The sequence below is a fragment of the Streptomyces bugieae genome, from assembly GCF_036352915.1.
Lineage (GTDB): Bacteria > Actinomycetota > Actinomycetes > Streptomycetales > Streptomycetaceae > Streptomyces > Streptomyces endophytica.
This window is the reverse complement of the sequence record NZ_JAZBJP010000039.1, coordinates 1-57,671: the sequence shown is the minus strand read 5'-3', so window position 1 is coordinate 57,671 and position 57,671 is coordinate 1. Positions and strand designations below refer to the sequence as shown.

The window sequence follows — 57,671 nt, the reverse complement described above, 5'->3', positions numbered from 1 at the left end:
CGATGGCGATGTTGCCCTCGTCGATGGAGGCCTGGATACGGCCCGGGGTGACATCGATGATCCGCGCCTTGTTGTGCACGGAATCGGTGATGACACCGGCCTGGCTACCGGTGAAGGACTGCGCCTCGTGACCGAGGTTTTTGATCGCCATCGCCAGCAGGGCCATGGAGATCCGCTCTCCGGCGGTCAGCAGCATGTCGAACTCGCGCCCCGACGGAATCGGGGACACTTCCTGCGCGAGATCGATCAGCTCGTCCGTCGTGTCGCCCATCGCCGAAACCACCACGACAACCTGGTTGCCGTTCTTCTTGGCCTCGACGATTCGCTTGGCAACGCGCTTGATGCCCTCGGCATCCGCAACGGATGAGCCGCCGTACTTCTGCACGACAAGGCCCACGTGCGCTCCTCGCAACTGTCTCTTCGGGAGTTTCCTCCCGGACCCCCGGACATGGGGGTACTGCGGTCGGCTCAGTCTAACGAGCAAGCGGAGTCCGCCCTGCCGTTATCACATGGTGAGACGCATCCTGAGACGGACCGTACCTGCCGTACGTCGGGAGACGCCCGGCCCACCGCGTGATCTCCCGCCGGTCGGTTCCGCGTGGCGCACCGTCGCGCCCGCTCGGCGAGCACATGCCCGCTACGGGCCGGTACACACGGAAAGGTAACCCAGGTCACAGCCGCCGGCCCGGCGGCCCGGCTCCCGCGGGCTCAGGTGCCCCGCAGCTCCCGCAGCCCCAGCGGCCCGGCGATCTCCGCCGCCATGACCTTCCCGGCCTCCTCCGCGAGCCGCTCCTCGTCACCGTCGCCGTTGATGCCGCTGTCGGTGTCCAGCCCGTCCAGCTCGTCCAGCGGCTGGTCCAGGCGTACGTGGGCGACCAGCGACTGCAGCGCCCGCAGGGCGGCCGAGGCGGTCGGGCCCCAGTTGGTCAGGTAGGAGAACTGCCACCACCACAGCGCCTCGACGATCCGCCCGGCGCGGTAGTGCGCCAGCCCGTGCCGCAGGTCGGTGATGACGTCCGCCAGATCGTCCGAGATCCGGCAGGCCACCGGCTCGCTGCGCGGCACGTACGGGTCGAAGACCTCGGAGTACACGTCCACCGGGTCGAGCAGGGCCGCGAAACGCTCCCGCAGCTCGTCCACATCGGGCTCCGGCCCGGTGTCCGGCTCGTAGCGCTCCTCGGGGACGATGTCCTCGTGCGCGCCCAGCCGGCCCCCGGTGAGCAGCAGCTGGGAGATCTCCAGGAGGAGGAAGGGCACCGCGCTGTCCGGCTCGTCCCCCTTGGCGACCTCCGTGACCGCGACGATGAAGCTCTCGATCGAGTCGGAGATCGAAACGGCGAAGTCGTCCGGGTTCTGTCGCGCGTTGTGCAGCGTGGCATCAGACATCGAGAAGTCTCCTCCCTTCGAAGGCCCGCCCGAGCGTGACCTCGTCGGCATACTCCAGATCGCCTCCGACCGGCAGACCGCTCGCCAGTCGCGTCACCCTCAAACCCATGGGTTTGATCATGCGGGCAAGATACGTGGCCGTGGCCTCGCCCTCCAGATTCGGGTCGGTGGCCAGGATCAGCTCGGTGACGGTGCCGTCCGCGAGCCTGGCCAGCAGTTCCCGTATCCGCAGGTCATCGGGGCCGACGCCCTCGATGGGGCTGATCGCGCCACCGAGGACGTGGTAGCGGCCACGGAACTCGCGGGTCCGCTCGATCGCCACGACGTCCTTGGGCTCCTCCACGACACAGATGACCGCCGGGTCACGCCGCGGGTCCAGGCAGACCCGGCACTGCTCCTCCTGCGCCACGTTGCCGCAGACGCTGCAGAACCGGACCTTCGCCTTGACCTCCATCAGCGCGTTCGCGAGCCGGCGGACATCGGTCGGCTCGGCCTGAAGGATGTGGAAGGCGATCCGCTGCGCGCTCTTGGGACCGACGCCGGGCAGCCTGCCCAACTCGTCGATCAGGTCCTGGACCACGCCTTCATACACGGAACGTCTTCTCTCTCTTCTGCCGTGCTGCGTACGCTAGTTGGCTACTCCTCAGAAAGGGAGACCGGGGATTCCTCAGAAAGTGAGGCCGGGAATGCCGCCGCCACCCAGACCCTGGGCGAGCGGACCGAGCTTCTGCTGCTGGAGCTGCTGGGCCTTGGCGTTGGCGTCGCGGACCGCCGCCAGCACGAGGTCGGCGATCGTCTCGGCCGTCTCCTCCGCGGAGTCGGTGTCGACCGCCTTGGGGTCGATGACCAGGCCCTTGAGCTCACCGGAGCCGGTCACCGTCGCCTTGACCAGGCCGCCGCCCGAGGAACCCTCCACGGGCGTCTCCGCCAGCTCCTGCTGGGCGGCCGCAAGATCCTGCTGCATCTTCTGGGCCTGCTGGAGCAGCTGCTGCATATTGGGCTGACCACCGGGGATCACGACGTGACTCCTGCCATACGACAACGATTGTGCGGTAGCCCGAGCCTACGTGTTTCGACGCCCCGGCGCCCTACGCCGCAGGAAGGAACACAGGTGTACGTCCGGTGTACGCCCGCCGGTCCGGCCACGCACCGTCACCGCCCCCTACGCACCGCTCTTCCTGCGGTGCCTCCTGCCGTTTCCCCCGCCGTCCTCCGGCCCTTCTCCGGCCCACGCGTCGCCGGCCCCCTCGTGATGGAACTGCTCGTCGGTGAACCAGTCGTGGGTCGTCGGTGACCTACTCGTTGGTGAACTCCTCGATCACCGTCGCACCCAGCTCGCGGACGATGAGGTCGTGCCCGCTCAGCGCGGAGTCGACGAGGTCGGGGTCGTCCTCGGCCGGCATGTCGTACTCGATCGACATCGGCGGGGGCTCGGGGGTGTACGAGGGCTCCACGGCGGGTGCGCCCGAGGCGCCGCCCGCGGACGCGGACGGGGCCACCGCCTCCCGCGCCATCCGGGCGCCCTGACCGCCGCCGCCGGCGCTCCCACCGGCACCGCCGGCCGTGCCGCCGCTCTGGCCGTACGTCCCGCCGGACGACGCCGGCGCCGCCGGGCCGCCCTGCGAGGACGGTGCCTGGGGTGCGGACGGCTGCGCCGGCGCCCCGCCGAAGCCGCCGCCCCCGCTACGGGGCGCGCCGCCGGACGGCGGATTGGCGCCGCCGGACGGGTCGACGATCGCCTCGACCCGCCACTGCACCTGGAACCGCTCGGCCAGGACGTCCTTCAGCACGTCCTCACTGCCGCCGTTGGCGAAGCTGTCGCGGGCGCCGGCGTTGGGGAAGCCGATCTGCAGGGTCGTGCCGTCGAAGCCGGAGACCTGGGCGTTCTGGCTCAGCAGGATCCAGGTGAAGCGCCGGCGGTCCTTCACCGCCTCCAGGATGTCCGGCCACATCTGGCGCACCTGGGCGGCACCCTGCGCCGCTCCCGGAGCCGGTCCCCCGGCCTGCGGTCCGGGCCCGGACGCCCCACCGGGCGCGCCACCGGCCGGGCCGCTCGCGGCCGGCGGCCCCGCGGGCGTCCTGCCGCCCTGCGGCGCCGGCACCTGGCCGCCGCCCTGTCCCGGCGCCACGGCCGTCGGCCAGCCCCCGGGCTGCCGCGCCGCACCACCGGTGCCACTGCCACCGGCTGCTCCGCTGCCGTTGCCCGCGCCACTGCCGCCCGCCGCGCCGCCGGGCGCCTCGCCAGCGGAGGCGGCACCACCGGGACCGGCGCCGGCAGCCGTGCCCGCACCGCCCCGGCCCGTCCCGCCGGGCCACGCCCCGGGTCGCGCCGGACCGCCCTCACGGCCACCGGCCGGCCCACCGGCCGGCGGGGCCACGCCCTCGCCGCCCTGCACGCCACCCGCAGCCGGGGCGACCGGCGCCGGGGGCGCGGCAGCAGGAGCCGAGGGAGCGGCGGGCGCCCCCGTGCCCCGTACCGCGGCACGCGCGGCAGCCGGCCCCGACGGGCCGCCGGGCGCCGGCATCGGCGGATGCGCCTCCGGACCCGGTACGTACCCGGCCGCGGGCCCGCCACCGGACGCCACGACGGGCGCCGGCTCACCCCCGGGGCCCGCACCGGGGCCACCGGGCACGCCACCGGGGCCGCCCGCGCCCGCTCCGCCCAGCAGCGCCGCGCCCGCGCCCCGCTCCAGACGGTCCAGACGCGCCTGCACCGACCGCTCGTCGTCGTACGCCGCGGGCAGCAGCACCCGCGCACAGATCAGCTCCAGCTGGAGCCGCGGCGAGGTCGCGCCCCGCATCTCCGTCAGCCCCGTGTTGACCAGGTCGGCGGCGCGGCTCAGCTCCGCCGCCCCGAACACCGAGGCCTGCGCCGTCATCCGCTCCACGACGTCCGCGGGGGCGTCGATCAGCCCCTTCTCCCCCGCGTCCGGCACCGCCGCGAGGATCACCAGGTCCCGCAGCCGCTCCAGCAGATCGGCCACGAACCGCCGGGGGTCGTTCCCGCCCTCGATGACCCGGTCCACGACCTCGAACGCCGCCGCCCCGTCCCCGGCGGCGAACGCCTCCACGATGGAATCCAGCAGCGAGCCGTCGGTGTACCCGAGCAGGGCCGTGGCCATGGCATAGGTCACACCGTCGGCGCCCGCCCCGGCGAGCAGCTGGTCCATCACCGACATCGAGTCGCGCACGGACCCGGCACCGGCCCGTACGACCAGCGGCAGCACGCCGTCCTCGACCGGGATGTCCTCCTGCCCGCAGACCTGTCCCAGGTACTCGCGCAGCGTGCCCGGCGGCACCAGCCGGAACGGATAGTGATGGGTCCGCGACCGGATCGTCCCGATGACCTTCTCGGGCTCGGTCGTGGCGAAGATGAACTTCAGGTGCTCCGGCGGCTCCTCGACCACCTTGAGCAGCGCGTTGAAGCCCGCCGACGTGACCATGTGGGCCTCGTCGATGATGTAGATCTTGTACCGGCTGCTGGCCGGCCCGAAGAACGCCTTCTCCCGCAGCTCACGCGCGTCGTCGACACCACCATGGGACGCCGCGTCGATCTCGATCACATCGATCGAGCCCCGCCCGTTCCTGGCCAGGTCCACGCACGACTGGCACGTCCCGCAGGGCGTCGGAGTGGGACCTTCCTCACAGTTGAGGCACCGGGCCAGGATCCGCGCGCTGGTCGTCTTGCCGCAGCCGCGCGGACCGCTGAACAGATACGCGTGGTTGACGCGGTTGTTCCGCAGCGCCTGCTGCAGCGGATCGGTCACGTGCTCTTGCCCGATGACCTCGGCGAAGGTCTCGGGGCGGTAGCGGCGGTACAGCGCAAGGGACGACACGCTTACGACGATATCGGGCCCCACCGACAATCGACCGGCCCCGATCGCCCTCCCCCGACCGACCTGCCCCGCAAGCGCAGGCGCCCCCGAACGCAAGCGCCCCTCACGCACCCGCCAGAGCCGACCTACCCTTGCTGCCTTCCGGCCCTGGGGGAGTTCAGTCAGATAGCGCCACGTGAGGGGCTGCGACCCACCCTAGCGGATCCCACCCCCAACCCACGAACCCGTCCCCCACCCCGACCCTCATCCACCCCCCTCCCGGACCTCGCCCCCGGATCATGTTCGCGAGCACTCCCCAACGTCTTGTATTGTTTGCGGCGGAGGATTCGCCTAGTGGCCTAGGGCGCACGCTTGGAAAGCGTGTTGGGGGCAACCCCTCACGAGTTCGAATCTCGTATCCTCCGCACTCGCCCATCAGGGCAGATGAGGGCCCCGACCGGTTCGCCGGTCGGGGCCTTCGTCGTTCTCCGTCCCAGTCTTCGTCTCGGTTTTCGTCCCGGTCGGTCCCGGGAGACGCCCCGGCAGCCTCAGGAGACGCCCGGGTCGGGCTCCCGGAGTCCTGCTTCTTCGTGTGGGGGTCGACGGCGTACGGGAGGGGAGCCGGTCGAGCGGTGGGTACCGGCCGTAGGCCAGTGGGTCGGTTCAGTCGCCGGAGTAGCCCCAGAAGTAGATCTCCTGCGGTTCGCCCTCATCGTCGTGGAGCACGGCGCACCGGCCGTACCAACGCCAGTAGTCGAATTCCTCGAAGCGCGGCACGTGGGCCCGCGTGAGCCTCCGCGTGCCCAGGACGCGCAGCGCCTCCTCCTCGGTCACCTGCTTCAGGGTGCCGTAGTCGGGCTCCTCATCCGGCCCGATGATCCGGAAGATGTCGAGGATCGAGTGCGTCCCGTCGTGCTGGACGAGTTCGTGCTCCCACAGCTCGTCCATGGTCTTCGGCCACGGCAGCCGCTCCTCCTCCGGCCACCAGTCGGCACCGGGACCCCAGTAGTACTCCCGCTTCTCGAAGACCGTCCGCCGCAGCCCCTCGAATGCCCCGACGAGATCCTCCTGATACGGCACGGAATAGTTCCACTCCGACGCGCCCATGCGGTCCCTCTCCATCCAGCCCTTCAGAACGGCCGGACGCTCACAGCGGCCACTGACACCCGGGCGTGAACGCGGGCACCAGGTGGAGACGGTCCGGCCCGGTGCCAGGCCGTCTCGGTTTCCGTCTCGGTTTCCGTCTCGGTTTCCGTCTCGGTTTCCGTCTCGGTTTCCGTCTCGGTTTCCGTCTCGGTTTCCGTCTCGTTCGGCTGCGTTCACCGCCGTAGAGGCGGGGCCATCGGCCCTCGGCCGCCCGTGAATGCAGGTGAACGGCCGTGGGCGCACCCCTCACCCCGGCAGACGCGCACGGTCACCGGCACTTGTGGTGGCGGCACTTGGGGCTCGTTGTCGGTGCGTACGGCGTGGGGGTGGGAGCGGTGGTCGCTCGCTTGCCGTGCTTGCCGGTTCTGTCGGGCGTACCGGTCTTTCCGCCCTTCTTGGCGGGGGTGGTGGTCGGGGAGGGCGTGGGGACGCCCGGCTCGTCGGTGCCGTGGCCGAGGGGGGCGGGGGTGGGGAAGGGGGTGTCGGGGAGGCCGGCGAGGGCGTCGCTCATGTACCGGGTCCAGATCTCGGTGGGGATGTCGCCGCCGAACACCTTTTGCAGGCCGCCGACGCCCACCAGGGACTGGAGCTGGGGATGGGCCGCGTCCTCGCGGAAGAGGACCACGGAGGTGGCCAGTTGGCGGGTGTAGCCGACGAACCAGGCCGAGTGGTAGTCGTCGGTGGTACCGGTCTTGCCCGCGGCCGTCCTGCCCAGGGCCCTGGCCTTGGTGCCGGTGCCCCGGGCTATGACGCCCCGGAGGACGTCGGTCACGTTGTCGGCGACGGCCGGCGGCAGCGCCCGTACGGGGGCGGGTGCGGTGAAGCCGGGGAGTGCGGAGCCGTTGTGGGTCACCTTGGTCACCGAGTAGGGGGTGGCCCGCATACCGGAGGCGGCGAAGGTCGAGTAGGCGCCCGCCATGCGGATGGTGCTCGGTGTAGAGGTACCGATGTAGAAGCCGGCGCTGGGGGCGGCGAGGCTGCCGCGGCGCAGGCCGAGGGCTTGCGCCGTGCCCGCCACGTTCCGGTAGCCGACGTCCTCCCCCAGTTGCACGTACGGCGTGTTGACCGACTGCTCCATCGCCTTGCGCAGGGAGATGTAGCCCCAGCGCCGGGGGGTGTCGTTGTGCTGGTGGAGGAGGCCGGTGGGGTCCTTGTCGTCGGTGACGTAGTCGCCCTGCCGGTCCTTGATCTTGATGCCGTCGTCACCGTTGAACTTGCTGGCCGGGGTGATCGGTGCCGGGGGCTTGCCGGGTTGCAGTACCGCCCGGTGCTGGAGCGCGGCGGCGAGGACGACGGGTTTGAACGTCGAGCCCACCGGGACGCCGGAGGTGTCGGCATTGTCCGAGTAGTGGGCGTGGGCGTAGCCGGGGCCGCCGTAGACGGCGAGGATCCTGCCGGTCCTGGGGTCGACCGAGGCGGCGCCGACCTGGACGTCCCGGTCGACCGACCGGTGGGCGGGGTCGAGGCGTTGCGCGCGGACCTTGGCGACGGCCCTGGCCAGCTCCGCGGTCCGTTTCCTGTCGAAGGTGGTGTGTATCTGGTAACCGCCCCTGCTCAGGCTGCTGTCGGTGATCGTCGGGTCGTGTGCCTGGGCGTACGACCGGGCGAGCTGGACCAGGTAGCCGGTCTGGCCCGGGAGACCCGACCCGAGGGTCCACTTCCTGGGTGCCGGGAATCCCGCGGCCGCGTAGCGTGCCCGCTGCCCCGGCGTCAGCTTGCCGATCTTCACCATCCGGTCGAGCACCCAGGACCAGCGTGCCCGCGCCTTCGCCCGGGCCGTGGGGTCGGAATCCGCGTGCTGGAAGAGGCTCGGCTCGTTGACCGCCGCGGCGAGGAAGGCGCCCTGGCTCACGTTGAGCTTCTGCACCGGAAGGCCGTAGTACATGCGGGCCGCGGCCTGGATGCCGTTGGCCTGCCGGCCGAAGAAGCAGGTGTTCAGATACCCCTGGAGGATCTGCTGCTTGCTCATGGCGGCGCCGATCTTGGTGGAGATCAGCAGTTCCTTGATCTTCCGCGAGACCGTCTGCGACTGGTCCAGGTAGGTGTTCTTGACGAACTGCTGGGTGATCGTCGACCCGGACTGCACGGAGCCGCCCTCGGCCATGTGGACGACGGCGCGGAGGACGCCTTGCGGGTCGATGCCCGGGTCGGTGTAGAAGGAGGCGTTCTCCGCGGCGATGAAGTCCCACCGCACGCCGGCGGGGACCTGGGAGAGCGGGACGTTCTGCCGGTTGACGCTGCCGTCGGTCGCCAGGACCCTGCCGTCCGACCAGTAGTAGACGTTGTTCTGCAGCAGGGTCGAGGGGTTGGGGTCGGGGATGGTGACCGTGGCGTAGGCATAGCCGACGGCCGCCGCCGTGCCGCCGAAGAAGAACAGGAAGAGCGCCAGCAGTTGCCGCATCGACGGCAGCCAGCGGCGCGGGCCCGTCCTGCCCCGGTGCGGGTAGTCGATCCACCGCCTCTTCTCCGGCCCCTTCTCCGGCGCCGTTCTCCGGGCACGGCGTGACGTGCCCGGTCCGTGGGGCCGGTGCCGCGAGGGGCGGTGGCCCGTGGTGCGGACGCCCTCGGCAGGCGTGCCGCCACGGGATTGCTGCGACGGTCGGCGCCGGTGTCCGCTCATGGGCTCGGATCACGGTCCTCTCGGTAGAACTCGGTAGAGCTCGGTAGAACTCGGTGCGACTCGGTGCGAGTGCGCTGTGGCGTGTGGTGCGGGCTGCCGGAAATCGATGGGGGTGGGGGTTACCGGTAGCCGTTGTGAGGTGGGGGCTGCGGCGGGGCGTCGTGGGGTTCCGCCCGGTGGAGGCGGTCGTACGGTGCCGGCCGGTGGAAGTCGGCGTACAGCTCCGGCTGGTGGAAGGGGTCGTACGGTGCCGGCTGCGGCACGGCCTCGTACGGTGCCGGCTGCGGCAGGGCGTCGTACGGTGCCGACCGCGCGGAGGCGGGATCCTGGCCGGGCAGGCCGTGGCCGGGCGGCTCGGCGCCCGCCGGGGCCCGGAGGCTGCCGTACCGCTCCATCCGCTGCCATCTCAGGCGGGAGCCCGAAACGGCGGTGAAGACGGACTGGATCACCACCAGGTACATCAGCTGCCGGTAGACGAACTGCTGCAACGGCAGGCTCCACAGCGGACCGGGCCGTTCCCCGTCCAGGTGGAACGCGTAGCGGCCCATCAGGAGTTGCAGCAGCAGGAAGGCCAGCCAGAGCCCGATGATCCGGACCGGGTCGAGGAAGAGCAGCCCGTACAGGGCGAAGATGTCCACGACGGGGGCGAGCAGGGGCAGCAGGACCTGGAAGAGGAGGAGGTAGCCCAGGCCGCGGCGGCCGAGTTTCCCGGCAGCGCCGCGCTGCACCAAGGCGCCACGGTGCTTCCACATCGCCTGCAGGGTTCCGTAGCACCAGCGGTACCGCTGCCGCCACAGGGCGTTCAGTGACGCGGGCGCCTCCGTCCAGGCCACCGCGCCCTCCTCGTACACCACACGCCAGCCGGCGCGGCACAGCGCCATGGTGAGGTCGGTGTCCTCGGCGAGGGTGACGTCGCTGACGCCGCCGAGGGCGAGCAGCGCCCGGCGGCGGAACGCGCCGACCGCCCCCGGGACGGTCGGCATGCATTCGGCGAGGTCGAACAGGCGGCGGTCGAGGTTGAAGCCGACCACGTACTCGATGTGCTGCCAACGGCCGAGCAGGCCACCGCGGTTGACGACCTTGGCGTTGCCCGAGACGGCGCCCACCCGGGGATCGGCGAAGGGCTGCACGATCGTGCGGACGGTGTCGGATGCGAAGACCGTGTCGCCGTCGACCATGACCACCAGCTCGCACGAGGCGGCGGCGAGCCCCGTGTTGAGCGCGGCGGGCTTGCCCGCGTTCTGCTGCCGGATCACCCGCACCCCCGGCAGGTGGAGCGACTCCACCAGGTCGGCGGTGCCGTCGGTGGAACCGTCGTCCACCACGATGATCTCCACCGGATGGTCCGAGGCGAGCAGTGAGCGCACGGCCGCCTCGATCCCGGCGCTCTCGTTGTACGCGGGGACGATGACGCTGACCGGTTCGGTCACCGGCGGCCCCCAGGGCCGGCCGCGGGGGCCCGTCCGCAGTCGCCGGTGCCGGCGGGCCGCGATCAGCACGACCGCCGCGCGCAGCACGCTGATCGCTCCGGCCGCGTACATCAGCACGCCGAGCATCCACACGGTCCAGTCGCCCCCCTGCAGCAGCCCGATGAGGGCCATGCCTTGCAGATGGTCGCCGGGCCCGGCGGGCCGGACCGGCGCGGCCATGCCGACCGAGGCGCCGACCGTGGCGAACCGGAAGCCCTGCGCCTTGAGCCGCGGGATCAGGGCGCCCAGCGCGGCGACGGTCTGTGAGCGGTCACCGCCGCCGTCGTGCATCAACACGATCTGCCCGGCGTGGCCGTGGGGTGTCGCACGGGCGAGGACGCGGTGCACACCGGGGCGCTGCCAGTCCTCGGCGTCCCGGGTGGAGAGCACCGTGACATAGCCCGCCGCGTCCGCCTGCCGGAGGACGGACCAGTCGGCGTCGTCCAGCGCATCGTTCTCCGAGGAGTACGGCGGCCTGAGCAGAGCGGTGGTGACCCCCGCGGCGCCGGCCACCGCCAGCTGCGTCTCCCGCAGTTCCAGGGAACGCTGCCAGGGGGCGAGGCGGGCCAGGTCGGCATGGGTGAAGGTGTGGATGCCGATCTGGTGGCCCTCGGCGACGATCCGGCGGACCAGCTCCGGGTGGGCCACGACCTGGGTTCCGACGACGAAGAACGTCGCGTGGACGTGGTTGCGGCGCAGTACGTCCAGGATGCGCGGCGTCCAGACGGGGTCGGGGCCGTCGTCGAAGGTGAGGGCGAGGGTGCGGTCCTTGACCCGGGCGGTGTGCGCGGAGGTGGCGGCGTCCGCGATCACGGGGCCGCCGTGGGTCACCCGACCGGGCACCTCCTCGTGCCGTCCCCGGGCACCGGTCACGGCGTCCGAGGTGATCTTGAACGTGTGGTGGGTGTAGCCCTGGAGCAGGAGGGCCGTCGACAGGGTCACCACGAGCACGCTCAGCAGGAGCCAGTGGGCGCGGGGGGTGATCCGGCGGGTGCGGCCGTGGCGGCGGGCAGGAGCGTTGCGGTGTCGGCGGTCGGTCACGTCGGGGCCTTGGATCACTTCACGGGCTTGTGGGACGAGCCGAGGGCACGCCCCCTGGGGGCGGGGGCGGCGGCCCTGGTGGGGGCGGCGGTCGTGGTCGGCGCAGCCGTGGGCCGGGACGGGGCCACCGGGCCGGCGGAGGCTGTCGGCCGGCCGGTGGGGCCGGGGGTCTTCCGCGCCGCGGTGCCGGAGTTCGTCGCGGTGGGGCTCGCGCTCCGCGCCGGGTGCCCGGTGCCGGGCGAGGGGTCGGGGGCGGTCGCCGTGGGCCTGGCCGGGTGCGCGGAGTCCGCGTGCGGGACGAACGGAGAGCTGATGCTGGGGCCGCCCAGCATCGTGCTGATCAGCACGGCGACATAGCCGCCGGCAGGGATCACCAGCAGCCGGGCGGCGCGGAGCACGCGGCGCTGGCGTCGCCCCGAGGAATCGACGAAGACGGGCCGCGCCGTCTCGCTCTGGGGCGCGTCGGGTGCCGGCACGGGGTGATCGGGTGCGTCGAACACCGGGAGCTGCGCCGTGTCGGCCACCGGGAGCTGGTCCGTGCCGAACACCGGGAGCTCCGCCGTGAGGACGTCACCGTGCGGGGAGTCGTCCCATGCCGTCGTGGCCTGCGCCGTCCGGTGCGTCCACGGCGCGGGCGATGCCTCGTTCCAGGCCGGCGGGGCGGTGCCGGTGGTGACGCCCGTGGCGCCCGTGACGCCCCCTCCGTACGCGTCCCCGTAGGCGGACTCGTGACCGTGGGCGGGCTCGTGGCCATAGGCGGACTCGTGGCCGTAGGCGGGCTCATGGCCATGGGCGGGCTCGTGGCCATAGGCGGACTCGTGGCCGTAGGCGGGCTCATGGCCATGGGCGGGCTCGTGGCCATAGGCATAGCTGTAGCCGGCGCCGCCGTACGGATCCTCGCCGTACACCGCTCCGCTTCCGTCCGTCCACCGCACGAGTCGTGTCCCCTGTCCTGGCCGACCGACGCGGTCGCCCGCATGAAGAGAGCGAACTCGGCCGGAAGTGTTACACCCGCGCCCCACGCTGCAGCGACGTGAAGGACCCCTGGACGTCGTGACACTTTTGTGAGGGCGGACGCTGTTCACCATGGGAACCGCCGTTGCGACCGGAGCACGGCGGCCGACACGGACCCGCTATGAACCCGGTGCGAACGAGGACGGTCTTGGGCCAGGCAGGGCAACCCCGGCGCGCGAAGACGTACGACGGGGAATTGGGCACAGCGGTCGCGCAGGCCCAGAACGGCGACGAGGCCGCCTTCGCGGTGGCCTACCGGCTCGTGCAACCGGGCCTGCTCGGCTATCTGCACGGGCTGGTCGGTGAGGACGCGGAGGACGTGGCCTCCGACGCCTGGCTGGAGATAGCCCGCGACCTCGGACGTTTCAAGGGGGACGGGGCCGGGTTCCGCGGCTGGACCGCGGCCATCGCCCGGCACCGGGCACTGGACCACCTGCGCCGCCAGCGCGTGCGGCCCCGCGCCGGCGGGACCGAACAGGACGTGCTGAACCTGCCCGGACCGCACGACACCCATGACCAGGCGCTGGAATCCCTCTCCACCGAGCAGGCCCTGGAGCTGGTCCGCGGGCTGCCGCGGGACCAGGCCGAGGCGGTGCTCCTGCGGGTCGTCGTGGGTCTGGACGGTCCTGCCGCGGCACGCATCCTCGGCAAGCGCCCGGGAGCGGTGCGCACGGCCGCCCACCGGGGCCTGAAGCGTCTCGCCCGCCAGCTGGGTGTCGGCGGCGAGGCGGACGAGGGTGTGACGGATGGGGCTTCCCGAACGCTGGGGAAGTCGGAATGAACGACGAGGGCGACAGTGGACGGCCGGAAGGCGTCGAGCCCGGCACCTCGACGGATCGACACGGTCGGACGAGAACGGAAGCGGACATGGGTGAACGGCTGAGCGGCGACGGAGCACCGGCCCGTCACCGGCATGGGCACCCTGACGGCAGCGTGTCCGGCCCGCCGGACGTGCATGACCCCGCGACGCTGGAAACGGTGCTGGGCGCCGCCATGCGTACGCACCGCCCCGATCCCGAGGCCGAGCAGCGGGCCCTGGCCGCCTTCCGGGCGGCCGCCCACGGCACGGACGGGCGCCGGGCACGGACCCGGCGCCGGGACGACTGGCGGCCGCGCGAGGAGCGGCGGGTCCGGCGTCCGGCACGGTTGACGTTCGGCGTGGTGTTCGCCGGCCTCACGCTGGGCGGTGTCGCGGTCGCGGCCGTCGGTTCGGCCGGCTCGTCCACCGACGGTGCCGGTAGCGGTCGGGGGACCACGCACCCCTCTGCGGTCGCCCCGAGCCGGCCGGGCGGTACGGCCTCGCCGTCGCCCTCCGGCCGCCCCGGCCCCACGGACCGCCTCTCCCACGCCCGGGACACCGAGGCCCACTGCCGCGCCTACAAGCAGGTCGAAGGGCGCGGCAAAGCCCTCGATGCGACGGCCTGGCAGCGGCTCGTCGCGGCCGCCGGTGGAAAGGACAAGGTCGCCGCGTACTGCTCCGAGCAGCTGACGCGGGCGACAGGCGCGCCGAGCGGGCCGGCCGGCACGGGCAAACCCGGCAAGGGCGCCGCGAACCCCGGCAACGGCGCGGCGAGGAACGCCGGCGGCAACGGCACGCCCGACGCCAACCCCGGCAGCACACACAGCGCGACCGGGAACGGCCAGCCGAGCGAGGGGAACGGCGGCGGGAAGCACCCGTAGCCCCTGCGCCGTGCCCGATGGCCCCGCGCCGTGCCCGATCCGCGCCATGCTTCGCAACGGCACGCCGCTCTGGGGCACGACTCCGGCGCTCCGGCCCACGGCGCACCGGGACGCCGGGGTCTCCTGCGGCGGAGCTCGGTCACGAGAAGTGCAGTGCCCCCCACAGCGCCACGACCGCGAGGGTGAGTGCCGCGGGCACCGTGAGGAGGCCGAGGCGGGTGAACTCCCGTAGGTCCACCTCGTGTTCGTGCTGGTGGAGGATGCGGCGCCACAGCAGGGTGGCCAGGGAGCCGGCGTAGGTGAGGTTGGAGCCGATGTTGACGCCGATCAGGACGGCGAGGACGGCGCCGGGGCCGGTCGGGGCGGTCAGGGGGAGCAGAACCAGTACGGCCGGCAGGTTGTTGATCACGTTGGCGAGGAACGGGAGCGAGGCGGCCCTGAGCAGGCCGAGGGCGGTGGTGCGCCGCCGTATCAGGGCGCGTACGGCGAGCAGCAGGGCGCCGGCGGTCGCCGCCCAGGCCGGGTCCACGCCCACGGCCGAGGCGAGGAGGAAGTCCGCCAGCGTGCCGGCCACGGTGAGCAGCGGGAACAGCGGCAGTGGGGGCTCCACGGCGGTTGGCGCGTCCGGGGCGGTGGCCGCCGCGTCGAGGTCGACGGCCGCCGCGTCCGGGTCGGTGACCCTCGCGTCCAGGTCCGTGGCGAAGAAGCGGCGGAAGACCGCGTACTCGACGGCGATGGCCGCGAGCCAGGGCAGGGCCATCAGCGCCGCGAAGCGGGTGAAGCTCAGGCCGCTGGCGGCGAAGGCGAGCAGGTTGGTGAGGTTGGAGACGGGCAGCAGGAGCGACGCGGTGTTCGAGAGGTGGGTGCAGGCGTAGACGTGCGGCTTGGCGCGGGCGCCCATGCGCGCGGCGGTGGCGAGGACCACCGGGGTGAGCAGCACGATCGTCGCGTCCAGGCTGAGCACCGCGGTGATGGCGGACGCCAGGCCGAAGACCGCGGCGAGCAGCCGCCGGGGCCGCCCGGCCGCCGCCCTCGCGGTCCAGGCCCCGCACGCGCGGAACAGCCCTTCGTCGTCGCAGAGCCGCGCGAGCACCACTACGGCCGCGAGGAACCAGATCACCGAGCCGAGACGCCCGGCCTCCCCTTGCCCCTGCCGCCGGCACCGACCGCGCCCTTGCCCGTCCCCCGCGCGCCCTTATTGCACATGATTCGCAAATGCGGTCCATCGGCAACTACTCTGGGCGGCGCCGAGGGGCTCGTCGTGTCCCGGGAGGAGGAACCGTATGCGTGCGGCACCCGTGGTGCTGGGGATCGAGTCGTCCTGCGACGAGACGGGCGCGGGCCTGGTGCGCGACGGCCGGCTGCTCGGGCACGCCGTGGCGTCGAGCATGGACGAGCACGCGCGGTTCGGCGGGGTGGTGCCGGAGATCGCGGCCCGCGCCCACGTCCACGCCCTCCGGCCGGTCGTCCGGCGCGCGCTGGGCGAGGCGGGCCTGCGGATGGCGGACATCGGGGCGGTCGCGGTGACGACGGGGCCGGGGCTGTCGGGGGCGCTCCAGGTCGGGCTGGCCGGCGCCAAGGGGCTGGCCTACGCGCTCGGTGTGCCGCTGTACGGCGTGCACCACCTGGCCGGCCATGTCGCCGCCGACACCCTCGCGCACGGGCCGCTGCCGAACCCCTGCGTCGTACTGATCGTCTCCGGCGGCCACACCTCCCTCCTCCTCGTCCGCGATCTGGCCCGCGACCGCATCGTGCACCTCGGCGACACCCTGGACGACGCCGCCGGGGAGTGCTTCGACAAGGTCGCCCGGGTCTTCGGGCTGCCGTATCCCGGCGGTCCGGCCATCGACCGGGCAGCGCGCGTGGGGGATCCGCGCGCTGTCCCCTTCCCCCGTCCGCTCACCGGACCGCGTGACGATCCGTACGGCTTCTCCTTCTCGGGGCTGAAGACCGCTGCCGCACGGTGGGCCGAGCGGCACCACGGGCGGGCGCTGCCGGTGGCGGACGGTGCCGCCGCGCTCCAGGAGGCGGTCGCCGACGTGCTGACCCGTAAGGCGGTGGCGGCCTGCACCGCCCACGGTGTCGGCACGCTCGTCGTGGTCGGCGGGGTGGCCGCCAACTCCCGGGTCCGGGCACTGGCGGAGGAGCGGTGCGCGGCGGCCGGGATCGCCCTGCGGGTGCCGCCGCTGAAGCTGTGCACGGACAACGGCGCGATGATCGCCGCCATCGGGGACCTGCTCGTCCGGGCGGGCGCGGAGCCCGCGCCGCTGGATGTCTCGATCGATCCGTCGGCTCCCCTGGAGTACGCCGCACTGCATCCGGTGGCCCGCGCCGCCGCGGCGGCCGGCGCTCCCTGACGCCGTCGAAATCCCCGAACCTCTCCCTGCCGCAACTTCCTTCGGGTGAGCGGGACCGTTCCCTCGCCGGACACATGTCAAGGCTGGCGGTCCGACCTCTCGTGGAAGTAGTTCTCCGCTGATACCGGGCTCTGTCAGGGCGAGCCGCGGCACCCCGGCGATGAGTGGGACGCGTTGTCTCCACGAGCCCGGCGTCCAGGCCTGACCACTTGAGGCCACGGTCAACGGGCCGGGTGCCGGCCTCGCGAGCGCCGTCGGCCGGCCGCGAACCGGGCGGACAGACCAGGGACCGAGCGAATGTGGTGATCACGGCTGGTGGACGAGCCCGGAGGGCGAGGCCTGCGCGTCGTACCCGCATCACCCATCGACTTCTCAGAGCCCTACCGATACGGCCTTTCGATCCGGGCCGGCACCCGTGGCGCGCCTCCCTCGGGCCCGGAGCGGTGCCTCGGCCTGGAACTTGGTGAACAGCTCTGTCAGAACATCGATCGACTTCGTGGGAACCGTGCCGTCCGGCGGTCCGTCAGGAAGGCGATCCCAGGGAGCGGGAGATGCCCACTCCGCCTCGCGGATCCACCCGTGGAGCGCAACGGCATCCGGCAGCTCGTCCGGGGCCAGCACCTCGTACATCAAGGTGCTGCCCGCAGAATTGACCGCTGAGCACAACGCGTTCATCCGGTCGCCGAGCCGGGTGAGGCCCTCGGATTCCAGGGATTCGAGGACCCTCACGATGGCGAGTGCAGTCGGCCGATGATCCACAGCATCCAGGCGGAGTGCAGTGTTCAGCATGTCCTGGTTTCCGCATGCGATCTCCGCCGGCCGATAATCCTCCCCGTCACGGAACAGTTCCGCCGCCCACCACAACCGCGCAACGGCCTGACTGTCCGAGCGGCCCACGAATCGAACGGCCTGAACGGGGGCGGGTGTCTCAGGTGTTCCGCTCACGGCCCGACCCCATCGCCAAACGACGTAGTCCGGCACCACGAGGAGTGCGAGGAAGTTCCACAACGCCGGGTCGGCGGCTTCGGCACGCGTCATGCGCAGCGTGGCGTGCAGTCTCGGCGCCAGCCAGGAATCCGCTTGTGTCTGTCTGCCCGCGAAGCGGTTCATCGCTTCCTCGAAAAGTTCACGGACCGGTGCACCGTTCCAACGCGCCAAGTCCTCCGGAATCGATTCGCTCGCCCGGAGAAGAGCCACCACCGGCGGCTCGCTCCGACCCGAGAGAACGGAGCGCGTGAGATGCCGTCTCGCAACTGCCGTGGGCAACAGGCCCAGGCGGTCGGGTACTTCGATGCCGATGTCGCTCATCGCGGTGTGCCTTCCTGGGAACGGTCGACCGTTCGGATGGCCATGGTGAGCCGCCTCGGCACCTGAGCCCGGCGAGACGCCGCGTAGTGGATGTTCGACTGCAGCTCTGCCCACCCGGGCCCTTCCGTCTGCCGACTGTGGACCTCGTGCAGTGCCTCACTCAGGGACATGCTCGGCAACACGTCGGGCAGCATCGTTCTCAGGACCGATCCCCGCCAGCCCTCGGGCAGCCGTGGCGTTCCGTCCTCGTCCAGGTCCAAACCGCTGACTGCAGCGTGGAACATGGATGTCCAGACGTCGCTCGCGAGCTGGGCAGAGATCAAGGAACCGGTGGCCTTCTCCAGGGGGCCACCTGAACCGTTCAACAGCTGGGCGACGCCCTCGAAGGCCGTGTTGAGGTGGACCATCGGCGTATCGCCGGAGACGTCCACCAACCAGGGAGAATCCTTGAACGGTCGGAGCCACTCATGCGGTCCGTCACGGAAATCGCTCTCCGTGACGACGGGTTCACGTTCACGCGCCGGCTCTTCGGCCTTGAGATCCACTACCCAGCTCCGTGGAGTGGAGCCGATGACCCGGCCCGAGACACCGTCCACCGTGGCGACAACGCTCGCCCCGAGGATGACGCGATCCCGATGCTGCGGCTTCAAGAGTGTCACCGCTCCGGACCACGAGCCGGGTCCGTCCGGCCGCAAACGCTGGACGCAACGCACGTTGGTGGCACGTTCGGTGGAAACGGCGACGCATGCGACGTCCGACCAGGGACCGTCCGACAGCTCCCGTTGAGGAGCCAGGACCCGGACGGACAATTCGACCTCCTCCCAGTCCTTCCGCTCCACCTGATGCAGGGCCACGGCCTGCTGCGGCTTGGAGATCATGGTGTATGGCAGCGCCGCACCGTCAACAGCCACATCCGTGATCTCGAGCGCCGGTTCACCGAGGAGCGTGGGATAGGGAAACAGCCTTGTCATGCCGATCCCCCTCGCGAGTTCACCAGATCCACCACAACGGCCGCCATGGATGCAGCGACCGGATGGCTGCTCGGCTCGGTCACGCCGGTGAAGGAGGCCGAGCGGACACCGGCATCGATCCGCAGTCGTCCCCCCTCGACCCGGCAGTTCTCCACGGCCGTGAGCTGTGCCCACGCCAGGGTCGGTCGCCCCCCGGACCGAACCTCGAATTTGGCCACCGGGTTCAGCAACCAGGAATCGTCGCGCCGCGGAACCCGCAGGACCGCGGTGACGGTCCACGCCCCGCCCTCGTCCACCGTGCCCCGGAGAGAACGGATCGTGGGGTGCCCGTCGGAGCTGCGGGCGGCCGCGGCAACCGGTTGATCCAGTCGGATCAGCTCGCGCAGGACCTCGGGTCCCCCGTTGCGAGGCTCGGACCGGCGCCCCACAAGGCTCCTCAGGGCGATGTCCGTGGCGGCACGGAAGTCGGCGAGCCGACGCAACGAACCACGTTTGTAGGCAGTGGTCAGTTCCTCCGTCTTGCCCCAGGCATCGTGTTCGGGCGGCTCCGAGGCGCGCAGAAAGGCCTCCGCGGCCTCGGCCTCGGCCGAATCCTCACCCGTCGCGCACCCGGCGAGGAGCACCGCCTGGAAAGGATCCACTCCCGTGCCGAGCTCACGAGGACGTCGGGTCATGACCGTCATCCGACTGCCGCGCATGCACACCACGCGGCTGTGCTGCCGATCGGCGTCGTGCGCAGGGGTGACGAGAAGCACCGCTCGATGCTCGACTTCCTTGGCCCACCCTCCGGACGCGTTGCGCTTGGGGGGAACGGACAAGGGCACATCGATGCTGGCCACTTGGTCGGCAGCCGTCAACTCGTCGACCGTTTCGCTGTTCACATGAGCCCTCAGAGCCCGTACCAGAGCTGGATGACGTTCGCACGGATCCACGCGCTGCTCCGGGATCAGGACGGCGCCGTCCCTCATGGTGGCGACAGAGGCCTCCAGCAGGGCGCCGGTGTTCCGGCCACCGACCATGGCAGCCCAGAAATTGTCCGAGAGCGCGGAGATGATCTTCTCGTGCATGTCGTTCAGCGTCACGGCGTCCCCGGCGCCGTCGTGGACACCCACGATGAGAAAGGACGTGCCGGGATCCGCACCCGAGCGCTCGAGCCCGAGGGCGGACACCGTCCTTTCGTCGGCCCACCAGGACCGTGACACCCCTTCGAATCCGCTCTGCGTGTCGGGTACGCCCAGCCAAGCGGGCCCCGCGAAGGCCTTCTCACCCACCGAGTGCCACGGCAGGTCCAACCGGCCCACCAGGCGACGTTCGGTGCGCCCCTCGTGCGGCTCGGAGAGAGTGCTGTTGATCAGGACGAGGCCGAGCCGACTCGCGGCCCAGAGCGTTGCCTTGCCCAGCCCGTACGAGCCGCCGGCCCGACCGCTGCTCTTCAAGCTGTCGAGCTGCCGTCGCACGACAGCGGCGAAGCGACCGTCCCCGTATTCGGGCCCGGTGAGGCCGTGGGCGTTGTAGTCGTCGACGCACAGCAGCCGAAGCGTTCGCGTGGCGGTCATTTCCTGGAGACCCTCGGCGAGAACCCGTCCGACCTTGTGATCGGACGAGGTGGCGGCGGCATAGTGCTCGGCCAGCTCCTCCCAGTGCAGCTCGGCGAGAAACGTCTCCAGGTGCTCGCCGGTGAGCTCGTGCAGCGTGAACCGGACCCGCACCGGACGAGCGGGATCCAGGCGCTCATCGAGACTGTTCTGGACCGCTTCACGGGCGAGCACCGCCAGATCGGCATCGAATGCGAACGCCGCAGGATTTCCGTACTCCCGACCGCCGTCAGCGTGGGCAGGTCGGTGGTACCAATGGGCCGGAAACGACGTCCCCGCCGCGCCGGAAGCGCCGGCGGCGGCCGGGGCCTGCCGATCTTCGGAATCGTCGAAGGTCTGCTCGACGAATCCGCCCGCCGGACTCCCCCCGACCACCGCAGCATCCGCGTCTCCCACGGGTGTCTCCCCGGTTCCCCGGGCACGGCCGACCACGACGGCATCCCCCCACATCGTTCCCGTTGACTCGTCCTGCGCACGGTACCCCGAGCCCATATTCGAGCTGTGGGCCAGTTCGATCAATCGCTCTTCGCCTGCCACACAGTCCTCCCTCTGCGCTCGCCCTTCACACGGGGAACCGGGCACAGCGGAAGCAACTTCAGGCTCGGAAGATCGAGGATCCGAGGCGTGAGTCGCAGCCATTCCTGCAGCTCCTGCGCCCCTTTTCCGCGCATTCGTCACCCGAAGGCGAGAGCCGGCAGGTTTCTTCTCGCCGTCCCCCGCTTCCAGCCCCAACTGCTCACGTATGAAGGTCAAGGCCTTGCCCTCGAGCTGTCGAATACGCTCCCGTGACAGCCCGTACGCCTGCCCGATCACATCGAGTGTCCACGGCTCGCCGTCCACGAATCCCGAACGGAACAACAGGACCTCCCGCTGACGCGACGGGAGTTCGGCAAGCAGTTCCTTCAGCCACATACGCTCGACGATGCGCTCCATGTCCTCCTGCGACCCGGGGCCAAGGGTGCAGGGCACGTCCAACAGGTCGGCGAGAGTCGTGTTCCCGTTGATCTGCCGGTCGAGGTGATCGATCGAGCGGCGCCCGAGCTGCCGGCACTTCCGCACCTCCGCAAGCTTGAGTCCGCACGCCACCGCCAGATCCATGTCCTCCGCCGGAAGTCCGGCTGCCAGGCGGCTACGCTCGGCTCGTGCGACCCGCGCGATCTTTTCCGTCATGTGCACAGGGATGCGAATGAGGGACCCCTCGTCCGCAACGGCGCGGGTGAGTGCCTGCCTGATCCACCATGTGGCATAGGTGGAAAACTTGTACCCGAGAGTGAGGTTGAACTTCTCCACCGCGCGTATCAGCCCCAACTGGCCGTGCTGTTCCAGATCCTCGCGGTCGAGCCCGTGCCCGGTGTACTTCTGTGCCGCCCCGTGGACCAGGCCCTGGTTGTGCCGCACCATTGCTTCGAACGCCAGATACGGTTCGTCGCTCCGGTCAAGAGTGGCGGCGTACTTGGGATCGAGGGCGGTATCGGCCGGCAGCCCCTCACGTATGAGCAAGCTGAGGCCCACCTCCTCCAGCGCGGTGAGTACGCGCTTGCCTGCGGCAGCTCGCCGTCGGTCGAGATCCAGGACACGCCTGGCTGCCGCGACGGCACCCGCCCTGTCGCCGACCAGCTCGCCGTCCGGTTCGACGTCGGGCACCGGTTCGACACCGATTTCCTCGGACGAGTCCTCCGGCTCCGCTTCCGGATCTGCGGGGCGTCCGCCGGAGGCTCGCCGCTCGGCAGGCGGACCACCGCGCCTCGGACCGCAACCGTTCCTTGCGCCTGCCGCACCGAGAAATCTTCGACGTAATTCACTCTCGAACTCGGAATCGAATTGGGCCGCCTTGGCCGTTTCCGACAGGGCGCGAGAGACATCCACCCCGGCATCGACGAAGCGTCGGGCCACCTCTACCGCGCGCTTCCAGCCCTCGCTGCGCACACCCGGTCGCGGCAGCTCACCCGACACGACGTCCCCCCGCCAGGTACACATCGACAAAACCCATTCGAGCCTATCCCCGTCAGAAACCTGCCTCATCAGTCGGTTTGTCGATCTCGGACAATTACACAGTCGCGAGTCGTATGATCGGCACCGTATCGGCTGCGGCGTGTGTCTGCTCGGTTCGCGGCGAACTATCGAGCCGAATCGGGGAGTGTATGAGAATCATCCCGAGCGAGATCTCGGACAAGACCATGAGCCGCGGCGAGCGACTCGTCTTCGCCGCGCTCAAGGCACTACCCGACTCCACGGGGGTCGCCCTGCACTCCCTGCACCTGCCGATGCACGACTACAAGCGGGTCGGGGAAGTCGACTTCGTGTTGATCACCCCGAGCCTCCTCCTGTTCATCGAGGTGAAGGGCGGTCGCATCGCCCGTACCGATGCGGGATGGGAGTACCAACCCCGCAACCGTCGGCCACACTTCAGCAAGGAGGGGCCCTTCGGGCAGGTCAGCTCAGGGATGCACGCCCTGGAACGGCAGCTCGGGCAGAAGCTGGGCAATCTGCGTGACCACGGTGTGGCGGGCGGATACCTGGTGATCACCCCGGACGTGGATCTGCCGGAGTCGACCGAGTACGCACCCGAGACCTATCTCGGCGCCCGCGCGTTCGACGGCGGCAAGGGGCTCGCCGCGGCCCTGCATCGTGCGACCGACTTCTGGCTGAGTGCCAACCGCTGGGCCGCGACGCCCATGCCCAAGGAGCTGCGCAACCGGTTACTCGCCGAAATCCGGCCGCAGTTCGACAAGGTCCCGGGCTTGAAGGTGCGCATGTCGGCCCTGGAGGAGACCTTCGAGAAGCTGACGAACGAGCAGCTCGAGAAGCTCGATGAGCTGCAGGACAACCCGCGGCTGCTCTGGCACGGAGGAGCCGGCTCCGGCAAGACGTTCCTTGCCGCGGAAGCAGCCCGCCGTTGGGCGGTTCACCACAGGGTTCTCGTCACCTGCGCCAGTCCCACGCTCGCAACGTACCTCGCACAACGACTGGCCCCGGAGGAGAACATCACCGTTCTTCCCTACGGTGCCCTCGCGGAGGTCGCGCCCGGCCTCTTCGACCGCCTCATCGTCGACGAGGCGCAGGACCTCATGACGGCGGAAAGTCTGGACCGACTCGGCGGCATCCTGAAGGGCAATCTCGACGGCGGGCGCTGGATCTTCATGCTCGACCGCAACAACCAGATTTTGTCGCCCGAGCGGTTCGACACCGATGCGTACGAGTACCTGCAGTCCCTCGGCAGCACCTCGGTCAACCTGAGCCGGAACTGCCGTAACACCGAGAGCATCGTCAATCAGGTCCAGATCTACACAGGTGCCGACCTGGGTGTGGCCATTGCGGGTAAGGGCGAGCCGGTCCGGTACGAAGAGGTCCGTACCGCCGATGACGAAGCCGCTGCTCTGGACCGGCATCTCGACAGCCTCACCGCGGAGCAGGTGGGCTCCGGGCTCATCACGCTCGTTTCGCTGTCCGGCGATTGGGAGACCTCTTCCGCACGGCGTTCGCGCAGGGCCTCCAAGATTCGTCGACTCGCCGATACGCAGGGCCGAACTGAGCTCAACAACCGGATCACCTGGGCATCGGTGCAGGACATCAAGGGTCTGGAAAACCGAGTGATCTGCCTGATCGACCTCGAACCGGAGCTGCTCGACGGCCGGTTGGATGCGGTCTACGTGGCATTCACACGCGCTCGGGCCCACCTCTGGGTGGCCTGTCGCCCCGGAGTGCAGAAGGCCTTGCTCCGTCTGGGAGCGATGCAGCTCAAGGCCGGAGCCGCGCGATGAGCGGGAGCCACGGCGCCTACGCGAGGCACCGCGAGGATTTCGTCAAGTATCTCCGGCGGCAGCTCGTCGGTCCGGAAGCCGGTGAAACGGAGACGCTGGTCGACCCTCCGGACAGGCGATACCTGATGGGCACCCTCTACCCACGAGGTTCCGACCTGCACGGCCGTGCTCTGGAATCAGGAGAGGAGGAAGCAGCGGAGACCGCTGCAGGCTCGGGGGAAGAGGACTCTTTCGCGGACGACCCCGTAGCCGAGGCCAACGCCTGGCTGCCCTCCTCGATCGGCTTCTCCTTCTTCACCACCGCATCCGAGATCGCGGTGACGTGTGCGGCCAGTCGCTACGAGACCGTGCGCGAGCACGGCAAACGCTCCTGGAACCGTCTCCCACGGCTCAGTCAGCAGGTTGTGCTCAGTGCGGAGCGGCCGTCCGAAAACGTCCTCGCAGATCACGCCCGTCTCCATACACGTTGGCGCCGCACCGACAAGGGCACATTGGTGACGTGCGTCCTCACGAACGTTCATCACGAGGAAGACGCGGACACCACCTGGGACCTGATGCTGTTTCAGGTGGGGCTCGAGGTGAAGACCCTGGGCGGCTTCGTCATGGAGTATCCGAGCATTCGGCTCAACAGCGGTGATCCGGAGGAGGAAGAGCTCCGCGTGCAGTACCGGCACGTCGTCACGCGCGCCGTGGGTCACGGATGTGCCGTTCACTGGGAGGACGAAGGCGATCGGACCACGTCGATACGGGCCGAAATCATGCCTCACGCTGTGGTGCCGAACATCCGCCCCGACGGTCCACGTGATCTGCCGGTTCTGAGGTTGTCCCACCTGGCGGATCCGAGTCTCGACCCGAACGAGCTCGCCAAGGAGCTGGCCGGCTTCGTCGCCGGTTACCGCGCGTGGGCCGACGAACGTGAGGCCGATACCAAGAAGTTGCCGTTCTGGGCTCATGCGCCGGCCGGCCGCATAATCGAGCGGATCAAGGGCGCGGCCGACCGGATGGAAGCCGGGGTCGCGGTGCTCGCGGAGGACAGCACCACCGGGCGTCAGGCCCGGCAGGGCTTCCGACTGGCAAATCGAGCGATGCTGCTGCAGATGAGGCATGCGGAGGCGGACCTGGCCGGGCGCCGCCGACGCCTGGAAGAAGTGATCCCCGAGGTTGCGGAGCCGTCCGCGACCTCCGCCTGGTACCCCTTCCAGCTGGCCTTCTTCCTGCTGGTCGTCCAAGGCCTGGTGGACCCGGATCACGATGATCGGGAGATCGTTGATCTCATCTGGTTCCCCACAGGCGGCGGCAAGACGGAGGCCTACCTGCTGGCCGCCTGCTTCGAGATCATTCTGCGCCGTCTTCGCCACGGCTCGGCCGGCAGGGGTACGGCGGTACTCAGCCGGTACACACTCAGTCTGCTCACCACCCAGCAGTTCCAGCGCAGCGCCACGGCCATCTGTGCCCTGGAATACATGCGTCGCGGGCTCGACCAGGGCCCCTTGCCCGAGCTGGGCGAGGACCCGATCACCATCGGGCTGTGGGTGGGAATGGCCACCACGCCCAATCGGTACGGGCAGGCGGCGGAGAAGCTCGCCGAGCTGCGGATGATGAACGAACCGGATGATCGTTTCCTGCTGGAACGATGTCCTTGGTGCGGAACCGAGATCGTCCCCAAACGTCATGCCCCTTACGCCGCCTACGGCATCGACGCGGACACCACGTCCTTCCGCTTCTTCTGCCCTCGCGAGTCCTGCGACTTCCACGACCGACTCCCTGTCGCAGTCGTGGACGATCACATCTATGCCGAGCCACCCACTTTCCTCCTCGGTACGGTCGACAAATTCGCCCGGCTCGCCTGGGAGCGCGAGGCAGGGAAGATCTTCGGTGGCCCCGACGTTCGTCGGCCGTCCTTGGTTATCCAGGACGAGCTCCACCTCCTCTCCGGACCGCTGGGTACCACTGTGGGCCTCTACGAGGCCGCGGTTCTGGAGCTGTGCGCCCAGGACGGGGTGCAACCCAAAGTGATCGCCTCGACCGCGACCATCAGACGCTCGGACCAGCAGATCGAAGGACTCTACGGGCGCAAGGCCCAATTGTTCCCTCCAGCCGGTTTGGACGCCCGCCACTCCTACTTCGCAGCCCCGGACGAGAAGCGCGAGGGCCGTCTGTATCTGGGAGTGATGGCTCAGGGACACACCGCCTCCACCGCCACCGTGCATGTCGGCGCCGCCGCACTACAGGCACCGACGGAACTGAAGGTCGATGACGAGCTGCGGGACGCCTACTGGACCCTGGTCGCGTACCACAACAGCCTCCGCGAGCTCGGCCGGACGGTCACCATCGTGCGCGACGACATTCCTGCGCGTCTCCGACACCTGGCACCGAACGAACTGCTCCGCCGCCCTCTCCCCGAAGAGGCCGCCCTGGAACTGACCAGTAACATTCCGCGCCAGGCGCAGCCGGGACTGCTCGACCGTCTGAGTCGACGCTGCACCGAGGAGCGCAGCGTCTCCTTCCTCGCCACCACGAACATGCTCTCGGTCGGCGTGGACGTTCCGAGGCTCGGTTTGATGCTGATGAACGGCCAGCCGAAGACGACGTCGGAATACATTCAAGCCACGAGCCGTGTCGGACGAGGCCAGGTACCCGGACTGGTCGTGACGCTGTTGCGCCCCACGAAGCCCCGTGACCGGTCCCACTACGAGACGTTCGGTACGTACCATGCGTCGCTGTACCGCCACGTGGAGCCGACGAGTGTCACTCCGTGGTCGCTTCCTTCCAGAAAGCGAGCACTGCACGCGGTGCTGACGATTCTCGTGCGGCACGGGTTGAATCTCAGCACAGATGATCAGGCCGGGGAGATCCTGGACCACATGGCCGATGTCGTGGCAATTCGTGACCGTATCGTCTCCCGTATCCGCCGGGCGGACGCACGCGAGGCGGACACCGCGAAGAAGGAACTCAGCCAGTACATCGCGGATTGGGAGCAACAGGCGACCGTTGCGCGGGACGAGGGCCGGAGATTCCATTACTTCACCAACAGTCGTGGCCACACGGGCCTGCTACGGGATTTTGGTAAGAAGGGTGGCCTCTGGGAAACGCCGCAGTCGATGCGCAACGTGGATCACGACTGCCTCGTCGCCATCAGGGGGGTATGACGCGATGAAGGATGTGCACCGAAAGGTACGCAGATCCCAGACGGTGATGCCGTTCGGCGTCGGGGGAATCCTCGACCTGCGGGGCGAGTCGTTTGTGGCAGCGGACATTCGCACCTGGGGAGGCCACGGCAGCCCCGTGCACTCCCCTCGACTTGCCGCCCGGCTCAACGTTGCCGGCTTCCGGGCGGCTCCCGTGATTCCTTCGGGCAAGGCGGAGTACGTCTCCCGGGTCGGCCCCGTGTATGCGCGATTCCCGAACTGGCTGTTCTGCCCGCAGTGCCGACGCATGTATGTGTGGGGGCCTGGCAACGAGCAGAGGGATAAAACCCCCACCTGCGGCCGGTGTACGCGTAATCCTCAGCTGGCCCCGATGAGGTTCGTCCAGATCTGTCGTGACGGCCACCTCTCCGACATCGACTGGAGATGGTGGGCCCACAGCAGGGCGGACACCCCGGATCAGCGTCAGTGCGCCGTCAAAACTCTCGCCTTCGACCTCTCCGAACGTTCCGCCGGCCTGGACTCCCTCTCGGTACGTTGCATCACCTGCAAGGCCTCCCGCCCGCTGAGCGGAATCGACACGAAGGATGCACTCAAGCGAGCCAACATTCGGTGCTCCGGGAAGCAGCCCTGGCAGTGCAGAGACGAGGCCGTCGAGTGCGCGGAAACGCCACAAGCCGTGCAGCGCGGTGCGAGCAATGTTTACTTCCCTTCGGTGCACTCCGCCCTGGACATCCCGAGCACGGGGACGCACGCCGCGCTGGACGAGCGCACCCAGGCCGTGCACGACAACCATCTCTGGATGTCTTTGTCGTCTGCCGAGGGCCAGCCGCTCGAAGCGCTCTACATACAGGTCATCGCCCAGGAAGCAGGGGTTTCCGAGCAGTTCGTGAGGGAGCTGCTCCGGCGTCACCAACAGGAAATCGCCGGGCAGGTCGTCACCACTGAAGGACAGGAAGATCTCTCGGAAGCCGAGTGGCGGGCATTCACCGACCCTCGTGCCCAGGCCGAAAGCACCGCCGCATTCACCGTGCGTGACGTAGGCCTGGGGGCAGGTGACGACGACCCGCTGTCCCGGAGACTGATCGGAGACCGGGTGGCAAACGTGATCGTCGCCGATCGTCTTCGCGAGGTCCGGGCACTGGAGGGCTTCTGGCGGTACGAGCCGGGCACACGTGAACGCCTCATCTCCGTGAATCCGGTGGCAAAAAGGCCCCAGTGGCTACCCGCCTTCGAGTCGTACGGCGAAGGCGTCTTTCTCGCCTTCGATGAACAGCGCCTGCTCGATTGGGAGGCGCTACCGGCGGTCGCGGAATGGGCTGCGAGTATGGACGCGGACGTGGAAACGACGTTCCAGCGGGACCGCCTGCGCGAACGCACCGGCCCGGCACTGCGACCGCGGTACGTCATGTTGCACACGCTCGCCCATCTGTTCATCCGCCAGCTTTCCTTCGACAGCGGATACAACGCGGCGTCGCTCCGCGAGCGCATCTACGCCAAGAGCCCTGAGCCCGACCGTACCCGCCCCCTCCAGGCGGGCATCCTGATCTACACGGCAGCCGGTGATGCGGAAGGCACCCTCGGCGGTCTCGTGCGCCAGGGAGAACCACCGAACCTCATCGAGACCATGGTCAGAATGCTGGAAAGCGCCCAGTGGTGCTCGAACGACCCGCTGTGCGCCGATCCCACAGGCCGCGGCTTCGCCAATGTCAACCGTGCCGCCTGCCATGCTTGCTGCTTGCTGCCCGAGACCAGTTGCGAGACGGGCAATGCCTTGCTCGACCGCACGTTGATCACTGGTGAAGGGGCCGTGGCCGGCTTCTTCGCACCCGTGATCGCCGCGGCACTGGAGGAGGCCACCAGTACCGTTGGGACCCCATGAGCCGATGCGGGAAAGCCGAATCCCTTCTCTCCTTCAGCTGTCCCCGACGCAGTACGAAGTACTGGAGTTGGCCTCCGGGGGACGTTATCTGATCTCCGGCCCCCCGGGGTCGGGAAAGACCACCGCCGCCTTCTACAGAGCCTGGATGCTGAGCACCGTCGGTAAAGAGGTCGTGATGCTCAGCTACCCAAATCTTCTGTTCCAGTACTCGGCGAGCAGGGCCGGGAGCCTGGCGACGGACGTTCGCTTCACCACGTTTCACCGCTGGTTCCGTGGCTTCTGGCGGCAACATTTCGATCGCCCTCCCCCCGAAGGCCGACAGGGGGAATGGAGCTACGACTGGTCGGAGGTGCTACGGCTGCTTCCGAACCATCGCACTGCACGCTCGACCTTGCCGAGCCTCGTCATCGATGAGGGACAGGACCTGCCGCGCGACTTCTACCTGCTGTGCACCGCGCTGGGGGCCGACGTGAGCGTCTTCGCCGACGAGAATAGGTGCATCGGCGACCGACAGAGCACGTTGAACGAGATGCGGGCCAGACTCGGTGCAGGCCTCGGTGAGGTGCGGTTGGACGGTGATCACCGATCGACGCAGGAGGTCGCAAGACTCGCGTCGCACTATCGAGCGGGCACCGCGAGCCCCCTCCCCGCTCCCGCACGTTCGCACACCGTGCCCCTCCTCGTGCGCATGCGCTCGCTCGACGAATTCGCAGAGGAGCTGATCCGCTATGCAAGGGCCCATCCACAGTCAGGCATCGGCGTGCTCTGTCGGACGGCGGCCCTGGTGGGCACTCTTCAGTACAAACTTGCTCAACGGAGGCACGAATCCCACGTCCAGGCCTACGTATCGAATGACGTGCACCGCTCCCGGGTGAACTTTGACAGGCCTGGAATCCTCATCACCAGCGCATCGACGGCACGAGGGCTGGAGTTCGACAGTCTTTTCGTGCCCGACCTCGAGCAGTACACCGAGGACCCGACGACCCTAGATTCCAGATTTCGTTTCCAGGCAATGATCTCCCGGGCACGGGAAGAGGTCTATCTCGCGTATGTGGGCTCACAGGAGCCGAGGATCGTCGCGGATGTACCGGCGGACGTGCTGAAGCGGGCCAACTGAATCGGCACAGGCCCCCGTACGCCATGCCACCACGCGACCTCGAACCGTGCCTCAGGGCAGGAGCGACCATGAACGGGGTTCCTCACGTGCGTGGCCCGGCGGGTGGGCGTGGAAGAGCGTGGAGTACAGGCCGTTGTGGGCCAGGAGTTCGGGGTGGGTGCCGGATTCGACGAGGCGGCCCCGGTCGAGGACGAGGATGCGGTCGGCGTCGGTGGCGAGGTCCAGGTCGTGGGAGATCACGAGGGTGGTGCGGCCCTCCGCGAGGCGCCGCAGGGGGGCGAGGATGCGCTGGGTGGCCAGGATGTCCAGGCCCGTCGTGGGCTCGTCGAGGACGAGGACGGGGGCGTCGCGCAGCATGGCGCGGGCGATCGCGACGCGCTGCAGCTGGCCGCCCGAGAGCCGGGCGGTGCCCGGGGCGATGACCGTGCGGTAGCCGTCCGGGAGGGCGGAGATGAAGGTCTCGGCGTCGGCGGCGCGGGCGGCGCGGACCACGTCCTCGTGAGTGGCGTGCGGGCGGCCGCAGCCGATGTTCTCCTCGATGGTGTCGTGCAGGACGAGGGTGTCCTGGGGGAGCAGGGTGATGTTGCGGCGCAGCTGGGCGAGCGGCATCTGGTGGACAGGGATGTCGTCGAGGCGGACGGTGCCGGTGTCGGGGTCGTAGAACCGCAGCAGCAGCGCGGCCAGGGTGGACTTGCCGGCGCCGCTGGGGCCGGTGAGGACCAGCAGTTCGCCGGGGACCGCGGTGAAGGAGAGGTCGTGCAGGACCTCGTCGGGGCTGTCGGGGTAGTGGAAGCCGACGTGCCGGACCTCGATCTCGCCGAGGGCGCGGGTGAAGCGCGGCGGGGCGACGAGGGACGGCGGCGGGTCGGTGACCGCGGGGCGGGCGTCGAGGATCTCCAGCAGGCGCTCGGAGCCGGCGGTGGCCTCGGTGGCGGTCAGGCCCAGCTGTCCCAGGGAGCGGATGGGCGGGTAGAGGTAGCCGACGAACGCGGCGAAGGCGAGCAGCTGGCCCAGGGTCATCCGGCCGGCGGAGATCTCCCACGCGCCGAGGCCGATGATCGCCAGGACGCAGAGCGTTTCGAGCAGCTCGACGACCTGCTCGTACAGCTCGTTGAGGCGGGCGCTGGTCACCGATGCCCGGAACCAGGCGCGGGCCTGCCGGTCCAGCCGCTTCTCCTCCTCGTGCCGGCGGTTGTACGCCTGGGTGAGCACGACGTTGACCAGGCCCTCCTCGACGACCGAGGTGATCGCGCCGTCCGCCGCGCGCTCCCGGCGGGACACCTCCTTGACCCGGCCGGTGAAGCGGCGGGTGGCGCTCCAGAACACCGGTGCCAGCACGAACGTGGCCAGCGCGAGGTCCCAGCGCAGCCAGAGGGCCGCGCCGGCGTAGAAGATGACGCCGAAGAGGGCGGTGGCCGCCTGGACGAGCCCGGAGACCACCAGCTGCTCGATGGCGTCGACGTCGCCGGTGAGCCGCTCGACCAGGTCACCGCGCCGGTTGCGCTGGAAGAAGTGCGGCGGCAGCGTCTGGAGATGGGCGAAGACCCGGGCACGTAGGCGCATCACGAAGCGCTCGGCGGTCCAGGCGGCGAGCGAGTTGCCGAGGTAGCCCACCACCGCGCCGATGACGGCCACGGTCAGCCACAGCCCGGCCGGCTGCCAGAAGGCGCTGACCGAGCCCTTCTGCAGGGCGTTGTCGGTGAGTTGGGCGAAGAGGAGGATGGCCGCGGTCTCGGTGAGCGCGGCGGCGACGGCGCACAGGCAGACCAGGAGCAGCCAGCGCCGGTCGCCCTTGGTCAGCGGCCAGAAGCGGCGGAGCGACTCCTTGAGTCCGACGCGCCGGGTGCGGATGGTGGGATCGGCCAGCGGGCCCCACAGGCCCCGGCCGAATCCTTCGGAGGCGGGCTCCCGGTCCGGGGGTTGCCGTTCCGGGCCGCCCCCAACGGACGCGTGATCCCAGGCCGGTTGGGGCGCTGGCGGTGTCGACGCCGCCGGCGGTGCGAAGGCTTCGGTCGGCGCCGGGGCCGGTGGCGTCTCGGTGCGCACCGGCCGCCGTCGCGAGCTGCGCAGATGCATGATGGCCACGCCGTATCAGTCAGCTGGTCGGACCGGGCGGAAAGGCCGCTGAGGGGCCCTCACGCACACCCGCTCAAACGCACGAGGCGGACCCGCGCGCCACGCGAGCCTGCCTCGAACTCAGAGGTGTGGGTCAGTAGTCGTAGTCGAAGAAACGGCGCCTGTTGTGCCGGCGGCCGTACCTGCGGCGACGCCTCCTGTAGCGGTCCCGGTCACGGTCCCAGTCGCGCCTGTTCCTGCGCGGGAAGACTTTCCGGAAGCTCATGCTGCCTCCTTGATTGTTTCCTTTCCGACGCCCCGTTACCGGTGGCGTCAACTCCCAAGCTACGTCGCCCACCTACTGACAACAAGGAAAATACGTGAAATTTCAGACGAAAGCTGAAATTCTTAATTTTCCTGCACAGAGTGGACAATTCATCACTCTCCGCAGCCGCCTTTCCCCGGTCCCGGATCGCCCGTTCACCGATCACCCGCCGTGGCCGCCACGGGACTTGACCGCATACCGGCCGCGGCGACGACGGTGCAGGTGAGCAGGGCGACCGCGGCCCAGAAGGCATCGCGTACGCCGTGCAGCGCGAAGAGCGCGCCGGTGACGCCGGCCGACGGGACCGCGGGGCCGCTGAACGCGTGGAAGAAGACCGCGCCGAGCAGTGCGGTGCCGAGCGTGCCGCCGAGCTGCTGGGCGGCGTTGAGCAGCCCGGCCGCCGAGCCCGTCTCGTGCGGCCGGACCCGGTGCAGCGCGGTGGTGAAGAACGGGACGGCGAACAGCCCCTGTCCCAGCCCGCAGACCGCCAGCGCCACCGGCAGCGGCCACGGGTAGGAGGCGGCGGGGGCGGTGGCGTAGACGGCGACGGCGGCCAGCGCGCCGGCGAGCAGTGCGGCGAGCCCGGCGAACATCACCCGGGAGCCGTAGCGGGGCACCAGATGGGCGCCGGCGCTCCAGGACGCCACCGCCATCGCGGTCGACCAGGGCAGCAGGGTGAGCCCGGACGACCGGGCGTCGGTGTGCAGGCCGAGCTGGAGCTGCAGCACGACGACCATCATCAGACCGTTCACCACCGCGAAGAACAGCAGCGAGGCGGCCAGCGCGGCGGGGAAGCCGCGGCCGCGGAACAGTCCCGCCTCGACCAGCGCGCTACGGCCCTTACGCGCACGGCGGCGCTGCTGCAGCCCGAAGACGGTCAGCACGGCGAGCCCGCCGGCCAGGACGGCCCAGGGCCGGAGCGCGAAGCGGGGCAGCCCGTCGTCGAGGAGCGGCTGGACGAGCAGTCCGGTGCCGAGGACGGCCAGCGCCGTGCCGGTGAGGTCGAGCCGCGGCCGCCGCTCCGAGCGGTCCTCGGGCAGCAGCGGGGTCGCGGCGAGGACGGCGAGGCCGAGCGGGAGGTTGACGAGGAAGACCGCCCGCCAGGACGAGCCGAGCAGGTCGGCGTGGGTGAGCACCCCGCCGAGCACCGGCCCGCAGACCGCGGCCAGCCCCATGACCGGGCCGATGCTGCCCATGGCCCGGGCCAGCGCGTCGCCGTGGAACATGGCCCGGATCAGCCCGATGGTCTGCGGGATGACCAGGGCGGCCGCGGCGCCCTGGACGGCCCGCGCGGCGATCAGCATCGCCGGGGAGACGGCCAGCGCGCAGACCGTGGAGGCCAGGACGAAGCCGGCGATCCCCAGGCGGAGCAGCCGCCGGCGGCCGGCGATGTCACCGAGCCGGCCGCCGGTGATCAGCAGCACCGCGAAGGGCAGCGTGTACGCGGCGCTGTACCAGGGGATGCCGGACGCCGGACCGCCGAGGTCGGCGTGGATCACCGGCGCCGCGACCGTCATGATCGTGGAGTCGAGCAGGTTCATCGCCTCGGCGAGCAGCAGCGCCGCCAGCGCGGTTCGGCGCCGGGGGTACGGCGCGGCCGGCGGACCGGCCGGGCGGGCCGGCAGCGGGCGGGCCGGCCCGGAGCTCTTCGACAAGGGGTGGTTCGGCATGGGGTGTCCCTTCGGCCGTCACGGATGCACGGCCGAGCCTGCGGGCGCGTACGGTGAACGTTCCAGCCAGGGGGTTCCACTCGCAGTTTCTTTCCACCACGGGCCCGTTCGGCGAGGAATTCGTCCATCCGTGCACGGCCAGGAGGCCCGGGTATGCCGCTCGACGAGATCGACCGCGGGCTCATCCACGCACTGCACCTCGACGGCCGGGCGCCGTTCAGCCGGATCGCCGAGGTGCTGGGCGTCTCGACGCAGACCGTGGCCCGCCGCTACCGGCGGCTGTCCGCCGAGGCCGGTCTGCGGGTCGTCGGGCTGGCCGATCCGCACCGCGCGGGCCGGGCCCAGTGGCTGGTCCGGCTCACCGCGACCCCGCACAGCGCCCAGGACCTCGCCCGTGCGCTGGCCCGGCGGCCGGACACCTCGTGGGTGAAGCTCGCCTCCGGCGGGACGGAGATCATCGCCGTGGTGCACACCCCGGCCGGCGGCGCCGACGGCCGGTCCCTCCTGCTGCACGACATCCCGCGCACCGCCGGCATCGCCGCGGTCTCCGCGCACTACCTGCTGCACACCTACCTCGGCGGCCCCACCGCCTGGCGCGGCCGCGCGAACGTCCTCGACGCCCGACAGCGTCGCCAACTCGCGCCACCGGCACGGGAGAACGCCGCCCCCTCCCCCTCCGCGGGCGCCGCGCCGGCCGACGGCGACCAGGCGCTGCTGGCCGCGCTGCAGCGGGACGGCCGGGCCGGCCAGGCCGAACTGGCCGCGGCCACCGGCTGGTCACCGGCCACCGTCGCCCGCCGGCTGGCCGCCCTGCGGGCCTCCGGTGCGCTGTTCTTCGACGTCGAATGCGATGACGCGCTGTTCGGCGCCACCACGCAGGCGCTGCTCTGGATGACGGTGGCCCCCGCCCGCCTGGAGCAGGTCGCCACCGCCCTGGCCCGACACGACGAACTCGCCTTCGTCGCCGCCACCACCGGCCGGACGAACGTGGTCGCGCACGCCCTCTGTTCCGACCCGGCGGCCCTGCACCGCTACCTCACCCACCGCCTCGGCGGCCAGCGCGCGATCCACGCCCTGGAGACCGCACCGGTGCTCCGCACCGTCAAGGCGGCCGGGCCACTCGTCGCCCCTCCTACGAGGGCACGTTGACGCGCCGTCGACCGGGGCCGGGGCCCCGCCTCACCACGTCTGCCGCTGGGTGACCCCCACCACGTAACCGTTGAGGTCGGTGAAGTAGAAGAGCTTCTGGCCGTGGTGGGTCAGCACGTCCTTGGTGACGCTGACCAGGGGGCGGATCCGTTCGACGTAGGCCTCGAAGTCCTCGACGGCCAGGTAGAACATGCCGAACGCGCCCACCGGGGTGTCCTTGAGGACCGGGAGCCAGCCGCGCAGGTGCTGGTCCCGGTAGACCATGAACGCGAATGCGCCGTCGAAGAGCAGGATGCGCAGGTCGTCGTCCGAGTCGTCGGTGCCCGGCAGGGCGGTGAAGCCGAGCCTCTCGTAGTAGTCGCAGGCCGCCTGGGTGTCGGGCACGCCCAGGCACGGGGCGATGACGGGGGACTTCATCGGGGCTCCTCCTCGGGGTGATCGCCTCGGGCCACGGCACGGCACGGTACGTCGGGTTCACGGCTGGCAGCGGGGGCACCACACCGTGCCCCGCCCGGCGACCCGCGTCCGGCGCAGTGGTGTGCCGCAGCGCGGGCAGGACGGGCCGGGGTCGTCGCGCCGGCCGGTGAGCCAGGAGTCGCGCGGCGGGACGCGGCCCGCCCGGACCGCCGCCCGCAGGGTGCGGCGCATCTCGGTGTGCAGCCGGTCGCAGTCGTCGGCGGACAGGTCACCGGCGCGGCGGCCGGGACGCAGGCCGGTGCGCCAGAGGATCTCGTCGACCAGCAGATTGCCGAGCCCGGCGAGGACCGACTGGTCCATGAGGACGGCCTTGAGGCTGCCGCGCCGCCCGGCGAGCGCGGCCCGGAAGTCCGCCCGGCCCACCTTCCCCGCGTCCGGGCCCTGGCGGCTCAGGATCCGTTCCGTACCGGCCGGGTCCATGAGCCACAGGCCCTGGAGTTTGCGCTGGTCGCGGTAGCGGAGCTGGCGCTCGCGGCCGAGCGTGAAGACCACCCGGTCGTGGGGGTGGACCGGATCGTCCGGGGAGCAGCAGACCAGCCGTCCGGTCATCCCGAAGTGCAGCAGCAGGGTGGGGCCGCCGGTGTGCGCGAGCAGCCATTTCCCGTGCCGCTCCGGCTCGGTGAACCGGCGCCCCTCCAGCTCGCCGCGCAGCCGCTGCCGGCTCACCCCGTGCAGCACGCCCTCGTCGTACACCTCGATCCGCCGGATCACCCGGCCCCGCGCACACGCGACGAGCGTCCGCCGGAAGCCCTCGACGTCCGGCAACTCGGGCATCCGGCCCACCGCCCCTTGGGAGGTCGGCCTTTGCTACGCGTGGCGCGACGAGTGCCGCGCCGCGTGCGGCGAGGAGTGCCGCGCCGCGTGCGGCGAGGAGTGCCGGGCCGTGTGCGGGGACGAGTGCGGGGACGAGTGCCGGGCGGGGCGCCGTACCGAGGGCGCTGACGGATGCGTTGACGAGTGCGTCGACGGATGCGTGGACGAGTGGCGTGCCGCGGGCGGTGACGAGGGCTTGGCCGACGGCGGGTGGACGGCGGACGGCGGGTTCTCGGAACCCGGTGGGAGGTTCTGGTCGCCCGGCGGATTCTCGGTACCCGACGGGTCCTGATCACCCGACGGGTCCTGATCACCCGACGGGTCCTGGTCGCGCGGCGGATCCTCATCACGCGGCGGATCCTCATCACGCGGCGGGTCCTCATCGCGCGGCGGATCGGCCGCCGGCGGGTCCTCCTGGTAGTCGTCCGACGGGGCCAGCTGCAGGCTGCCGTAGCGGGCGAACACCGCCTCCGTGCCGGCCCGGACGGTGGCCATCGGGTTGCCGGTGCAGTCGCGCGAGGGCCACAGGACGAGGTCGAGCGGGGTGTCGTTCACCACCCCGCCGCCCCCGGGCCCGAGGCCGTAGCAGTGGTCGTCGCCGGGGTCGACGATCTGGTACTGCCGGTTGCCCGGCCGCATGTGGAAGATGATGGTGCCGGTGGTGGCCCGCGCCGTGGGCGGTACGGACACGGCGAGCGCCGCGCTGAGCGCTCCGGTGAGGGCCACGGCGCCGAGAAGAGCGGTCTTGCGTCGCATGGACCCAACATTCCCGAGACCGTTTTGTCCTATTCCTCCCGGCGCGCAGATTCACCCGCCGTGCCGCTCGGCCGGACGCTGCCCAGCCACAGCACGTCCCGCGCCCGGGTCATCGCCACGAAGAGCTGGCTCCGCATCAGTTCTCCCTGCTCACGGGCGGTCCCGCCGTCCTCCTCCGCCTCCTTCCCGTCCGTCAGGTTCGCCTCGTGACGGGGCAGATAGACCCGCTTGAACTCCAGCCCCTTGGCCCTCCGGTAGCTGCCCAGTTTCACCGCCGCGACCGGCCGCCCGTCGTAACTCTCCAGCAGGCACACCCGTACGCCCGCCCGGGTCAGCAGCCGCCGGTAGCGTTCGATGGCGCGGGTGGCGGGGCACAGCACCGCGGAGTCCGCCAGTTCCTGCGGGGTCAGGCCGCGCAGCACCGCCACCAGCGCCGCGTCGTGCGCCGCGGGCGAGGGCAGCACCGCGCGGACCACCTCGCCGTGGTGGTACGTCAGGTCGACGTCCCGCCGGCCCGGGGTCCGCGAGCCGTCGATGTCCTCGAAGGCGTCCCCGGCGACGACGGACAGCGCGGTGTCCACGATCTCCTTGCTGTTGCGGTAGTTGGCGCGCAGCACCTGCCCCCGGTCGCCGCGGATGTCGATCCCGGCGTCCGAGAGCCGGAACCCGCCGGGGTAGACGGCCTGCTGGCCGTCGCCCACCAGCAGCAGCCCGTTGGGGCTGTCCCCCACCAGGGAGTGCAGCAGCCGCACGCCGACCAGGGTGAGGTCCTGGACCTCGTCCACGACGACGGCCGTGTACGGGGAGTGGCCACCGCGGCCGGCCGTCTCGGCGAGCGCGAGGGAGAGCACGTCGTTGAAGTCGTGCACCACGCGTTCTCTGCGCTGCGCCTCGTACGCCTCGTAGAGGGCCCAGACGGCCTGCCGGTGCGGATGGCGCAGGCTGGTGCGGCGGCGCAGGCGGGGCAGTGCGGCGTACTCGTCGAAGGAGGTGATCCCGCGGCCCTTGATGACGTGGTCGATCTCCTCCTTCCAGTAGCGGGGCAGCGGATCGATCTCCGCCAGGCAGCTGTCCCGGCCGAGGTGCTTCCAGGCGAGGCTGAAGGCCGTCTCCGCCTTCTCCCGGTGCAGGCGCACCGGTACGTCGCGGGACTGGAGGTAGGTCTGCGCCCAGTGGTGCAGGCTGCTGAATTCGATCCGGTCGGCCACCGCGGGGGCCATGGTGGTGAGGAACGTCGCCTGCACCCGCGGCAGGTTGTTGGCGAAGGTGACGTACAGGACGCGGCCGCCGGTGCGCTGGGCGAGGTACGCGGCGCGGTGCAGCGCGACCACCGTCTTGCCGGTGCCGGCCGGGCCGCTGATCCGGGCCGGGCCGGCCCAGTTGCGGCGCACCAGCGCGAGCTGGTCGGGGTCGAGGAAGGTCATCCACCGCTCGATGGGGGCCCGCCGGGCCTCGTCCAGGGCGGCCTGGCGCAGCCCGTCGAGGTCGAAGAGGCCGTCGTCCGCCGGGGAGGGTGCGGCCGGCGTGGTCCCGGCCCGGTACCGCGCGGTCCGGGCGCCCGTCCTGTCGGCCGCCGGGTCCTCGTACTCGGGGAAGACCCGGCCCAGGTGCTCGGCGAGCGCCCGCACCGAGCCCGCGGAGAGCCGGGTGCGTTCCGACAGCAGCGCCGGGCCGATCTCGTGCTCGCCCAGCAGCCGCAGCCGGCCCAGTTCGGTGTCGACGCGCTGGCCGGCGAAGGCCATCAGCGGGCGGACCGCCACCGGTGACATGCCCAGCGCGGCCACCGCGCCCTCGGCGGCCTTGGTGACCGCGAGGAGTTTGCGCCGGTGCTCGTCACGGGAGAACCCGCCGGCCCGCAGCCGCCCGCCGGACGGTTCCGGGGCGGCCCGCCAGTTCTTGACGTCGATGACGAAGACCCCGCCGGGCCCGATCAGCAGCATGTCCACGTTGGCGGCCCGGGTGCCCGGCCAGCGCCGGTCCACCAGCAGCCGCCAGCCCCGCTCGGTCAGCATCAGCAGCTGGGCGGCGATCCGCCGCTCCCCCTCGCTCGCCGCCTCCCAGCGTTCGGCCCGCTGGCGGGCGGCCCGCCACTGCTCCCGTAACAGCCGCTCCTGGCGCCGGGCCTCCTGGGCCCGCCGTGATGCCGATCCGCCCGCCGCGCTCCCCGCCGCCGACCCGCCTGCCGTCATCCCGCGCCCCCTCACCTCGCCCCGCGTCCCACGGGGTCATGAACCATAGGTCCGAGGCACCTGACGCGGTAGTGCGCACAGCAGGGGCACGGGGGCATGGCGCGGGCCCGTGGTCCGCGGTCCCACGGGCCCGCCCCGCTACGGCTGTCCGACGCTCGGCACCGGCCGCCGCACGGGCCGGAACGCCGAGGTGCCGAGGCCCTCCGGGACGCCCGGCCAGCCCGGCGCGCCCATCGGGTGGCGGAGTTCGGACGCGAGGTAGCGGCGGCAGCCGCGGTGCCAGTTGAGGATGCCGGCCATCCAGTTCTCCAGCTCGTGGACGTAGCCGTCGAGCACCTCACGGGCCTCGGCGGACAGCCCGAAGTCGTCGTGGACGACCGGGAGTTCCTTGGCGGCGATGTGCTGGAACTCCTCGATGCGCGAGGTCATGAGGTCGCCCACGATGGCCAGCGCGCTCGGGTAGTCGCACTGGAAGAAGTTCTGGACGACGAGGACGCCGTTGTGCACCTCGCCCTCGTACTCGATCTCCTTCTGGTACGAGAAGACGTCGTTCATCAGGCAGGCGAAGTCGGCGGCGGAGTTCTCCAGCGCGCGCACGGTGCCGGTGCGGTAGACCTCGGGCGGCACCCGGCGGCCGTGGCCGATCCGGCACAGGGACATGGTGAGGTCGGACCCGAAGGTCGCCCGCCGCATCTCGATGTAGTCGACCGGGTCGGGGATGCGGTTCTGGATCTGGTTGTCGATCTCCCAGAGCCAGCTGGCCGTCATGACGTCGACGGCCTGCCGGAAGTCCCGGCGCGCCGGTGGCGCCATCGCCGCCACCGTGCGGGGCCACAGGTCCGCAAGTCCCCGTTCGAGGGCGTTGACCGGCTCCGGGACGGGCGCGGCGGCGTCGAGCGGCATGAACGCCGACAGCCGTTCGGTGCAGACCTTGGCCGCGGCGATGTCCCGGGTCCGGCCGAAGACCTGCGGGTAGTAGTCGTCGGCGTAGGTGCCCCAGGCCAGCCACTGGGAGCCGAGGTCGAGTTCGTCCGGGGTGGCGTCCGGATGGATGCCGGCCGCGCACAGCGCCAGGTCGTGGCGTGCCATCGCGGGCTCGTCCCAGACGTCGGAGAGCGGCACCCCGGGCTGCGGCCGCAGCATGCCCATCCGGTGCGCCCAGTCGATGACCCGGCGGCGGGCGCCGTCCAGGTGCGGGCTCAGGCTGAGGGCGAACGGCATGGTGATGTCGGGGATCCGGGACGGGCCGACCTTCTGGTGGGGCACGTGGGTGTGGCTGCGGAAGCGGAGCGCGCCGGCGGTGCTCAGCGCCGTCCTCAGGTCCGCCGCCGAGGTGCCCAGACCGGCGGCGGCGAACGGCGACCAGGGCTGCGCGGATCCGGCCGCCGCCGCTCCGCCGCCGTTCATGTACCGGCTGGAGCGCAGGTGCCACTCGTGGCCGCCGGACTGCCAGTCCTGCAGCCCCTTGGCGTACGCCAGCACGTCCGCGCAGGACCCGGCGTCCAGGCCGGTCTCCAGGAACAGCGCGGGGAGTTCCGTGACCACGGTGTTCTCGAACTGCTGGAGCCGGGAGGTGATCAGGTCGTTGACCGCGTCCGCGGCCTCCTGGGTGGTGCAGCCCAGGAAGGTCTCCAGCACCAGGACACCGTTGCTCAGCTCGCCCTCGTCCTCGGTCTCCCGCTGGTAGGAGAAGAGGTCGTTGCGCAGGTGGACGCCGTCGGAGAAGGCGTCGCGCAGCACCCGCAGCGGCCGGGAGGCGGCGACCGCGGCCGGGACCTCGGCGCCGGCCGCGTACTCGACCAGGCCCGCGGACCAGGGCGCGCCGCCGACCTTGCGGCGCATCTCGATGTACTCGACGGGGTTGGGCACCCGGTTGATGTTGATGTTGGACAGTTCCCAGAGGGACTCGTTCAGCAGGTGCTCTGTGCTCTCGGCGAACCGCCGGCGCCAGTCCCGCGACATGTGCGGCACGGTGCGGGCCCACAGGTCGGCGAGGCCCGCCTCGACCGGGTTGGTCGGCTCCGGTACGGGCGTGGCGTCGTCCATCGGCATGAAGGCGGGCAGCCGGTCGAGGTACTGCTTGCCGCCCTCCCGGTCCAGGGTGCGCTTGAACGTCTCCAGGAAGTGGTCGTCGAAGAAGAAGACCCAGACGTACCAGTCCGTCACCAGCGAGAGCGCGTCCGCGTCGCAGTCGGGGTGGGTGTACGCGCACAGCAGGGCGTAGTCGTGGGCGTCGAGGTCCCGCTGCTCCCAGATGCCCGAGCCCTCCAGCATCCCCATCTCGCGGGCCCACCGGCGGGAGTGTGTGCGCGCCGCCTCCAGGTGCGGGTTCAGCCGCGCCGGGTGGGGCGTGTAGAAGTGGGGCAATTCAAATGGCTGTGTCACCGTTGCTGGCCTCTCCCCATACGTGCGGAAGGAAGGCGCGCCGAACCACGCCCCCTCAACGGAGCCAGCGCTACCCCGGGGTCCGGCGCGTTAGACGTTGCGGAGGACGAGCCTCCACGACCGCCGCTTTCTGCCCGTTCGACCCCGCACCAATGATCACTTCAGACGCTTTTCCGACGCCGCGTGTTCGTTTCCCCGGTCGTGGGGGTGGCACAGGCGGTACGGGCGGGGAGAGCGGTGCGGGCGGTGCGCAGGGCGAGTTCCGCCAGTGCCTCCGGCGCGCCCGCCTGCCCCCGTATGCCGGGGAAGGCGTTGACGTCGACGACCACCGGGCCGTCCGGGCCGAGCAGCACGTCCACGCCGTAGACCGCCAGGCCGAAGACCCCGCCGGTGCGCAGCGCGAGCTCGGCCCAGCCCGCGGGCAGGTCACCGGGCGGCAGCGGCCGGGTCGGCCCGCGCCCGTCCGGTGCCAGCTCCGAGCGGCGCAGCCCGGCGAAGAGCCGCCCGTCGACCACCCACAGCTTGTGGTCCCAGCCGCTGTTCGCGGTGAACTCCTGGACCACCACCGGCTCCTCGGGCCAGGCGGCCGCCAGTTCCCGCAGCTCGGCGGCGGTGTCGGCACGGGCCACCAGGTCGCCGCGCCGGCTGTACCGGCTCTTGACCACCAGCGGCCCGGCCGGCTCCCCGGCCGCCGCCAGTTCCTCGATCGCGTCCACCGGCCGGGTCGCGGCGAACGGCAGCCCCGCCGTCCGCGCCAGCTCCGCCATCGCCACCCGGTCCTGGCAACGCGCCGTCGCCGCGGCGGAGTTGAGCACCGGGACGCCGTACGACTCCAGGCGCGCGGCCAGCGCCAGCGCCCGCGGCGTCCGTGCCTTGAGGAGGTACACGTCGGCGAGCGCGCCGCGGTCCGGGCCGGGCGCCTCGCCGTCCGGGTCCAGGTGCTCGACCCGGTGGCCGTCCCCGGTCAGCACACCGGTGGCCGCGGCCAGCACCGGGTGCGCCGGATCGGCCGTGATCAGGCCGATCCTCACCGGTCGCCGCCGATCGCCGCCAGCGGGACGGTCTCCGGCGCGGGCGGCGCCGCGGCGGCCGGCACCGGCAGGCCGCGGCCCGTGCCGTTCCCGCCGCCCCCGCCGGCGAGCCGCAGCACCGCCGCCGACACCCGGGCCACCGCGTCCGGCACCTGACGGAAGCTCGGGAAGTCGTTGATGTCGACGACCACCGGCCCGTCCGGGCCGAGCAGCACGTCCACGCCGTAGAGGTCGAGCCCGAAGACCGCGCCGATCTCCGCCGCGATCCCGGCGACCTCGGCGGTGAGCGGCACCTGGCGCTCCGGTACGTCGTGCCCGGGGTGCAGCGGCGAGCACCGCTCGGTGGCGTACAGCTCACCGGCGACGCAGTAGACCTTCAGATCGGTACCGGAGTTGGGGACGTACGGCTGGGCGATCAGCAGCCCGCCGGCCTGCTCCGGCGCGTCCGGTCCGGTCAGCCGGCCGGGGCTCTCGACCAGCCGCACCGCGCGCCCCGAGCTGCCGTCCGCGGGCTTCACCACCAGCGGGAACGCGCTGGGGGGCAGCTCCGCGAACTCCTCGGCCCGGGCCGCCGCGTAGGTCACCGGCACCGGCAGGCCGTGGGTGCGGGCGATCACCGCGGCCAGCGCCTTGTCCCGGACGCCGCGGATCGCCCGGGCGTCGTTGACCGTGGTCAGCCCGACCGCGGCGGCGGCCTCCAGCAGGGTCAGCCCCGGCCCGCCCGAGACGGTCTTGAGGACCCAGGCGTCATGGCTGCCGGCCCGCACCGACTCGGATATCGGGATCAACGAGCGGCCCGGCCACATGACGTCCACCTGATGGCCCCAGGCGCCGAGTTGGCGGATCACGTCCCGGGGCATGCCGTCGTGGCGGTACTGCTCCTCCACCAGGAAGCAGAGTCTCATCGGGGCATCCTCGTCATCGCCGCGCGTCCGTCCACCGTCCGCCCGGCAGATCCATGACGCACCAGGATCCCACGCGGGGCCCGGCAGGGACCGTGAGGGCCCGTACGCCGCTACGGATCCCCGCCCGCCCCATGTTTCGGCGAGGTTACGCCACCCTCCCCGCCCGGTCCGCCCCTCCTGACCAGGCGCGCCACCGCCACCGCCCGGCCCAGCGCCACCCCCCGCCCCACCTCGTAAATCCCGTATGCCGGAACCCTTGTTCCGCTTCTGGCCCGGTCCTAGGGTCGGGCCACCCCGGGGACGGATCGGCGAACGGTACGCACCACGTACCGGAGTACGGGAAGCAGGCGAGCGGGTTGGCGAACGAACAGCACAGCGGATTCGGCCGGCGGGGATTCCTGGCCGGCATGGGCGGACTCATCGGCGCATCGGGACTCGGCGGTACGAGCCCGGCCTCGGCCGCCGCACCCCACCACGGGCCGCGGCCCGAGGACTTCCACGGCCACCGGCAGCTGCTCGTGCCCGAGCTGCTGCTCCTGCCCGAGGGCCCGGTGCGCGACCGCGCGGTCCTCGTCTCCGGCGGGACGTTCCGCGCCGTCGGGCCGGCCGAAGCGCTCATCGCCGCCCACCGCGACCTCGAACCGGTCCGCCTGGACGGCCACTTGCTGATGCCCGGCTTCGTGGACGCGCACCACCACCTGACCCAGAGCTTCGGCAAGGCCCAGTCCTTCGGCCAGCCCTCGGAGATCTTCAAGACCGTCTGGGAGCCCCTGGAGCACGCCCTCGACGAGGAGAGCGCCTACGTCTCCGCGAAACTCGCCGCCCTGGAGGCGCTGCGCGGCGGCTTCACCACCGTCGCCGACGCCGGCACCCGCGCCCCCGTCGACGTCGCGGCGATCGCCAAGGGCACCGAGGAAGCCGGCATCCGCTGCGTGCTGTCCAAGATCGTCTCCGACGGCACCGGCGGCCCCGCCCACCTGGAGCGGTGGGACGGCCACCCCCTTGTCCACCCCTCCCTGGCCATCGCGGTCCCCGAGGACGCCCCCGCCGGGACCCTCAAGAGGACCGCCGCCCTGTGCACCGAGGCCGGCGCCGTCCTCCAGATCCACGTCAACGAGCACCTCGCCTCCGTGGAACGCTCGTTGAAGAGCGTCGGCCGGCGCCCCGTCGAATATCTCCACCACATCGGCGCCCTGGGCCCGCACACCCTCGGCGCCCACGCCACCCTCCTCACGCCCACCGAGATGCGGCTGCTCGCCGACTCCGGCGCGGCCATCAGCTACAACCCGGTGGCCAGCGCCTGGAAGGGCAACGGCGTCGCCCACGCCACCATGCTGGCCGCCCTGGGCGTCCGCTTCGGCATGGGCACCGACGGCACCCGCGGCGACGGCTTCCGCCTGATCGACGCCGGCGAGACCGCCCAGCGCCTCGCGTACGGGCTGGGCTCCGGCGACTCGGTCTGCGGCGCCGGCCGGATGTGGCTGGACCACGCCACCACCCACAGCGCCGACGCCGTCGGCCTCGGCAAGGTCACCGGCGAGATCGCCGCCGGCAAGGCCGCCGACTACCTCGTCGTGGACCTCGACGTCCCCGAACTCACCCCCTCCTACGACCTGCGCTGGGAACTCGTCCGGCTCGCGAACCGCGACCAGATCGCCGCCGTCGTCGTGGCCGGCCGGCTCCGCCTGTGGCACGGCCGGCCCACCGACTGGGACGCCCAGGCCCTGATCGCCCGCGCCGCGAAACTCGGCCCCCAGGTCGTCGAACGGGCGGGGCTCCAACGGGTGGAGCCGGTCTACGAGTCCTGACGGCGACGGGCGCGGGACCCTTCGGCCCCGCGCCCGCCCGGCCTCACCGCCCCCGCTCCCCGGGCATCCAGCACGCCACCGGCACCGCCGTCACCGCCAGCGCGGCGGCGAGGATCAGCGTCGCGCTGTGCAGACCGTCCGTGAACGCCGTGACGACCGCGTCCCGCACCCCCGGGTCGGACGTACGGGCCTCGGCCGCCGCGACCGTCGTCGGAGCGCCCGGCCCGGCCAGCGCCGCGGGCAGCCGGGCGGTGAAGACCGCGGTGGTCACCGTGCCGGTCACCGCGATGCCCACCGCGCTGCCCAACTCCCGGCTCAGGCTCTGCAGTCCGGACCCGGTCCCGGCCCGCTCCGGCGGCAGCGCGGCCATCATGGCGTGCGACAGCAGCGGCGTGGCGATCCCGCAGCCCAGCGCCGTCAGCCCGGCACCCAGCGCATAGCGCGGATACGGGGTGCGGGCGTCGGCCGCGGACACCGTGCACAGCCCGCCGGCCAGCACCAGCATGCCCACCACCACCGCGCCCCGCCGCCCGACCGCCCGCTCCAGCAGCAGCCCGCAGCGCGGCCCGGCCAGCAGCGCCCCGGCCATCGGCAGCAGCCGCAGCCCCGCGCCGAACGGCCCGTACCCCTTCGCGTACTGCAAATACTGGCCGTTGAGGTAGAACAGGCCGAACATGCCGGTGAACAGCGCCGCCATGCCCACCGCCCCGGCCCGCACGGCCGGCCGCGCGAACAACCGCGGATCCAACAACGGCCGCACCGAACGGAGTTCACTCCGCGCCCAGCCGGCCAGCAGCGGCCCCGCCGCGCCGAACGCCCCCAGCACCACCGGACTCCCCCAGCCCTCCCCCGGCCCGCTGACGATCCCGTAGAGCAGCGCCAGGAAGCCCCCGGTGAACAGGGCACTGCCGCCCGCCGGGACCGGATGCGGCCGGCCGCCGGCCACCCCGGCCGGGGCGACCGCGGCGACCAGCAGCAACGCACCGAGCGCCAGCGGCACCACACAGCGGAACAGCGTCCGCCAGCTCCCGAACTCGATGGCCGCCCCGCCCCCGACGTTCCCCAACACGGCGGCGAGCCCCGTCATCGACGCCCACACCGCGATCGCCCTGCGCCGCGCCCGGTCCTCGCGCCCCTCCACCAGCAGCGCCAGCGTCGTCGGCAACACGGCCGCGGCGCCCACCCCGCTGAGCATCCGCCCGGCGATCACCCACCCCACCCGTGCCGCCACCGCACAGACCACCGCGCCGAGCGCGAACACCCCCAGCCCGCACAGCAGCGTCCCCTTGCGCCCCCACCGGTCGGCGAGCGCCCCCGCCGGCACCAGCAGACAGGCGAAGACCACGACATAGCCGTCCACGACCCAGACCACCGCCTGCGCCGACGGACGCAGCGCACTCGCCGACAGGTCCGGCAGCGCCAGATTGACCGCGGACACCATGCCCACCACCAGCGTGACGCACAGGCACATCGCGACCGTCAGCGCACCACGCCGCCCCGGCGCGGCCCCAACCCGCTCACTCCACAACGGAGTTGACGTCCCGCGCCCGGTCCAGCGTGGCCTGCAGCGTCAACCGGTCCCCGCGCAGATGGATGAACTCCAGATCGGCCGGCCGCCCGTCGGCGAGCCGGGTCAGCCGCTCCACCGCGAGCACCGCCCCGCCCTCCGGCATCGCCAGCACCTCACACGTCGCCGGATCCGCCACCACCGCCCGCACCGACACCTCCGCCCGGCCCAGCGGCGCCCCCGCCACCCGCTCGATCAGATCGAAGACGTCCTGCCGCTCCAGCGTCGCCCGCCCCCGCGCCAGCAGCGGCTCCCCGACCTCCGGAATCAGATACGTGCAGTCCAGCGACAACGGCGCCCCGTCCACCCGCCGCAGCCGCTCCAGATAGACCGCCGCCGCCCCCTCCGCCAGCCCCAGCCGCCGGGCCACCGCCAGCGGCGGCCGCACGCTCCGCGCCTCCCGCACCTCGTTGACGACCACGCCGTGCCGCTGCAGCACCTCCGCCAGCCCGGACAGCTCCCCCAGGGGATGCTGGTACGTCCGCCCCGCCACCACGGTGCCGACTCCCCGGCGCCGCTCCACCAGCCCCTCGTCCCGCAGCAGCCCCAGCGCCTCCCGCACGGTGTTCCGCGACGTACCGAACTCGGCCACCAGCGCCCGCTCGTCCGGCAGCACCCCGTCCGGGAACGCCCCGCGCAGCACCTGGCCCCGCAGCACATGCGCCACCCGGCGCGCCTGATCCGCCCGCCGCCCCTGTTCCGCCGCCATCCGCATCCCTCCTCCCTACGCCCGCGACGCTAGGGGACCGCTGTTGCCGCGAGGTTACGCCACCCCATCTGACCTGCACAGATTCCTGAACTGCCGGTTTGCGGGACGGCCCCGGGGCTGCGCCACCGCCCGGCGCCGGCGGACCGCTACCGTGAGGCGATCGCGCACACCGCGCACACCGTTCGGCGATCACGCGCTCACACGCACCCGCGGCGATCACGCACACTGAGGCGATCACGTGCTCACGCAGGACTGGTAAGGACAGGGAGGTCCAGCCGTGACCCACAAGGCCGTGCCCTTCGACGACCTCGACCGGAAGATCATCGCGGCGCTGCTCGACAACGGCCGGGCGAGCTTCGCGGAGATCGGGACGGCCATCGGGCTGTCGTCCACCGCGGTCAAACGCCGGGTGGACCGGCTGCGCGAGCACAACGTGATCACCGGGTTCTCCGCCACCGTCCGCCCCGCCGCCCTGGGCTGGCTGACCGAGGCGTACGTCGAGGTGTACTGCGACAGCGCCGCGCCGCCCCGCCGGCTGGCCGAGGTCGTCCGCAACCACCCGGAGATCGCGGCCGCGATGACCGTCACCGGCGGCGCCGACGCCCTGCTGCACGTGCGGGCCACGGACGTCGAGCACTTCGAGGAGGTCCTGGAGCGGATCCGGACCGAACCGTTCATCCGGAAGACGATCAGCTACATGGTCCTCTCCCACCTCCTCCCGGACAGCCCGGAAGCCGGCGCCCAAGCAGCAAACAAGCGCATCTGAGCGAAACCACGCAGGATTCCTGCCTACATGCGCAGCATTTGTTGCTTGTGGCCGGAATCCACCCCTCCTTACCGTGGTAAGGCCCGGGTGACGATCAGTGACACTGCGTCATGACCCATCGATCGCCGTCACCCACCTGCCTCACCGGAGAGGAAGGGATACTTCTGTGCCGACGAGTAGTGCGACGAGCACCCCGAGCAGTGCGAACAGCCCCGTCCCGGCAGCCGCCCGCGTGGCGCGCCCCCGCCGGTACCTGATGTGCGAGCCCCGCCACTTCGACGTGCGCTACGCCATCAACCCCTGGATGCGCGAGGGCACACCGGTCGACACCGCCCTGGCCGCCCGCCAGTGGGAGGCCCTGGCCGACGCCTACCGCGCACACGGCCACACCGTCGAGACCGTCCCGCCGGTCCCCGGCCTGCCCGACATGGTGTTCGCGGCGAACTCCGCGCTCGTCGTGAACGGCCGGGTCTTCGGCTCGCGGTTCCACGCCCCGCAGCGCCGCCCCGAGTCCACCGAGTACGAGACCTGGTTCAAGGCCGCCGGCTACGACGTGTACCGCCCGGAGGCCCTGTGCGAGGGCGAGGGCGACCTCGTCCCGGCCGGCCGCTACGTCCTCGCCGGCACCGGCTTCCGCACCTCCCGCGCGGCCCACGACGAGGTGCAGGAGCACTTCGGCGTCCCGACCATCGGCCTGCAGCTGGTCGACCCGTACTTCTACCACCTCGACACCGCGCTCTTCGTCCTGTCCGAGGACCCCGGCACCGGCGACGCGGAGATCGCCTACTACCCGGGCGCCTTCTCGTCCGGCAGCCGCGAGGTGCTGCGCCGGCTCTTCCCCGGGGCCGTGCTCGCCACCCGGGACGACGCCATGGCGTTCGGCCTCAACTCCGTCTCCGACGGCCGACACGTCTTCGTCGCGCCGCCGGCCACCGCCCTGATCGACCAGCTCGCCGCGCGCGGCTACGTCCCCGTCCCCGTCGACCTCTCGGAGTTCCACAAGGCCGGCGGCGGCATCAAGTGCTGCACCCAGGAGATCCGCTCATGACCGCACCCGTCCGCACCGCCCCGGCCCCCACCGCCCCCGTCGGCGCGCCCCGTTCGTCCGCCGAGCTGATCCGGGCCGAGGGCCCGGTCCTGGCCCACAACTACCACCCGCTGCCCGTAGTCGTGGCGCGCGCCGAGGGCGTCTGGGTCGAGGACGTCGAGGGCCGCCGCTACCTCGACATGCTCGCCGGCTACTCGGCACTGAATTTCGGCCACCGGCACCCGGCCCTCATCGAGGCCGCCCACCGCCAGCTCGACCAGCTCACCCTCACCTCCCGCGCCTTCCACAACGACCGCCTCGCCGGCTTCGCCGAGGCCCTCGCCGAGCTCACCGGCCTGGACATGGTCCTGCCGATGAACACCGGCGCCGAGGCGGTGGAGAGCGGCATCAAGGTCGCCCGCAAATGGGCCTACGACGTCAAGGGCGTCCCGGCCGACCGCGCGACGATCGTGGTGGCCGACGGCAACTTCCACGGCCGCACCACCACCATCGTCGGCTTCTCCGACGACACCACCGCCCGCACCGGCTTCGGCCCCTTCGCCCCGGGCTTCCGCACCGTCCCGTACAACGACCTCGCCGCCCTCGAAGCCGCCGTCGACGACACCACGGCCGCCGTCCTCATCGAGCCCATCCAGGGCGAGGCCGGCGTCATCATCCCCGACCAGGGCTATCTGACCGGCGTCCGCGAACTGACCCGGCGGGCCGGCTGCCTCTTCATCGCCGACGAGATCCAGTCCGGCCTCGGCCGCACCGGCACCACCCTCGCCGTCGAGCACGAATCCGTCGTCCCCGACGTCCTCCTCCTCGGCAAGGCACTCGGCGGCGGCATCGTCCCGGTCTCCGCGGTCGTCGCCCGCCGCGAGGTCCTCGGCGTCCTGGGCCCCGGCCAGCACGGCTCGACCTTCGGCGGCAACCCGCTCGCGGCCGCGGTCGGTTCGGCCGTCATCGAGCTGCTCGCCACCGGCGAGTTCCAGCGCCGCGCCGCCGAACTCGGCGAACAGCTGCGCACCGGCCTGGCCGCCCTCACCGGCAAGGGCGTCACCGGCTTCCGCGCCCGCGGCCTGTGGGCCGGCGTGGACATCGACCCGGCCCTCGGCACCGGCCGCGAGATCAGCGAACGCCTCCTGGCGGAAGGCATCCTGGTCAAGGACACCCACGGCTCCACCATCCGCCTCGCCCCGCCCCTGACCATCACGTCGGAGGAACTGGCATCGGCCCTGACGAGCCTGGAACGGGCCTTGGCCTAGGGGCCGTTACGGGGCCGTCGGCTGTCGCTACGAAGCCGCCGGCTCCGCGCCGTCCGACCGGGCCGCCGCCAGCAGCACCTCGGCGGCGGCCCGCGCCTGCCGGGCCGCCCCCGCCTCCCCCGCGACGGCGGCCGCACTGATCGCCCCGTCGACGAGCAGCGCCAACTGGCCGGCGAGCAAGGCGCGTTGCCGCACCGGAAGCTCACCCGGCAGGTCACTCACGAGCCCGTCCAGGTAGCTCACCAGCGCCCGCTTGTGCTCCCGCGCGGCCCGCGCGACCTCCTCCGACGTGGCCCCCAGCTCCCCGAACGAGTTGAGGAAGGCACACCCCCGGAAGTCCGGCTCCGCGAACCACTCCGCCAGCCAGTCGAAGACCGCCGGCACCCGCCCCTCCGGCCCCCCGCCGCGCGCGTCCACGTACTCCGCGAGCGCCGCCCGCCACCGCGCGTCCCGCCGCAGCAGATACGCCTCGACAAGATCCCGCTTGGCCGGAAAGCACTGGTAGAGCCGCTTCAGCGAAACCCCCGCGGCGGCCCGCAGCTCATCCATCCCCACGGCCTGAATCCCGCGCCCGTAGAACAGCCCCTCCGCGGCATCGAGTATCCGCACCCGGACTTCGTCGCCATGAGCCGTACGGGCCCTGTCACGCCCCGCAGGGGCCGCGCCGTGAGCCGCGGGGGCCGCGCCGAGGGCCGTGGGGGTCTTGCCGTGAGCCGTGGGGGCCTTGTCGTGAGCCGTGGGGGTCTCGTCGTGAGCCGTGGGGGTCTCGGCGTGAGCCCTGGGGCTCTCGTCGTGTGCCGTACGGGCTTCTTCCTGGCGCATGGGGCACGTCCGGGCTGGTCGGGCCGACCGGAAGCCGGCCGGGAGGCGGGGGAGGCAGGGGCGGGGCCGATCGGGGAGCCCCCTGGCGTAGAGAACGATCGTTCTCTACACTAACCCACACACCACCAGAGAACGCTCGTTCTCCTCACTCGAACCCGCCTACCCACCCCCACCCCGCCACCCCCTCTCCGAGAGGAATGCGCCATGACATCACCACGCCCGCCCTTCCCCCCGTTCGACGAGCAGAGCGCCCTGCAGAAGGTCCAGGCCGCCGAGGACGCCTGGAACACCCGCGAGCCGGAACGAGTGGCCCTCGCCTACACCGAGGACTCGATCTGGCGGAACCGCGACACCTTCCTCCGCGGCCGCGACGAGATCGTCGCCTTCCTCCGCCAGAAGTGGGCCCGTGAACTGGACTACGCGCTGCGCAAGGAACTCTGGTCGTTCCACGGCAACCGCATCGCGGTCCGTTTCCAATACGAGAGCCATGACACCGACGGCCAGTGGTGGCGCAGCTACGGCAACGAGCTGTGGGAGTTCGACGAGTACGGCCTGATGCGCCGCCGAGAAGCCGGCATCCACGACGTCCCCATCCAGCAGTCCGCCCGCCGCATCTTCGGCCCCCGCCCCGACCACGAAAAGGGCCACCCTCTCCCCTTCGCCTGACCCCACTCCACACCCCACTCCACACCCCACACCCCCTCACCCCACGCCCCCTCACCCCCCTAACTCTCTGCTACTCTCAGGCTGGAACTAATCACGCTACGTAATCGTTGCCGGATAAGAGGAGGCAGCAGCGGCAGGCAGTAAGGCAGACGCAGCAGAGACAGGCGCAGCAGAGACAGGCAGTGAGGCAAGTGAGGCAGACGCAGCAGAGGCAGGCGTGAGACAGACGGTGAGACAGGCCAGGCAGGGAGCGCGATCAGACGCCCGCCCTCCGCGTCATGGCGTCCGCCCCCCGCGGCCCCCCCCCCCCCCCCCCCCCCCCCCCCCCCCCCCCCCCCCCCCCCCCCCCCCCCCCCCCCCCCCCCCCCCCCCCCCCCCCCCCCCCCCCCCCCCCCCCCCCCCCCCCCCCCCCCAGCCCAGCCACCCCCTCCGCGATCTCCCCCGCCGTCCGCGCCGCATAGCCGAGCACCAGCCCCGGCGCCCCCGCCCGCTGCCGGTGCCAGGACAGCGGCTGCACCTTGACGCCCCGCTCAAGCGCGGCCGCCGCCCACTCCACGTCGACCACACGAGCCGAGTCGACGGAGCCCCGAAGGTCGTGCGCCCCGAACGGCCGAAGGTCGCGCACCCCGAACGTCAGCGTCAGGTGGAGCCCCGCCGCCGCGCCGTGCACGGTCGCGCCGGGCAGATGGCGCCGGACCGCGGCGATCATGGCGTCCCGGCGCTGGCGGTGGCGCCGCCGCACCCACCGCAGCCGGCGCTCCAGTTCACCCGTCTCCATCAGCCGCGCCAGCACCAGCTGCGGCAGCACCGCATTGCCGAGGTCCGCGAACCGCCGGGCGTCGACCAGTGCCTCCCGGTACGCCGGCGGCGCCAGCAGCCAGCCCACCCGCAGCGCGGGCGCGAGCAGCTTGGACACGCTGCCCGCGTAACAGACCTGCTCGGGAAGGAGCGAGCGCAACGCGGCCACCGGGGGGCGGTCGTAGCGGTGCTCGGCGTCGTAGTCGTCCTCGATGATCAGCCCGCCGGCCTCCGCCGCCCAGCGCATCAGCTCCCGCCGCCGCGCACCGCCCAGCACCACGCCGGTGGGGAACTGGTGCGCCGGCGTGAGCAGCACCGCCCGCGCCCCGCTCGCCCGCAGTTCCTCGACCCGCACCCCCTCCTCGTCCACCCCCACCGGCGGCGTCGCCACGCCCCAGTACCGCAGATGCTGCCGCGCCCCCAGCGACCCCGGATCCTCCACCGCGATCTCCCGGATTCCCGCGCCCCGCAGCACCTGCGCGACCAGCCCGAGCGCCTGCGCCGTACCCGCGGTGATGATCACCTCCTCCGGATCCACCGCGATCCCCCGGTAGCGCGCCAGCCAGCCGGCGACCGCTCGCCGCAGCGCGAGCGCGCCCCGCGGATCCCCGTAGCCGAAGCCGGCGGCCGGCAACCCGGCGAGCACCTCCCGCTCGGCCCGCAGCCAGGCGGCCCGCGGAAACGCGGCGAGATCCGGTACGCCCGGCGACAGATCGATCCGCGCCGGCGCCGCCCGCAGCACATCGAAAACGTCGGGCCCGATATCCGCTCCGAAGCCCGACCCAGCCCCCGTCCCGAAGCCCGTCCCAACCCCCGACCCGAAGCCCGACCCTGCCCAGGAAGCGAACGGCTCCGGCGAGCCCGCCCCGCCCGCCGCCTCACCCGCCGGTTCGCCCACCGGATCGGCCACCGGATCGGCCGTAGAAGTGACCACCGAGCCGACCGAAGGCCCGCCCACCCGACGTTGGGTCACCCGGCTGCCTGAAGAACGGGCCCCAGGCCCGGCCACCACGCCACCCGAAGCGCCAACCCCAGGCCCGGCCACCGCGCCACCCGAAGCACGGACCCCAGGCCCGGCCACCGGCGCCGCCACGACCACCGTCCCGCCCCTCCCCCGCCCCGCCAGTTGCCCGTCCTCCCCCAGGCGCCGGTACGCCTCGGTCACCACGCCCCGCGAAACCCCCAGGTCAGCGGCGAGCACCCGGGTCGCCGGCAGCCTGCTCCCGACCGGCAGCCGACCGTCCGCGATCGCTTCCCGCAGCCGTCGCGCCAGCCAGTCGGCCCGTCCCCCGGCCGGCGCCTCCCCGATGTCCAGCTGAAGAAAATCGGAGGTCCCCGCCGCCCTTATGGACCCCTCAGCCACCCCGCCTTTGGACCTGTTCACCGATCCATTATCCGCGCGACGCTGTCCCCATGCCCACCACGAACCACGCCCCGGCCACCAACTCCCCCTATGTACACGGCTATTCACCCCAGGAGACCCGCCGCCTCGGCGACCAGGCCGACACCCTCGCCGCCCTGCTGCACGCCGGTACGGCATACGAGCCCGGCAGCCGCGTACTGGAGGCCGGCTGCGGGGTGGGCGCGCAGACCGTCCACCTCGTACGGAGCAGCCCCGGCGCGCAGATCGTCGCCGTCGACCACTCCGAGGAGTCACTCGCCCAGGCCCGCGCCCACGTCACGGCCCAGGCCCCCGCCGCCCCCGTCACCTGGCGCCACGCCGACCTGCGCCAACTCCCCTTCCCTCGCGCCTCCTTCGACCACGTCTTCACCTGCTTCGTCCTGGAACACCTCCAGGACCCCGCGCAGGCGCTGGCCGAACTGCGCCGCGTCCTACGGCCCGGCGGCACCCTCACCGTCATCGAGGGCGACCACGGCTCGGCGCTCTTCCACCCGGACAGCCGCCACGCGCAGACGGTGATCGACCACCAAGTACGCCTCCAGTCCGCGGCCGGCGGCAACGCCCTGATCGGCCGCGAACTCCACCCCCTGCTCGCGCGAGCGGGGTACGCCGCGATCACCGTGCGCCCCCGCACCGTCTACGCCGACGCGACCCGCCCCACCCTGGTGGACGGCTTCACCCGCAAGACCTTCATCGCCATGATCGAATCCGTACGCGACGAGGCACTGGCGGCCGGGCTCACCACCACGGCCGCCTGGAACCGCGGAATCACCGACCTCCGCCGCACCACCGACCCCGACGGCACCTTCCACTACACCTTCTTCAAGGCAACGGCCCGCAAGCCCCAGCCCTGACCGCCGCCGCGAACTCCCCCCTCCCCCCCGGGGCTCCGACGGGAAACACGACAACCGGCCCACCCCTCACCTCGGAATCCCGAACGGGAACGCCGGCAGGGTGGCCGTCGAGGACCTCGACGCAGCCTCCCTCGGACGAACCGCGGTACGACGCCTTGCGCCAACCGCTCGCCTCAGGCACCCCGCCCCACCTCCCCGTCCTTGATCGCCGCGATGAACCCCGTCGGGCCCGTCCGCCCGGCCGGCGGATGCGGTAGATCCGAAAGGCGGTCGGAGCCGACACTCCAACTCACCGACATCCCCCCATAGGCCCCCGCGTGCGAGGGCGCTAATGTCGAATTCCAGGAACGTAACGGGGGAGGGCAGCCGCCGATGGTGCAGGACGACGCGGTGATCGGCTGCACGGGAGTGCTCCTGATCGGCACTCGCGGGGCTGCCGGTCCCGGTGAGGTTCTGGTGCGGGTCAGGGGTGGCTCCGAGGCCTTTCTCGCCTGGTCCGCCGAGCCCCTTCCAGTAGGGGCAACCGTGCTTGTGATCGAGTCCCGTGGCAATCGCCAGGTCGACGTCATGGAGTGGACCGATCCGTTGGACGCGTTGACCGGCGACGCCGGCAACGCCGGCTGAGGAGACGAAGATGTTCGGTTACCGCGTTCCCGCCCCAGATCAAGCCATGCTGATCTCGGGTGGCAGGCGTGGACAGGGCGGCGCGCCATTCCGGGTGGTGACCGGTCACGGCAAGTTCGTGCTGCCGGTGTTCCGCAAGGTGCGCTTCCTGACCCTGGCGATGTGCGAGGCAGAGGTCGCCGAGACCTGTGTGACCCGGCAGGGCATCGCGCTCACCGTCCGTGCCGTGATCGCGTTCAAGGTGGGCAACGACACCGAGAGCGTGGTCAACGCCGGCCAGCGGTTCCTGTCGGACCAGGACCAGATGTCGGTCCTGACCGGCCGGATCTTCGCCGGTCACCTGCGCTCCATCATCGGTTCGATGACGGTCGAGGAGATCGTCACCGAGCGGCAGAAGCTGGCCACCGAGGTGCTGGAGACGTCCAAGACCGAGATGGCCAAGATCGGCCTGATCGTCGACTCGCTGCAGATCCAGTCCATCGACGACGGCGACACCGGCTACATCGAGGCGATGTCCGCCCCGCACAAGGCCGCCATCCAGCGCCAGGCCCAGATCGCCCAGGCCCAGGCCACCCAGGCCGCGGTCGAGGCGCAGCAGGAGGCCGCCCGTAATCAGGCCCAGTACAACCGGCAGACCGCGGTCGTCCAGGCCGAGTACTCCGCCGAGGTGGACCGCGCCCAGGCCCACGCCGCGCAGGCCGGCCCGCTCGCCCAGGCCCACGCGCAGCAAGAGGTCCTCGCCGCCCAGACCGAGCTCGCCGAACGTCGTGCCCTGCTGCGCCAGCAGGAACTGGTCGCCGAGGTCGTCAAGCCCGCCGAGGCCGAGGCCGAGCGCATCAAGCTCCTGGCCATGGCCGAGGCCGAGCGCATGAAGATCCAGGCCGAGGCCGCCGCCTCGTACGACCGTGTGGCCCTGGACCGGATGCTCATCGACCAGCTCCCCCAGATCGTCAAGGAAGCCTCCGCGGGCCTGTCGAACGCCAACGTCAACGTCCTCAACGGCACCGACGGCCTCGGCGAGATCGCCGCCGGCCTCGTCGGCCAGGGCCTCACCATCCTCGACTCGGTCCGCCGCAACCTCGGCACCCCCGACAACCAGTCCCCCACCAAGTCCTCCTCGGCCTCCACCCCTAATTCCCCCTCCAACCCCGCCCCCTCCGGCCGGGTAGAAATCGAATAGCCCTCCGCCTCGGGGCCCCCGGGGCCACCCCCGGCGCCATCACTGGGGCCACCCCCGGGCCCGGCCTCACCAGGGCCCGGGGCTTCCCCCGGCCCACGTGCCGCCCCCCCAACCCCC

General features: G+C 71.6%; 43 protein-coding genes, 1 tRNA gene, 1 other RNA gene and 2 pseudogenes (1 of these 47 running past the window's edge). 17 read left to right on the top strand and 30 right to left on the bottom strand.

Features of this window, described 5'->3' with window-relative positions; genetic code table 11:
• The 6 genes from V2J85_RS35080 to ffs all read right to left on the bottom strand — a co-directional run.
• A protein-coding gene (locus V2J85_RS35080; RefSeq protein WP_030813352.1) for an aspartate kinase crosses the window boundary here: on the bottom strand, positions 1-397 show its 5' end (the start). The gene continues 875 nt to the left of window position 1, outside the view; only the first 397 of its 1,272 coding nucleotides appear in the window; it begins with the start codon at positions 395-397; its stop codon lies beyond the left edge, outside the window.
• Between the two features lie 311 nt (positions 398-708).
• Positions 709-1,386, bottom strand: a complete 678-nt coding sequence (locus V2J85_RS35075) for a DUF5063 domain-containing protein (RefSeq protein WP_261956521.1) — start codon at positions 1,384-1,386, stop codon at positions 709-711.
• On the bottom strand, positions 1,379-1,978 hold the full coding sequence (gene recR / locus V2J85_RS35070; RefSeq protein ID WP_006604196.1) for a recombination mediator RecR: 600 nt from the start codon (positions 1,976-1,978) through the stop codon (positions 1,379-1,381). The genes V2J85_RS35075 and recR overlap by 8 nt, the downstream gene beginning before the upstream one ends.
• 75 nt (positions 1,979-2,053) lie before the next feature.
• Complete coding sequence (locus tag V2J85_RS35065; protein WP_261956522.1) at positions 2,054-2,404, bottom strand: YbaB/EbfC family nucleoid-associated protein; 351 nt, start codon at positions 2,402-2,404, stop codon at positions 2,054-2,056.
• Positions 2,405-2,681: 277 nt separating this feature from the next.
• Positions 2,682-5,222, bottom strand: coding sequence for a DNA polymerase III subunit gamma and tau (locus tag V2J85_RS35060; RefSeq protein ID WP_330823805.1), 2,541 nt, complete (start codon positions 5,220-5,222; stop codon positions 2,682-2,684).
• An 89-nt stretch (positions 5,223-5,311) separates the two neighbouring features.
• Positions 5,312-5,410, bottom strand: an RNA gene (ffs, locus tag V2J85_RS35055) — signal recognition particle sRNA small type.
• A 131-nt stretch (positions 5,411-5,541) separates the two neighbouring features.
• Between ffs and V2J85_RS35050 the strand changes: the two genes are divergently transcribed.
• Positions 5,542-5,626: transfer RNA gene (locus V2J85_RS35050), tRNA-Ser, on the top strand.
• 238 nt (positions 5,627-5,864) lie between these two features.
• Here the strand turns inward: V2J85_RS35050 and V2J85_RS35045 are convergent.
• The 4 genes from V2J85_RS35045 to V2J85_RS35030 all read right to left on the bottom strand — a co-directional run bounded on the left by V2J85_RS35045 (position 5,865) and on the right by V2J85_RS35030 (position 12,385).
• Positions 5,865-6,308 carry a hypothetical protein gene (locus V2J85_RS35045; RefSeq protein WP_261956524.1) on the bottom strand — a complete coding sequence of 148 codons (444 nt, stop codon included), beginning with the start codon at positions 6,306-6,308 and terminating at the stop codon, positions 5,865-5,867.
• 307 nt (positions 6,309-6,615) lie between these two features.
• Positions 6,616-8,748 (bottom strand): transglycosylase domain-containing protein, encoded by a 2,133-nt coding sequence (locus V2J85_RS35040; RefSeq protein WP_330823804.1) that lies wholly within the window; start codon positions 8,746-8,748, stop codon positions 6,616-6,618.
• Between the two features lie 338 nt (positions 8,749-9,086).
• The gene (locus V2J85_RS35035) at positions 9,087-11,477 is read right to left on the bottom strand and encodes a bifunctional polysaccharide deacetylase/glycosyltransferase family 2 protein (protein WP_330823803.1); all 2,391 of its coding nucleotides are present in this window, start codon (positions 11,475-11,477) and stop codon (positions 9,087-9,089) included.
• A gap of 14 nt (positions 11,478-11,491) precedes the next feature.
• Positions 11,492-12,385: a hypothetical protein gene (locus V2J85_RS35030; RefSeq protein ID WP_330823802.1), complete on the bottom strand. Its 894-nt coding sequence runs from the start codon at positions 12,383-12,385 to the stop codon at positions 11,492-11,494.
• Between the two features lie 254 nt (positions 12,386-12,639).
• On the opposite strand from V2J85_RS35030, the gene V2J85_RS35025 reads away from it, so the two are divergent.
• Together V2J85_RS35025 and V2J85_RS35020 are read left to right on the top strand one after the other, a co-directional pair.
• Complete coding sequence (locus V2J85_RS35025; RefSeq protein ID WP_261956528.1) at positions 12,640-13,272, top strand: RNA polymerase sigma factor; 633 nt, start codon at positions 12,640-12,642, stop codon at positions 13,270-13,272.
• 152 nt (positions 13,273-13,424) lie between these two features.
• Positions 13,425-14,171 carry a hypothetical protein gene (locus V2J85_RS35020; RefSeq protein WP_330823801.1) on the top strand — a complete coding sequence of 249 codons (747 nt, stop codon included), beginning with the start codon at positions 13,425-13,427 and terminating at the stop codon, positions 14,169-14,171.
• 139 nt (positions 14,172-14,310) lie between these two features.
• Here V2J85_RS35020 and V2J85_RS35015 read toward each other — a convergent pair.
• Positions 14,311-15,312, bottom strand: a pseudogene (locus V2J85_RS35015) (SLC13 family permease); the annotation flags it as partial.
• A gap of 142 nt (positions 15,313-15,454) precedes the next feature.
• On the opposite strand from V2J85_RS35015, the gene tsaD reads away from it, so the two are divergent.
• Positions 15,455-16,528 carry a tRNA (adenosine(37)-N6)-threonylcarbamoyltransferase complex transferase subunit TsaD gene (tsaD, locus tag V2J85_RS35010; RefSeq protein WP_330823800.1) on the top strand — a complete coding sequence of 358 codons (1,074 nt, stop codon included), beginning with the start codon at positions 15,455-15,457 and terminating at the stop codon, positions 16,526-16,528.
• A 372-nt stretch (positions 16,529-16,900) separates the two neighbouring features.
• Here tsaD and V2J85_RS35005 read toward each other — a convergent pair whose 3' ends face one another.
• From V2J85_RS35005 to V2J85_RS34995, 3 genes are read right to left on the bottom strand one after another with little or no spacing between them, the layout of a single operon-like run.
• Positions 16,901-17,836, bottom strand: a complete 936-nt coding sequence (locus V2J85_RS35005) for a DUF6339 family protein (RefSeq protein ID WP_330823799.1) — start codon at positions 17,834-17,836, stop codon at positions 16,901-16,903.
• Entirely contained in the window at positions 17,833-18,807 is a 975-nt protein-coding gene (locus V2J85_RS35000) for a hypothetical protein (protein ID WP_330823798.1), read from the bottom strand. The genes V2J85_RS35005 and V2J85_RS35000 overlap by 4 nt, the downstream gene beginning before the upstream one ends.
• Positions 18,804-22,355 carry a sigma-70 family RNA polymerase sigma factor gene (locus V2J85_RS34995; RefSeq protein ID WP_330823797.1) on the bottom strand — a complete coding sequence of 1,184 codons (3,552 nt, stop codon included), beginning with the start codon at positions 22,353-22,355 and terminating at the stop codon, positions 18,804-18,806. Before V2J85_RS34995 ends, V2J85_RS35000 begins: the two co-directional genes overlap by 4 nt.
• 188 nt (positions 22,356-22,543) lie before the next feature.
• On the opposite strand from V2J85_RS34995, the gene V2J85_RS34990 reads away from it, so the two are divergent.
• The 4 genes from V2J85_RS34990 to V2J85_RS34975 all read left to right on the top strand — a co-directional run bounded on the left by V2J85_RS34990 (position 22,544) and on the right by V2J85_RS34975 (position 30,308).
• Entirely contained in the window at positions 22,544-24,163 is a 1,620-nt protein-coding gene (locus V2J85_RS34990; RefSeq protein WP_330823796.1) for a nuclease-related domain-containing DEAD/DEAH box helicase, read from the top strand.
• Entirely contained in the window at positions 24,160-27,312 is a 3,153-nt protein-coding gene (locus tag V2J85_RS34985) for a helicase-related protein (RefSeq protein ID WP_330823795.1), read from the top strand. The genes V2J85_RS34990 and V2J85_RS34985 overlap by 4 nt, the downstream gene beginning before the upstream one ends.
• 4 nt (positions 27,313-27,316) lie before the next feature.
• Complete coding sequence (locus V2J85_RS34980) at positions 27,317-29,191, top strand: DUF1998 domain-containing protein (protein ID WP_330823794.1); 1,875 nt, start codon at positions 27,317-27,319, stop codon at positions 29,189-29,191.
• Positions 29,192-29,336: 145 nt separating this feature from the next.
• Positions 29,337-30,308, top strand: a complete 972-nt coding sequence (locus tag V2J85_RS34975; RefSeq protein WP_330823793.1) for a DEAD/DEAH box helicase — start codon at positions 29,337-29,339, stop codon at positions 30,306-30,308.
• Between the two features lie 51 nt (positions 30,309-30,359).
• Here V2J85_RS34975 and V2J85_RS34970 read toward each other — a convergent pair whose 3' ends face one another.
• The 3 genes from V2J85_RS34970 to V2J85_RS34960 form a co-directional block, all read right to left on the bottom strand.
• The gene (locus V2J85_RS34970; protein ID WP_330823809.1) at positions 30,360-32,384 is read right to left on the bottom strand and encodes an ABC transporter ATP-binding protein; all 2,025 of its coding nucleotides are present in this window, start codon (positions 32,382-32,384) and stop codon (positions 30,360-30,362) included.
• A 133-nt stretch (positions 32,385-32,517) separates the two neighbouring features.
• Positions 32,518-32,649, bottom strand: coding sequence for a hypothetical protein (locus tag V2J85_RS34965; protein ID WP_261956531.1), 132 nt, complete (start codon positions 32,647-32,649; stop codon positions 32,518-32,520).
• A gap of 194 nt (positions 32,650-32,843) precedes the next feature.
• Positions 32,844-34,358 carry an MFS transporter gene (locus V2J85_RS34960; protein WP_330823791.1) on the bottom strand — a complete coding sequence of 505 codons (1,515 nt, stop codon included), beginning with the start codon at positions 34,356-34,358 and terminating at the stop codon, positions 32,844-32,846.
• Positions 34,359-34,511: 153 nt separating this feature from the next.
• On the opposite strand from V2J85_RS34960, the gene V2J85_RS34955 reads away from it, so the two are divergent.
• Positions 34,512-35,507: an Lrp/AsnC family transcriptional regulator gene (locus V2J85_RS34955; RefSeq protein ID WP_261956533.1), complete on the top strand. Its 996-nt coding sequence runs from the start codon at positions 34,512-34,514 to the stop codon at positions 35,505-35,507.
• 30 nt (positions 35,508-35,537) lie between these two features.
• On the opposite strand, the gene V2J85_RS34950 is transcribed toward V2J85_RS34955, so the two are convergent.
• The 7 genes from V2J85_RS34950 to V2J85_RS34920 all read right to left on the bottom strand — a co-directional run bounded on the left by V2J85_RS34950 (position 35,538) and on the right by V2J85_RS34920 (position 44,063).
• Positions 35,538-35,924 (bottom strand): VOC family protein, encoded by a 387-nt coding sequence (locus tag V2J85_RS34950; RefSeq protein ID WP_261956534.1) that lies wholly within the window; start codon positions 35,922-35,924, stop codon positions 35,538-35,540.
• A gap of 57 nt (positions 35,925-35,981) precedes the next feature.
• Entirely contained in the window at positions 35,982-36,758 is a 777-nt protein-coding gene (locus V2J85_RS34945) for an Fpg/Nei family DNA glycosylase (protein ID WP_261956535.1), read from the bottom strand.
• A gap of 33 nt (positions 36,759-36,791) precedes the next feature.
• Positions 36,792-37,553 (bottom strand): chitin-binding protein, encoded by a 762-nt coding sequence (locus V2J85_RS34940; protein ID WP_330823790.1) that lies wholly within the window; start codon positions 37,551-37,553, stop codon positions 36,792-36,794.
• A 29-nt stretch (positions 37,554-37,582) separates the two neighbouring features.
• Positions 37,583-39,742 (bottom strand): nuclease-related domain-containing DEAD/DEAH box helicase, encoded by a 2,160-nt coding sequence (locus V2J85_RS34935; protein ID WP_330823789.1) that lies wholly within the window; start codon positions 39,740-39,742, stop codon positions 37,583-37,585.
• Positions 39,743-39,880: 138 nt separating this feature from the next.
• Complete coding sequence (locus V2J85_RS34930) at positions 39,881-42,127, bottom strand: family 2 encapsulin nanocompartment cargo protein terpene cyclase (protein WP_330823788.1); 2,247 nt, start codon at positions 42,125-42,127, stop codon at positions 39,881-39,883.
• Between the two features lie 161 nt (positions 42,128-42,288).
• Positions 42,289-43,158, bottom strand: coding sequence for an ATP-grasp domain-containing protein (locus V2J85_RS34925; RefSeq protein ID WP_261956539.1), 870 nt, complete (start codon positions 43,156-43,158; stop codon positions 42,289-42,291).
• The gene (locus V2J85_RS34920) at positions 43,155-44,063 is read right to left on the bottom strand and encodes an ATP-grasp domain-containing protein (RefSeq protein ID WP_330823787.1); all 909 of its coding nucleotides are present in this window, start codon (positions 44,061-44,063) and stop codon (positions 43,155-43,157) included. Before V2J85_RS34920 ends, V2J85_RS34925 begins: the two co-directional genes overlap by 4 nt.
• Before the next feature lie 356 nt (positions 44,064-44,419).
• Here V2J85_RS34920 and V2J85_RS34915 point away from each other — a divergent pair, with 356 nt between their 5' ends.
• On the top strand, positions 44,420-45,871 hold the full coding sequence (locus tag V2J85_RS34915; RefSeq protein ID WP_419836863.1) for an amidohydrolase family protein: 1,452 nt from the start codon (positions 44,420-44,422) through the stop codon (positions 45,869-45,871).
• 43 nt (positions 45,872-45,914) lie between these two features.
• Here the strand turns inward: V2J85_RS34915 and V2J85_RS34910 are convergent, their stop codons facing one another.
• Positions 45,915-47,342: an MFS transporter gene (locus V2J85_RS34910; RefSeq protein WP_330823786.1), complete on the bottom strand. Its 1,428-nt coding sequence runs from the start codon at positions 47,340-47,342 to the stop codon at positions 45,915-45,917.
• A 46-nt stretch (positions 47,343-47,388) separates the two neighbouring features.
• The gene (locus V2J85_RS34905) at positions 47,389-48,147 is read right to left on the bottom strand and encodes a GntR family transcriptional regulator (protein ID WP_330823785.1); all 759 of its coding nucleotides are present in this window, start codon (positions 48,145-48,147) and stop codon (positions 47,389-47,391) included.
• Positions 48,148-48,424: 277 nt separating this feature from the next.
• Here V2J85_RS34905 and V2J85_RS34900 point away from each other — a divergent pair, with 277 nt between their 5' ends.
• From V2J85_RS34900 to rocD, 3 genes are all read left to right on the top strand, one after another.
• Positions 48,425-48,913 carry an Lrp/AsnC family transcriptional regulator gene (locus V2J85_RS34900; RefSeq protein ID WP_261956543.1) on the top strand — a complete coding sequence of 163 codons (489 nt, stop codon included), beginning with the start codon at positions 48,425-48,427 and terminating at the stop codon, positions 48,911-48,913.
• A gap of 256 nt (positions 48,914-49,169) precedes the next feature.
• Positions 49,170-49,961 carry a dimethylargininase gene (ddaH, locus tag V2J85_RS34895; protein ID WP_261957515.1) on the top strand — a complete coding sequence of 264 codons (792 nt, stop codon included), beginning with the start codon at positions 49,170-49,172 and terminating at the stop codon, positions 49,959-49,961.
• Positions 49,958-51,208, top strand: coding sequence for an ornithine--oxo-acid transaminase (gene rocD / locus V2J85_RS34890; protein ID WP_261956544.1), 1,251 nt, complete (start codon positions 49,958-49,960; stop codon positions 51,206-51,208). The genes ddaH and rocD overlap by 4 nt, the downstream gene beginning before the upstream one ends.
• Before the next feature lie 27 nt (positions 51,209-51,235).
• Here the strand turns inward: rocD and V2J85_RS34885 are convergent, their stop codons facing one another.
• Positions 51,236-51,817: a TetR/AcrR family transcriptional regulator gene (locus V2J85_RS34885; protein WP_261957516.1), complete on the bottom strand. Its 582-nt coding sequence runs from the start codon at positions 51,815-51,817 to the stop codon at positions 51,236-51,238.
• Between the two features lie 417 nt (positions 51,818-52,234).
• On the opposite strand from V2J85_RS34885, the gene V2J85_RS34880 reads away from it, so the two are divergent.
• Entirely contained in the window at positions 52,235-52,696 is a 462-nt protein-coding gene (locus V2J85_RS34880; protein WP_330823784.1) for a nuclear transport factor 2 family protein, read from the top strand.
• Positions 52,697-52,952: 256 nt separating this feature from the next.
• Here the strand turns inward: V2J85_RS34880 and V2J85_RS34875 are convergent, their stop codons facing one another.
• Both V2J85_RS34875 and V2J85_RS34870 read right to left on the bottom strand, forming a co-directional pair.
• Entirely contained in the window at positions 52,953-54,404 is a 1,452-nt protein-coding gene (locus tag V2J85_RS34875; RefSeq protein WP_330823807.1) for an aminotransferase-like domain-containing protein, read from the bottom strand.
• 159 nt (positions 54,405-54,563) lie between these two features.
• A pseudogene (locus tag V2J85_RS34870) lies at positions 54,564-54,809 on the bottom strand (GntR family transcriptional regulator); the annotation flags it as partial.
• Between the two features lie 98 nt (positions 54,810-54,907).
• On the opposite strand from V2J85_RS34870, the gene V2J85_RS34865 reads away from it, so the two are divergent.
• A complete protein-coding gene (locus V2J85_RS34865) occupies positions 54,908-55,750 on the top strand; it encodes a methyltransferase domain-containing protein (protein ID WP_261956546.1) in 843 nt (280 codons plus the stop codon).
• On the opposite strand, the gene V2J85_RS34860 is transcribed toward V2J85_RS34865, so the two are convergent.
• Positions 55,719-55,931: a DUF397 domain-containing protein gene (locus tag V2J85_RS34860; RefSeq protein ID WP_330823783.1), complete on the bottom strand. Its 213-nt coding sequence runs from the start codon at positions 55,929-55,931 to the stop codon at positions 55,719-55,721. The genes V2J85_RS34865 and V2J85_RS34860 overlap by 32 nt on opposite strands.
• A gap of 191 nt (positions 55,932-56,122) precedes the next feature.
• Between V2J85_RS34860 and V2J85_RS34855 the strand changes: the two genes are divergently transcribed.
• Positions 56,123-56,374 (top strand): hypothetical protein, encoded by a 252-nt coding sequence (locus tag V2J85_RS34855; protein ID WP_030417332.1) that lies wholly within the window; start codon positions 56,123-56,125, stop codon positions 56,372-56,374.
• Between the two features lie 10 nt (positions 56,375-56,384).
• Positions 56,385-57,554: a flotillin family protein gene (locus V2J85_RS34850; protein ID WP_261956547.1), complete on the top strand. Its 1,170-nt coding sequence runs from the start codon at positions 56,385-56,387 to the stop codon at positions 57,552-57,554.
• The last annotated feature ends 117 nt before the right edge of the window (positions 57,555-57,671 follow it).

Excerpts from the sequence above, each read along its gene's own strand:
- V2J85_RS35075 (WP_261956521.1), bottom strand. The coding sequence starts at position 1,386 with ATGTCTGATGCCACGCTGCACAACGCGCGACAGAACCCGGACGACTTC.
- V2J85_RS35045 (WP_261956524.1), bottom strand. The coding sequence starts at position 6,308 with ATGGGCGCGTCGGAGTGGAACTATTCCGTGCCGTATCAGGAGGATCTC.
- V2J85_RS35040 (WP_330823804.1), bottom strand. The coding sequence starts at position 8,748 with ATGCGGCAACTGCTGGCGCTCTTCCTGTTCTTCTTCGGCGGCACGGCG.
- tsaD (WP_330823800.1), top strand. The coding sequence starts at position 15,455 with ATGCGTGCGGCACCCGTGGTGCTGGGGATCGAGTCGTCCTGCGACGAG.
- V2J85_RS35005 (WP_330823799.1), bottom strand. The coding sequence starts at position 17,836 with ATGAGCGACATCGGCATCGAAGTACCCGACCGCCTGGGCCTGTTGCCC.
- V2J85_RS35000 (WP_330823798.1), bottom strand. The coding sequence starts at position 18,807 with ATGACAAGGCTGTTTCCCTATCCCACGCTCCTCGGTGAACCGGCGCTC.
- V2J85_RS34990 (WP_330823796.1), top strand. The coding sequence starts at position 22,544 with ATGAGAATCATCCCGAGCGAGATCTCGGACAAGACCATGAGCCGCGGC.
- V2J85_RS34985 (WP_330823795.1), top strand. The coding sequence starts at position 24,160 with ATGAGCGGGAGCCACGGCGCCTACGCGAGGCACCGCGAGGATTTCGTC.
- V2J85_RS34980 (WP_330823794.1), top strand. The coding sequence starts at position 27,317 with ATGAAGGATGTGCACCGAAAGGTACGCAGATCCCAGACGGTGATGCCG.
- V2J85_RS34975 (WP_330823793.1), top strand. The coding sequence starts at position 29,337 with ATGCTGAGCACCGTCGGTAAAGAGGTCGTGATGCTCAGCTACCCAAAT.
- V2J85_RS34970 (WP_330823809.1), bottom strand. The coding sequence starts at position 32,384 with ATGCATCTGCGCAGCTCGCGACGGCGGCCGGTGCGCACCGAGACGCCA.
- V2J85_RS34965 (WP_261956531.1), bottom strand. The coding sequence starts at position 32,649 with ATGAGCTTCCGGAAAGTCTTCCCGCGCAGGAACAGGCGCGACTGGGAC.
- V2J85_RS34960 (WP_330823791.1), bottom strand. The coding sequence starts at position 34,358 with ATGCCGAACCACCCCTTGTCGAAGAGCTCCGGGCCGGCCCGCCCGCTG.
- V2J85_RS34955 (WP_261956533.1), top strand. The coding sequence starts at position 34,512 with ATGCCGCTCGACGAGATCGACCGCGGGCTCATCCACGCACTGCACCTC.
- V2J85_RS34950 (WP_261956534.1), bottom strand. The coding sequence starts at position 35,924 with ATGAAGTCCCCCGTCATCGCCCCGTGCCTGGGCGTGCCCGACACCCAG.
- V2J85_RS34945 (WP_261956535.1), bottom strand. The coding sequence starts at position 36,758 with ATGCCCGAGTTGCCGGACGTCGAGGGCTTCCGGCGGACGCTCGTCGCG.
- V2J85_RS34940 (WP_330823790.1), bottom strand. The coding sequence starts at position 37,553 with ATGCGACGCAAGACCGCTCTTCTCGGCGCCGTGGCCCTCACCGGAGCG.
- V2J85_RS34935 (WP_330823789.1), bottom strand. The coding sequence starts at position 39,742 with ATGACGGCAGGCGGGTCGGCGGCGGGGAGCGCGGCGGGCGGATCGGCA.
- V2J85_RS34920 (WP_330823787.1), bottom strand. The coding sequence starts at position 44,063 with ATGAGACTCTGCTTCCTGGTGGAGGAGCAGTACCGCCACGACGGCATG.
- V2J85_RS34910 (WP_330823786.1), bottom strand. The coding sequence starts at position 47,342 with ATGTGCCTGTGCGTCACGCTGGTGGTGGGCATGGTGTCCGCGGTCAAT.
- V2J85_RS34905 (WP_330823785.1), bottom strand. The coding sequence starts at position 48,147 with ATGGCGGCGGAACAGGGGCGGCGGGCGGATCAGGCGCGCCGGGTGGCG.
- ddaH (WP_261957515.1), top strand. The coding sequence starts at position 49,170 with ATGTGCGAGCCCCGCCACTTCGACGTGCGCTACGCCATCAACCCCTGG.
- rocD (WP_261956544.1), top strand. The coding sequence starts at position 49,958 with ATGACCGCACCCGTCCGCACCGCCCCGGCCCCCACCGCCCCCGTCGGC.
- V2J85_RS34880 (WP_330823784.1), top strand. The coding sequence starts at position 52,235 with ATGACATCACCACGCCCGCCCTTCCCCCCGTTCGACGAGCAGAGCGCC.
- V2J85_RS34865 (WP_261956546.1), top strand. The coding sequence starts at position 54,908 with ATGCCCACCACGAACCACGCCCCGGCCACCAACTCCCCCTATGTACAC.
- V2J85_RS34855 (WP_030417332.1), top strand. The coding sequence starts at position 56,123 with ATGGTGCAGGACGACGCGGTGATCGGCTGCACGGGAGTGCTCCTGATC.
- V2J85_RS34850 (WP_261956547.1), top strand. The coding sequence starts at position 56,385 with ATGTTCGGTTACCGCGTTCCCGCCCCAGATCAAGCCATGCTGATCTCG.